The following is a 57,671-nucleotide window of genomic DNA, read 5'->3' as shown; positions in this document are numbered from 1 at the left end:
AACTGTGGACCGAATGGCTCGGTTACCCGGACCTGGCCGACGACGCCGACTTCTTCGCCATCGGCGGCGACTCGCTGGTCCTCATCCGGCTGGTCCGCAGGCTGAACATGGCCCTCGACGTCGTCATCCCGATCCGGGAGTTCGCCTCGGCCCGCACCCTGGGCGACCAGATCGCGCTCGTCGAGTCGGCCACCGTCACCACGAAGGACACGCCATGACGACATTATCCGAGGTGTTCGACAAGATCACCGCCACGTACCCGGACAAGGACGCGGTGCACGACGCGAGCGGCACGCTGACCTACCGCGAGCTGCACCGGCGCGCGACCGCGGTGGCCGCCGCGTTGCGCGCCTGGGGCGTCTCCCCCGGCGACCCGGTCGGCGTGTACGGCCAGGCGAGCCGCGACTCGATCGTCGCGATGCTGGGCACGGCGTTCGCGGGCGCGTCGTACGTCCCGGTCGATCCCGACTATCCGGACGAACGCTCCCGGTGGATGCTGACGACCGCGGGCGCCCGACTCGTGCTGCTGACCGACGGCCACCGCCCCGAAACCGATCTCGGCCGGGCGACCCTGCACGTGCGCGACGCGGTGAACGACGAGGAGTCCGCCCGGCCCGCGGGTGCGCCGGACGACGTGCTGTACACGATGTTCACGTCCGGCTCCAGCGGAACGCCGAAGCCGGTCGCTGTGCCGCACCGGGGCATCCTCGGCCTGCTGCGGCCCAGCCCGTTCACCGTCGGGCCGGACGACGGCGTGCTCGCCATGGCGACGCTCGCGTTCGACTCGTCGGCGCTGGAGATCTGGTGCTCGTTGCTGGTCGGTGCGACGGTGTTCTGCGTCCGCGCCTCGGCCGCGTCGTTGCGGATCCTCGCCGACGCGCTCGCCGATCCCCGGATCACCGTCGCGCACCCGAGTCCGGCGATCTTCGCGCTGCTGGTCGACCACCACCTCGACGCGCTGGCCGGGCTGCGCCTGGTGACGTCGGGGGGCGACGTCATGTCAATCACGCACGCAACCCGGCTGCGGTCCGCGCACCCCGGTGTCCGGGTGGTCAACACGTACGGCCCGACCGAGGCGAGTGTGATCAGCTCGGCGTACGAGGTCGCGCGGTGGGATGCCGCCGAGTGCGCCACGATGCCGATCGGTTTCCCGGCGGCGGGCGCGGAACTGCACGTCGTCGACGAGAACCTGAGCCCGGTGCCGGACGGAACGCCGGGCGAGCTGGTGATCGGCGGAGACCGGCTGGCGCTCGGCTACGCGGGCGAACCCGAACTGACCACGCGCCGGTTCGTCACGGCTGTGGGCACCAGGGTGTACCGCACCGGTGACCGGGTCCGACGCCTGGCCACCGGCGCGCTGGAGTTCCTGGGACGGCTTGACGACGAGGTGAAGATCCGCGGTTATCGGGTGAACCCGGCCGAATCACGCGCGGCGCTCGCCGCCGATCCCGAGGTCGCCGAGGCGGTCGTGGTACCGGTCGGCGAGCCGGGCGCCAGATCACTGCTCGGCTTCGTGCGCACGACCGGTCCCGTCGACGTCGCCGAACTGCGGTCGCGCGCGTGGACACGGGTGCCGCGGCACGTCGTGCCGGACGACATCGTCGTGGTGCAGGCGTTCCCGACCGGGCCGACCGGCAAGGTCGACCACCGGGCGCTGGTCACCCGCTGGGAGCGGGAGCGGGCCGCCGAGGTCGCGCTCCCGGCCGAGACCGATGCGGCGGAGCTGACCAGGTTGTGGACCAAACTGGCGGGCAGGCCGCCGGAGCCGGACCGCGACTTCTTCCACTCCGGAGGGACATCGCTCGGGCTGATCAGGCTCATCGAGGAGATCTCGACCCGCTTCGGCGTCGAGCTCGACTTCGCCGAGGTGTACGGGCTGCGCTCGTTCGACGAGCTGTTCGACCTGATCCGTACCGAGGGAGCGGGCTCGTGACCTGGCTGCGTTCCCTCCAGCCGCGGCCGGAGGCGGCCACGGTCCTGCTGTGCTTCCCGCACGCGGCCGGCTCGGCGTCCTTCTTCCGGCCCTGGGCGCAGGAGCTGACCGGGTTCGACGTGCATGCGGTGCAGTACCCCGGCCGCGCCGACCGGTTCGCCGACGACCTGCCGACCGACCTGGTCGCCATGGCGAAGGGCGTCCAGGAGTCGCTGGAGCCGTTGGCCGACCGCCCGATCGTCCTTTTCGGACACAGCATGGGCGCCATCGTGGCCTATGAGGTGGCGCGCCTGCTGGAGACCACCGGGGTCGACGTGCCACACCTGGTGGTGTCGGGCGCCCGCGCCGCGCACGACCCGGAGTTCGCCCCGGTCGGCGCGGCACAGCGCAGCGACGAGAGCATCATGCGATCCCTGGCCAAGCTGGGCGGCACGGAGGCCGAACTGTTCGGCGACCCGATGCTGGCCGAGCTCGCGATGCCTTACGTGCGGGCGGACTTCATGATGTTCGAGAACTACCGGCACGTGCCGGGCGACCCGCTGCGCTGCCCGACGACCACCGTGAACGGCACCGGCGACGGGCATTGCTCGCCCGACCGGGCCCGGCGCTGGGCGGAGTTGACGAGCGGCGCGTTCGACGCCCAGACCCTGCCGGGGGAGCACTTCTACCTGATCGGATATCCGCCGTACAGGCTGCTGCGATCGCTAGGCTGATCGCACCTCGAAGATCCACTACCTGGGAGCGCCTATGAGTCCGGCCGTATGCCGACTGGACGTGACGGACCTGGAGGCCTGCCTCGTGCTGGGGTCGGACCGGCAATGGCCGCGCGAAGACCACAAATGGCGCCTGCTGTTCTCGATCGGTCGGGTGTACGGCGTCGAGGACCCGGACGGGGGCCTCGCCGCCGCCGTCGTGGCATCCCCTTACGGCACGTCGGTCAACGCGATCAGCATGATGCTGGTCGCCCGCAAGCACGAGCGGCAAGGGCTGGGCGGCCACATCCTGAGCCACGCGCTGGCGGACGTCGGCGCGGAGGGGGCGTTGCTGACCGCGACCCCGATGGGCAAGCCGCTGTATGAGAGGCTGGGCTTCCGCACGGTCGGCCTATGCTCGACGCTGCGCGGCGCCCCGGCCGCCCCGATCACGCCGTCGGGCCGCTCGCGCCCGTTCACCGCCGCCGACCTACCCGCCGTCACCGCGCTGGACACCGACGTCTTCGGCGCGCCGCGCACGGAACTCATCGCGGCCCTGCCCGAGTTCTGCGACTCGTTCCGGGTCGTGGACGGCCCGGACGGCGTCGTCGGCTTCGGCGGCGCGTGGCCGAACGTCGGCACGACGGTCTTGGGCCCGATCACCGCGTCCGACCAGGACACCGCCCTCGCCCTGCTGGACGACCTGGCCGCGACCGCGCCGGGCGAACTGCGCGTGGACGTCGACCACCGCGCCCAGCACGTTCTGAAGTGGGCGGAGCAGGCACGGCTCGAACACCGCTTCACCACCGACATCATGGTCCTCGGCCCGGACACCACGGGCGACCACCGCAGCCATACCCCGGTCATGCTGGCACTCGGCTGACCTCCGCCCCTCGACCCGAAGGCAACCCGATGATGCCCCCCCAGGACCAGCCGATCGCCGTGATCGTAGACGGGTACTCGACCGGAAACTTCCTCCCGACGGCGTTCGCCAGGGCAGGCGTCTCCGTCGTCCACGTCCGCAGCTCGGCGGAACCGATGGCGTCCATGCTCGCCCCCGACCTGACCGAGTACCTGGACGAACTGGTCTGCGCAGGCGACGGGGACGTGGACAAGACGGTCGCCCTGCTGGCCGAACTGAAGCCGGTGGCCGTGCTGGCGGGTCAGGAGCCGGGTGTCCCGCTCGCGGATCTGCTCAGCGAACGTCTCGGCCTGGCGACCAACGGCACGGCGCGCTCCCGTGCCCGCCGCGACAAGCACGAGATGATCGAGACCTTGCGGGCCGCGGGCATCCACTGCGCCGACCAGACGCGCACCGCCGACGTCGCCGAGGCCGTCGCCTGGGCGGAGGCCCGCGGCGACTACCCCGTCGTGGTCAAGCCACTGAGCTCGGCGTCCTCCGACGGCGTCACCGTTTGCCGCACAGCGGACGAGGTGGCGGCGGCGGCCGAGGCGGTGCTGGCGGCGGTGGACATCTTCGACCACCAGAACACCGAGGTTCTGGTCCAGTCCTATCTGGACGGAACCGAGTACATAGTCGACACCGTGTCGGCGAACGGAGAGCACTACCTGTGCGGCGTGTGGCAGTACGACAAGACCACGACCGCGACCGGAAGCCGCATCTACGACCGCGACATTCTCCTGGACGCGGCCGAGTCTCCCGTACCGGAGCTCCTGGCATATCTGGAGACCGTCCTGTCGGCACTGGGCATCGCCCACGGCCCGGCACACGCCGAAGTGATGATGACCGCCAGAGGCCCCGCCCTGGTGGAGGTCGGCGCCCGCCTGAACGGCAACATGAACCCCGGCTTCCACGACGTATGCCTGGGCACGAACCAGGCCGACCTGACCGCACTGGCGTACGTGGACCCATCGAAGTTCGTCGCACAGTACGGGAACCGCCGCTACACGCGCCGTCAGCCCGCCGTCGTGCACAACACCCGCACGGAGCAGGACGGCGTGGTCAGCAAGGTGGACCAGGAAGCGGTTGCCGCGCTGGCCGCGCTCCCCGGCGTGCACCTGGTCGGCGTGAAGCTGGTGCCGGGCAAGCGGATCCGCCCGACCACCGACCTCCTGTCGAGCCCGCTCCGGGTATTTCTGACGTCGCCGGATCGCGCGGATCTGGAGTCCGCCTACAACGCCATCCAGGTACTGAAGGACAAGGTCTACCGCACCGCGTGACCGGCGCCGCCACCGAACGGGTCCGCCGGTCACGCCGAATCAGCCGCCGGCGGCGATCAGCGCCGGCGGCGCGCTCTGCTTGATCCGGTACAGGTCCCGCAGGTCGCGCAGCGGACCGACGCCGCCGCGGGCCGACTCCAGGCCCGCGGCGTGCGGGCGTTCCGGTTGGAACTCGCCGCACCGCCGGCTCAGCCTCGCCGCCCGCTACCGGCTCCTCGGCGAACTCGACACAAGTGAAGACGAAGGCTTCGCTCGACTCCTCGGTAACTGGATCCGCCTCGTGCTGCACCGCCCCTTTTTGGCAGGCTTAGGTGGGACAGCGTCGATCGTCGATTCGATTAGGGCTCTTCCGTCACCGGACAAGATGCCATTCCAGTCCCATATGACGTGCTTTATCTGCGAAGTCATCACATCTCCACATAACGAGCCATGATGAAGTTTTCTTACGCCTTCCGGCGTAGCAGAGGAAAAGCCCGAGAGCGGCGAATTCGGCCGCCGTGCCCGAACAGCCGATAAAAAATCGATTCAAGCTGAAAATGTGATTACAAAACCGACTCCGAGTGCAACCCGACCCCCTGGCCCACACCGCAGCACACCGCGGCGAGTATGAGAGTGGCCACGCTGTCGAAGACCGCGGCGATCGGCAGAAATGCCCCCGCGGCAGTCCACCACAGGGCGACGCCGACGATGGAAGGATCGCCTCTCGCAAGTGCACAGCTCCGATCACTGTGGACAGGACGAAGCACAGGGAGACCAGGAGTCCTGCGAGCGCGCCGCTCTGCGCACACGAGGGACGATTCCAGCACTACCGATCCCAGCGACGCCAGAAGCCCTCCGGAGGAGAAGGTGCAGAATCCGGCGACGAGGGCCGCCGACGCCGACCAGCCACGGGTGATGCTCCGCAGCGTTCGTCCGATCGGCGCCCGTTGCACGCGCATTCCCCCCGGAACCCGCATGAACGGCATGATGAAATGACCGGTTCCTCGCAGGTCTGGGGCGCGAATCCACCGGTCTTGCAGATCGGGTTTTTGGTGAGGGCCACAGGGCCGGCCGGGATGACGAGGATCACCGCGCGGCGAAGAGCCGTCCGCCTTTCCCGAGGACGACCGCGAAGATCGCGGAATTGACGTGGGCGCGAGAACGTAAGGGCCCGGCGGCGGACGCGGCCGACGCGCCGGATGCCGCCCGGCCGTGTCTCGATCGACCGGATACGCGCCGTCAATCACCTGCCGGGCGCCGGAACAGCGCGGCCAGGAGGAAGGGGACACCGAAGACCGGTCCGTCGGCCGGTTGCTCCTCCATGTGGCGCACCTCGATCTCGGTGAGGTCGGAGAAGATCCAGCGCAGTGCGCCGGGCGTGTAGGCCAGGCCGCCGTGCAGACGGCCTTCGCGGTAGAACTCCTCGTCGGGCAGTTCGGAACCCATGGCTCCGGCGGCGAAGCAGGTGAGGGCGAGGTGACCGCCGGGGACGAGTACCCGGTCCAGCAGGTTCCGGTAGCTCACCCGGCGGTGCGGCGGCAGGTGGTGAAGACAGCCGGAGTCATAGACCAGGTCGTACCGGCCGAGCGCCGGTCCGGCGGTGAAGGCGTCGCCGCAGTGGAAGCGGACGGCGGCGCCCGCCTCGCGAGCCCGCTCCTCACCCCAGGCCACGGCGACGGGAGAGAGGTCGACGGCATCCACCTCGAAGCCGAGCGAGGCGAGATGGACGGCGTTGCGGCCCGGCCCGCAGCCCAGGTCCAGGGCACGCCCCGGAGCGAGCAGTCCTCGTTCGAGGTAGGACACCAGGCTCTCGTCCGGCTTGGTCACGAAGAAGGGAACCGGCTTTGAGCGGTCGGCGTAGAAACGGTCCCACCATGTCGAGGCGTCCTGTGTCCACCGGTCCGCGTCCGATGCGAACAGCCGATCCAGCAGGCCCAGAACATCATCCATCGTGCGGATAGTCCGGTTCACTCAGAACCTCCCCCGGCGGTGACCGTCCATTCTGATCTTAGGCGCCATCCGGCACATCAGCGCTGGCCGGATGGCCTCTCCCCACCCCTCGGGGGCGGCGGAGAAGGCCGTGCAGGCGGCCCTCCGGCGCTTTCCGGGACCGCAGCGCAGATGACTCCGGACGCGCGCTCCCCACTCGGCGACGCTCCCGTGAGGAGCGGCCGCGGGCATCTCAGGATCGCCTCAGGACCTGACTCGCGAGGGCCGGGGCGTGTTCTTGGTCACAGGCGACCGGCAGCCCGGCTCGCGGTCTGGGAGTGTGAACGAGGTCCGGCAGCCGGGGAACGGTCAACCGGGGTTCTGCCGCTGTCCGCCGAGACGGCAGACTCTCCTGCGTGAAGCGAATCCTCATCATCGGCATCGGCGCGGGCGACCCGGACCATCTCACCCTCCAGGCGGTCAAGGCCATCGGCCGGGCCGACGCGTTCCTCGTCCTCGACAAGGGCGAGGCCAAGCACGACCTGATCCGGCTCCGCCAGGAGATGATCGAGGCGCACGCCCGCGCGCCGTACCGCCTGGTGGAGGCCCGTGACCCCGAACGGGACCGGACCACCCCCGCCTACGCCGCGGCCGTCGAGGAGTGGCGGTCGCGGCGCGCCGACCTGTACGAGGCGTTCGTCCGCGACGAGCTCGGCGACGACGAGACCGGCGCGATCCTCGTCTGGGGCGACCCGGGGTTGTACGACAGCACGCTGGCCGGCGTCGAGGAGGTCGTTGAGCGCGGCACGGTCGCCTTCGAGTACGACGTCGTCGCGGGCATAACCAGCGTGTCCGCCCTGACCGCCCGGCACCGCACCGGCCTGAACAGGGTGGGCAGGGCCGTGCACATCACCACGGGGCGCCGCCTGGCGCAGGAGGGACCCGTCGCGGCCGACGACGTCGTCGTCATGCTCGACGCGCACTGCGCCTTCGCCGGTCTGGGCGAGGAGTTCCACATCTACTGGGGCGCCTACCTCGGCACCCCCGACGAGCTCCTGGTGGCCGGGCCGGTGCCCGAGGTCGCCGACCGCATCCGCGAGCTCCGCGCCGAGGCCCGCGAGCGCAAAGGCTGGATCATGGACACGTACCTGCTGCGACGCGTCTCACCGAAGCCCTCATAACGGCCTTGGTGCCCTCAACGGCGTGCGCGAGAGCGGCAGCGGGTACGCGAAACCGCCTCAGCGCCCTCATCGGAGTTTCCGCTCCAGTGAGCAGTCCCCGCATCTCTCACCGCCCGGGACGCGGTAGTACAGGCAGCAGCTTCGCCGCCGGAACGCCAGATCCGGCCCGGTGAACTCGCCGGTGCCGCGTAGTGCCGCGGTGTCGAGCAGCCGTTCGGCGAGATGGGTGAGGGGCCCGCGCAGATCGGGGCGGGCCCGCAGGAGGACGTGCGCCGCCCCGGCCAGGGCGGATCCCGCGTTGCCGCGTAGCAGGCCCGGGGCGATCTTGACCCGCAGCCCGGCGGCCAGCACGGCCAGGTGCTCGTCCATGACCAGGCGGTAGACGGTCTGGACGAGGTCCTCGCCCTCGGGGGCGTACCAGCCGCGGGCCGCGGGCAACCGCAGAGCGGGCCCGTGCGCCTGCTGCCGCAGATCTCCGAGGTCGGGGACGACGCCGTACACCAGGACACAGCCCAGTACGGGAGACCACAGACGGGCGGCGTGGCCGAGTTGGACGACGGAGGTGGCGACGCGGTGCTCGGGTGTGCCGTATCGGGCCACACGATCGGCAACCAGATGCGGGAGCCCTTCCGCGTAGGCCTCCGCGACGGGCCGCCAGACACCGTCACCCTCGCCGACGGCGAGGGTGAAGAAGGTGCCCAGGCCGGTGAGGCCGTCCAGCGCGGCGGCGACGGTTTCGGGCGGGGCGGGCCGCAGGCGGGTCATGTCAGATCTCCCGGGAGTACGCTGATCTGTGGGACGCCGGTGTGAGGGTGCGGGCCCACCTCGGCGTCCACGCGGTAGACCTCGGCCAGCAGGTCCGCGGTGAGCACCTGGGCGGGCGGACCCGCCGCGACCAGGCGGCCGGTGTCCATGACGCAGATCCGGTCGCAGAACGCCGCGGCCAGATTGAGGTCGTGCAGCGCGACGACGGCGGTCACGCCGAGCCTCCGGACCAGTCGCAGGGCATCCAGCTGGTGGCGCAGGTCGAGGTGGTTGGTCGGCTCGTCCAGCACCATCGTCCCGGTTCGCTGTGCCAGGGCGCGGGCGATGAGGACACGCTGCTTCTCGCCGCCGGACAGCCGGTCGAAGGGCGCCTGGGCGAGGCCGGCGACGTCCAGCTCCCCCAGCGCGCCCATGACGATGCGCCGGTCTTCGGAGTCGTCGCCCTGGAACGCCCGTTTGTAGGGGGTGCGGCCCATGGCGACCACGTCGTACGCGGTCAGCTCGAACTCGCCGGGCGCCTCCTGCAGGACGGCGGCCAGCCGCCGGGCCAGCCGTCTGCCGGTCATCCGCCAGACGTCCTCGCCGTCCAGCGTCACCCGCCCCGACGTGGGGCGCAGCGCCCGGTAGAAGGTGCGCAGCAGGGTGGACTTCCCCGCCCCGTTGGGGCCGACGAGCGCGACGACCTCGCCCGGGGCGACCTCCAGGGAGACGTTCCGCACCAGGGCCCGGCCGTCGACGACCACGCCGACGTCGTCGGCCCGCAGCACGGCGGGCCCGTCCGCCGCCGTCATCGGGCCGCCCCGCGCCGCATCAGCCACAGGAAGAACGGGCCTCCGGTCAGGGCGGTCAGGATACCGATCGGGATCTCCTCCGGGGCGATCACGCTGCGCGCGGCCAGATCCGCGGCGATCAGGAAGGCCGCGCCCAGCAGGGCGACGGCGGGCAGCCCGCGCCGGTGGTCGGCGCCGACCAGCAGGCGCACCACGTGCGGCAGCATCAGCCCCACGAACCCGATGGAGCCGCTGACCGCGACGATCGTGCCGATCATCAGGGCGACCAGCGCGAACAGCGCGCCGCGGAAGCGGTGCACGTTCAGTCCCAGGGCGGCGGCGGCCTCCTCCCCCGCCAGCAGCAGGTTGAGCGGGCGGCTGAGGCCCAGCAGCACGCCGGTGCCGAGCAGGACCGCCGCGGCGGGGATCCAGACGAGGTCCCAGGTGGTGCCGGCCAGGCCGCCCAGCATCCAGCGCAGCGCCGACTCGGTCTTGCGCGGATCACCCGAGGTGATAATCAGGTAGCCGGCGACGGCCGAGAGGACCTCGGCCGTGGCGACCCCGGACAGCACCAGCCGTACGGTGGTCATCCGCCCCCCGGTGCGGGCCAGGAAGTAGACCAGCACGAGCGCCAGGAAAGCGCCGGCGAAGGCGGCCAGCGGCAGCGAGAACGCACCGAACAGCGAGATGTTGAAGACCATGACGACGACCGCGCCGACCGTCGCGCCCGAGGACACCCCGAGCAGCATCGGATCGGCCAGCGGATTGCGCACCAGCGCCTGCAGGGCCATCCCGCACACCGAAAGCCCCGCGCCCACCACGCCGCAGAGCAGGATGCGAGGGACCCGGACGTCCATCACGATCGTCTCCCTGACCGGCGTCCAGGTGGGCTCGGCCAGAGGCGCGTACAGCCGGTGCAGCAGGACGGCCCACACCTCACCGAGCGGCAGGCGCACCGAGCCGACCGCGATCCCTGCCGTGGCGGCCATCGCCACGGCGACCGCGAGCGCCGCCAGGACCAGCGTGTACGGCACACGCCCGCGGCCACCGGCGGCCGTGACCGTCGGCGCCCGGAAGGTGGCGATCTTGGTCACGCGAAGCGGTCCGGGTGGATCTGACGGGCCAGCGACTCCACACCGGAGGGCACCCGCACGCCGAGCACCGCCGACGACAGCGGCAGCACCGCGAACCGCCGGTTTTTGATCGCGGGTACGTCCTTGAGCGCCGGGTTGGCGAGCAGGAACCTCTTCTTGCCCTCCAGGGGCTCGTCGCCGTAGTCATAGATGACGATCACGTCGGGTGCCCGCTCCGCGACCTGCTCGAAGGAGACGTCTCCGAAGGACTTGGGAAGGTCGCCGAACAGGTTCGTCCCACCGGCCAGCTTGATCATCTCGTTGCCGATACCGGCTCCGCCCGCGGTGAAAGCGGTCTTTTCGCCGCTGTCGTAGACGAACACCTTGACCGGGCCGGCCCCGTCGATCTTCTTCTTGACGCCGTCCAGCACACCGCGCATCGCGGTGATCTGCCGCTCGGCGCGGTCGGGCACACCGAAGATCCCGCCGATCGCCCGGATCTCGTCCTCGGCCCGGGTCACGGTCACCGGGCCGGTCGGGCATCCTTCGACGTTGACGTGGGAGTTGATCCCGGCCCTGGCCAGGACGGCCCGGCCGCGCCCCTCTTTCTCGTCGAAGGCGCTGTTGAACCCGCCGTAGACGAAGTCGGGCTCGACCGACAGCAGCGCCTCGTAGGAGGGGTACTCCTTGGCGAGCACCTTGATCCCCCTGTAGGCGGCCCCGTACTCGGGAAGGATCCTGTCGTCGAGGTAGGCGGTCGCCACCATCGACTTCTCCAGCCCCAGGGCGAGCATGATCTCGGTGGCGTGCTGGTTGAGCGCCACCGCCCGCCGCGGTGGCCTCTGGAAGGTGGTCGTCACGCCGCAGTTGGTCACGGTGAGGGGGAAGCCCGCGACGGCCGAACCGGCGGAGGACGAGCTCGCGGCAGGAGAGGCGCCGGGGTGCGTGCCGGCGCCGCAGCCGGTCACCAGCGGGGCGGAGGCGAGGAGCAGGAGGAGGGGAAGCGAGCGTCGGCTCGTCATGAACGGGGTCCTTTCACCCACGGGCTGAACCCGATGAGCGGGGCGAGGGGCCGGATCACCGAAGGAGGCTCATGACGCGCGCAGCCCGAAGGACCTCATGCCGGATGGGCGACATGGCGATCACCGTTCCTCTCTTGGGGAGATCCGCCCCAATTTCTACGAGGAGGCGACCGCGTGAGTCTCCTGGCTCTCGGGTCGACGCTCGTCCCGGCCTTCCCACCCGATCATCCGGGCAGTGGCCTGTTCGGGATCCGCTCACCGATCACAGTGGCGGGACCGCACCGGATTCACACCGGTTTCCTCGATCCGCCGTCGCCTACCCCCACATCGTCTCACAGGCAAAGAGAGGATCACAGGCGGCCAAAACCACGAATTCCATACTCCCGCCGGAGAACCCCGCCGACGTCGACCTCCGGGTCCGCGCCCCGGCCGGGTCTCCTCGTCTCGTCATACGGCCTCGCGCTCCGCCGCCTCCGAGTCCGTACCGCGGGCGCGGAGGGCGAACAGGACGGTCAGCGCGCCCGGCGCGACACCGCCGCGCCACAGGGGACCCGGCCCTCGGATCCGATAGGGGCTCCACGCCTACCGACGGGGATCATTCATATCCGATCGTGCATGATTATCCAACTAAGTGCCAATCAGATGCTAAATATCTGAATTGACCTCATTGAGATCGCCTCGATGGCAAAGGTACTGTCTGGGCATGTCTCCCAGCGGTTATCCCCCCACCACGGAATCACTGGAAGCAGCGCCTGTGACGCTGGCAGGTCTCGTCCACGCCCTGCTCCGCGATGACCCTGATCAAGACATACAGGTCGCGATCGATCACGTGGCCGCGTCGACGCGGCTCAGCGAGGAGACGCTGCACCTGGTGCGGCGGTTGGGCAACGAACTCGATCGTCTCCGGATGCGGGCGAGGAACCTGGAGATCCTCTACGACACAGCGGGCGACCTGTCGGCGTTGCAGGACCTTGAGGACGTCCTCCTGGCCATCGTGCGCAGGGGCCGCAGCATCCTCGGCACGGACGTCGCCTACCTCATGCTCATTGACGACGAACGCGGGGACGCCTACATGCGGGTGAGCGAGGGCGCGATCGGCAAGGAGTTCCACGAGATCCGCCTGTCCCTTGGCGCCGGTCTGGGTGGAGTGGTCGCGCAGACCGCGAGACCACTGTGGACAGCCGACTACCTCGCCGATCCACGGTTCGTGCACGCGGTGGACAACGAGGTGGAGGACGACGCTCTTGTGGCCATCCTCGGGGTGCCCCTGCTCCTCGGCCCCCGGGTCATCGGCGTGTTGTTCGCCGCCGACCGTCATTCCCGGACCTTCTCGCACGACGAGGTGTCCCTGCTCGGATCCCTCGCGGCCCATGCGGCGATCGCGATCCGGTCGGCGTCACTGCTTGAGGAGACCCGGCGCTCCCTGGCCGAACTGACCACCGCGAAGCTTATGGTCGAGGCCCGGAACGAATCGCTTCGCCGTACCTCCGAGATGCACGAACGGCTCACCCGGCTGCTGCTGGCCGGGTCCAACGAAGTCGACATCGCATCCGCCGTCGTCGAGGTCATCGACGGCACCCTGCTCGTGCTGAGTCCCTCCAGCCGTCTGCTGGCGCGCGCGGGCCGGCCCGCCGGGGTCGCGGACATCGACGACCCGGAACCGAACTCGGTGCTCAGCGGCGCGGACGGGCTCCGGTTGCTCGAGTCCCTGCCCGCCGACGCGCACCTGCGGGGATCGTGGACCGGCCGGGTGCACGGGCTGCCGTGCCGGTTCGTTCCGATCGCGGCCGGCACGACGCATCTCGGCTGGCTGTTGTTCTTCGGTCCTCAGCTCGACGAGATCGATACACGCTCGTTGGAGAACGCCGCGACCGTGACCGCCCTGTTGTGGCTCATCCGGCGAGCGAACGACGAGGCCGAGAACCGTCTCCGGCACGAGATTCTCGCCGAGATCCTCAGCGGGAGGCTGACGGAGCCGGAGAGCGCCTACCGCCGCGCCGAGATGCTCGGGGCGGACCTCCGAGGCGCGCTGACCGTGGTGACAGTGCTACCCGGCGATCGGCAGCCGCGCGCACACATGGAACGGATTCTCCTGGCCCACGCCAAGGAGCACGGTGGCCTCGTGGCGAGGATGACCGACCGATTCGTCCTGGCGTTCCCCGGGACCGAGCCGTCCGCCACGACCGAGTCGCTGCTCACCCGGCTGCGACGGGCGGACCCTCCGACGAGCAGCTTCACGGTCGGCGTCGAGAGGTCCGGCACCGGTCTCCCGTCCCTTCCCGAGGCCGAGAACAGGTCGCACCGGAGTGCGAAGGTCCTGCGGGCACTGGACAAGTTCGGTTGCGCCGCCGGCCCCGACGAGCTGGGCGTTTTCGGCTTGCTGCTGAGCGACAGCTCACAGGATGAGATCGGCTGGTTCGTGTCCCGTGCGCTCGGTTCGCTTGAGGACTACGACGAGCGCAGAGGCTCCGAGCTGGTCCGCACCCTTGAGACCTACTTCAACCACGACGGTGTGGTCTCCGCCGCCGCCGACGCGCTCTTCGTGCACGTCAACACGCTCTACAACCGCCTCGACCGCATCGACCGCATCCTCGGGACGGACTGGCGCTCGGGCGAGCGCGCCTTGAGCCTGCGAATCGCGCTCAAACTCCGGCGGCTGATCGAGAGCTGAGCGTCTCCGAAGGTGTGGCGTCCTCGGCCGAACCCGCGGAGAGCTCCTTGGCGCCGAGCTGCGACCAGGACTTCCGGACGCTCTTTTGAATGGTGCTGTCGAGCGCCACCGCCATCACCAGAGCGGTTCCGGTGATCATGGCCTGCAGGAACTGCGAGACCCCGATGATCACCAGACCGTTGCTGAGGGTGCCGATGAACAGGAGTCCCGCGAGCACGCCGCTTACCCGGCCGACGCCCCCCTCGAACGCCACTCCGCCGATGAGGATGACGAGGAGCGCGTTGAGCTCCATGGACAGGCCAACCGTGGGCGGAGCCGCGAAGAGCTTGCCGGAGAGCATGATGCCCGCGATCGCCGCGGCACCGCCGGTGACGACGAACAGGGTGAGCTGGACCCGCCTCACCCGGATCCCCATCAGGTGCGCGGCACGCTTGCCGCCACCCACCGCCAGGAGCTCCCGGCCGAACGGTCGATGATTCACAACGAACCAGGCGACGGTCACGACCGCGGTCAGTATCAGGATCTGAAGAGGAATCGGGCCCAGTTCGAACCTCGCGAGATCCGTGAACCCCTCGGGCAGGCCCGAGATGGTGGCGCCGCCGGTGAGATACAGCGCCAGACCGCCCCAGGCCCCGAGGAAGCCGAGCGTGATCACGATTGGGTTGAGCCCCAGCACGGAGATCAGGAATCCGTTGAGGGCGCCGGCGGCGAGGCCGAAGACGACCCCGGCCAGGATTCCGAGGGGCACGGAGCCGGTCCTGGTCATCACCGAACCACACGTGACGGCGCCGACGCTGGCGATGGAGCCGATGGAGAGGTCCACCGACCCCGACATGACGAGCAGGGCGAGAGGGATCGCGACAATGCCGAGCTCGGCCACGTTGAGGATGATCACCTGGAGGTTCTGAACGGTCGCGAACCGCGAACTCAGGGTCGTGAAGAAAAGCGCGAGCACAACCAACGTGACAAACGTGCTGTATTGGGCACCGACAATCTTTGCCCTGTGGGTAACGGACACCGTGGCCTCCTAGGCGCGCTCGCCACTGATCAATGACAACAGTTCCTCGTCGAAGTCCTCGGAGGCCTCCACCTCGTGTACGCCGTCACCGGCCAGGACGTACACCCGGTCACACAGTGAGCTGAGTTCGTCGCTCTCCGCCGACGCCACCACAACCGCGACGCCCGACTCCGCCACTCCCCTGACCACGCGCCTGATGTCGGCCTTGGCGGCTTCGTCGACACCCTGCGTGGGCTGGGCGAGCAGGAGGAGTTCAGGCCTGCGGACCGAGACCCATCTCGCCAGCAGGTGTTTCTGCCGGTTGCCGCCGCTGAAACTGGCGATGGGGGCGTCCCCATCGGGCCCGCGAATGCCGAGTTCCCCGCGGATCTCGGCGTACTTCTTCCGCATCCTCGACGAACGGAGCCGGCCGCCACTCGTCAGCTGCGAACTCCAGGGCAGGAAGACGTTGTCGATGGCGCTCATGCCCGGCACGAGACCGTCCCTCTCACGATCGCCGGGCACCAGGTACACACCCGACGAGATCGCGTCGGCCGGACCCGTGGGCCGGTAGGGCCGGCCGGACAAGGTGGCCTCGACGCCTGGGCCACCCTGGAACAGGGAGTCGAGAACCTCGAACTGGGAACCGCCGGCCACTCCGAAGAGTCCGACGATCTCGCCGCGCCGGAAACGCATCTCCCCGCCGCCTCGACGGACGGTGAGCAGTTCCGGTCCCACGGCTACTCGCGACCGCGCCTCCTGCCGGGCGGACTCCGGCGCCAACGCCGCCGCCAGCGTCTTGGACGTGAACCCCTTTCGCTCCTGATCCATCACGACGCGGCCTTCACGGAGCACGACGATGCGATCACAGATATCGAGGATGTCGGGCAGCCGATGGGACACGTAGACCACGGCGGTGCCCTGGGAGGTGAACCAGCGGATCCGGTCGTGGAGGACCGCGGTCTCCTCGGCCCCGAGTGCGGCAGCGGGTTCGTCCAGCAGTAGCGCGTCGATGTGCCCGGTCATCATCCCGCGGGCGAGGTCGACCATCTGCCGTTCGCCGAGCGAGAGCACCGAGACGGGGAGGTCGAGGTCGTGAGCGAGTCCGAGCGCGCTCATGACCTCCGCGGCCCTTCTCCGGGTCTTCGCCCGATTCCGCCCCGACGGCCGGGCGACGATCAGGTTGTCGAGGATACTGAGGTTGGGGGCGAGCGCCGGCTCCTGATGGATCACGGTGACCCCCAGATCGGCGAAGTAACGCGGATCTCCAAAGCGGGCCGCCTGCCGGTCGCCGATTCGGATCGCGCCACGGTCCGGTTTCATCGCGCCCGTGGCGACGTTCAGGAGGGTCGACTTGCCGGCCCCGTTGTGGCCCATGAGTCCGACGACCTGCCCTGGAGCGACCGCCAGGCTCACCCCGGCGAGCGCGCGGGTGGCACCGAAAGAAACCCACACATCGTCGCAACGAAATCCAGCCTGCGGCACCGAAGGTTCATTCAACATGTGCTTACCACTATTTCATCCACCGAAATCCCGGGCACCGGCGACGCGATCACTCGCGATACTTACCGGCATTCTCGCTGGTTATCTTCTCGAAAATCACCCGCTCGGACTTGACCGGTTCACCCTCTGCGGCCGCGATCAGCAGCCTCGAATTGATGTCGGCGATGGCCTTGGCCGTGACGATGTAGGAAACCCGGTAGACGCTGTTGGGCACCTCAAGCATGTCGAGCGTTTCCTGAGTGGCGTCGAGACTGCCGACGAAGTACTTCGGATCGTCCTTCGCGACGCCCGAGTCCAGCAGGGCCCGGTAGGCGCCCTTGGCCAGGTCGTCACTCTGAGTGATCCAGACCCTGGTGTCCAGATCCGCGGAGAGCTGGGCCTTGGCCTTGGCATAGCCCCCCTCCCGCGTGACCGTGCCGCCGATCTCCTTCACGGTGACATCCGGAGCGACCTCCTTGACCCCGTCGACGAGGCCCTTGGCACGTGCCAAACCCAGATCCGTGCTCCGGTCGCCCAGCACCGCGACCGTTCCCTTGCCTCCGGCGGCCTTGACGAGCCACTCACCGGCGTCACGGCCAAGGGTCCTGGCGCTCTCGTAGTCGTCCACCGTCAGGCCGGGGGTCGCGCCCTCCCAGTTCGCCGCGTAGCTGATGATCCCGACGCCGGCGTCCTTCGCCTGCTTCGTCACCGGAACCAGAGAGTCCGCCTGCACGGGAAAACCCATGATCGCCTTGACGTCGCCCCGCTGGATCCAGGCCTGCCAGTCCGCGACCTGTTTCTCGGCCTTCCACTGCGGGTCATCACTCAAAAGCCGGTAGCCGGCCTTCTCGACCTGTGGCCTCATGTATTTGATGACGTCATTCCAGATCGTGATGTCACTGCCGGCGAAGCTCATCGCGACGTACTTCTGGGCGGCCCCGTCGTCACCCTTATCGTCCAGCAACCCGGTGCATGCGCTGAGCATGAGGCAGGCCGCGCCGATCAGAAAACCACGGGAAAGAATGCGACTCTTCGACATTTCCACTTCCTTCGCATCGCTTCAAGAGCCGGATGGCTATGACCCGTTCACTTCTTTGAGCCGGTCGCACACGGCGTCGATGAACGCCAGCCTGCCGGGGCTGCCGTGCTGACTTCCGCCGATCTGCGCGGCGGCCTCCGCCGGATCCATGTAGCACTCCCGTGGCATGGCGCCGATCATGACGACAACGAGGCCGTGTTCCGGCTCGACATGGATCCACTGGCCGTATACGCCCAGGGCGCTGAACGAGTTGGGCCGGATCACCCACCACAGGTATCCGTAACCGGTGAAGCCGGTGTTCTCCAGCGACCAGAGGTCGTACTCGAAAGCGGGCGCGGATGGCGCGGTCGCCTCCGCGGCCCACCCCTCGGGCAGGATGCGCCGACCATTGGCGACGCCGTCGTTCATCATCAGCAGGCCCAGACGGCCGTAGTCCCGTAGCGAGGCACCGCAGCAGCTTCCGGTGATCTCGTGGCCGTCATCGGAGTCGAGCATGAAATACCCGTCCGAATCCATGCCCATCGGTTTCCACAACCTCTCTGAGCAGTAGTCCGCCACCGTGGTCCCGACCGCGCGGCTGATGACGTGACTCAGCAGATAGGTGTCGCCGGTGTTGTAGGCGAACCTCGTGCCGGGCTCGTACGCCCGCGGGAGCGTCTTCAAAGCCTCAAGGATCACACCCGGGCGCCGCTCGGCAACAGGCTTGAGGTACTTCTGCACCACGTCGGCCCCAAGGTCCTCGTAGTTCTCGGTCCACGACGTTCCGGAGGTCATGGTGAGCAGATGGCGGAGGGTGACCCCCTCGTAGGAGGTCCCCTTGAGCTCCGGAATGTGTGAGGTCACGAACTCGTCCAGGCTCCCGATGAGGCCATCGTGCATCGCGGCTCCCACCAGCGTCGAGGTCAGGGACTTGACCATGGACGACGACTGCCAGGTCGAGGTGCGATCAAGGCCGAGGGCGTAGCGCTCGACAAGGACCTCGTCACCGCGGAGCACGAGCAGGCCGCTCAGATGCTCGTCACGCATGAGGTCGTCGACGTCGCGCATCCGCCCGAGGTGCTCGTACCGCACCTCAAGCTGTTCACCCGACTCGGTCAGGGGAGACGCCTGGGGCCCGCATGCGATCTTTCTCGTCGCGAAAATCCGCTCCCAGTGCAGGAACCCCTCCGCCTGGATATGCGGCGACCACAGCAGGAAGTCCGTTCCCAGCAGGCCGGCGAGCCAACGAGTGTGGTCCTTCAGGTCGGGTGACGCGTCCACGTGATTCTCCTCCTCGTAGATCTTCACGGGCTCGATTACGGCGGTGAGCCCGGCTCCGCACAGAAACCTTGGTCAAACTTCCGTCTGCGTCCGCTGCGCCGAGCGGCTGAACTGGACCTCGCGATACGCCGCGAGGTGTGGCTCCAGCCGCTGGGCCAATTCGATCCGCTTGGCCTTGCCCGTGGATGTGTAGGGGACGTCGTCGCCGAAGACGACGACCTTGGGGCAGCGGGCGAAGTCGAGGTAGTCGGCGCAGTGAGCGAGCACCGCCTCCTCTGAGACCGGCGAGTCACGGACGACGTACGCGGCCACCTCTTCGCCGTAGAAACGGTTGGGGAACGGAATCGCGAGCCCGAACCTCACGGCCGGGTGGGTGCGTATCACGGCGTCGATCTCCACCGGCGAGATGTTGGCTCCGCCACGGATGATGATCTCCTTCATCCGCCCCGTGATGAAGAAGTACTTCTCGCCGTCGTTCCCGCGCCGCCAGAAGCCCTCGTCACCGGTCATCAGCCACCGTTGCCCGCCGAGGCCGTCGCGGCCCGCGTACCTCTTCATGACCATGCCGCCGCGTGCGGCGATCTCTCCGCGCTCCCCCTCCCGGAGCTCGTGCCCGTTCGGACCGAGGATGGAGACCGCGGCGTGCGGAACGGGAACCCCGATGCTGGGGAAACCGAACCGTGAGTGCCACTCCGTGCGGGCCTGGTCACCCATCCGTGGCATCAAGGTCACCACGGCGGTGGTCTCGGACATTCCAAACAGGTGACGCACCGGGCGGGAATATCGGCTCTCGAACGCGAGAACCGTCTCCGGCAGCAGTGGACCGGCCCCGCACAGGAACTCCCGGAAGTCTCCGTGAGGCCCTCCCCTCGACCGCAGCAGGAACTCCAGCAGGCTTGGCACGACACTGCAGACGTTCACCGACTCCCGCTCGGCGTCGTCCCAGAAGTGGTCGCTCCTGAATCGGTCGCACAGGACCGTCGAGCCGGAGACGAACCACGGCAGCAGGCTGCTGACGAGCAACCCGTTGACGTGGTGGATCGGGAGTACCACGAGAGCGCGGGTCGCCGAATCCCAGCCGGTGGCCGAAGCGAGCGCGTCACAGTCGATGAGCAGGTTCCGGGCGCTGAGCACCACTCCCTTGGGCTCACCCACGGTCCCGCTCGTGTAGATACGGAGAGCTTCGACGTCCAGGCCTACCGGCTCGGAGTCGTCCTTCCGAGGTCCGGACGTACGGCCCTGCGCCTCGATGACCGCCGCGGCGGCGAGCGCCGTCGCATTCGTCCCCTCCGTCAGGACCGCCGCGTCCTCGGTCTCGGCGCACACGAGCAGCCGCGCGCCCGAGTCCTGGACGATGAAGCGTTGGCGCGCGACGGAGTCGTGAGCGTTCAGCGGCACATAGCAGGCCCCGACCGTCCAGCACGCGTAGGCCACGACCAGGGCCTCGGAGCGGTTTCCGAGCAGGGCCGCGACCGAGTCGCCGGGCGCGACTCCCCGATCTCGCAGCGCCCCCACCGCCCGGGCGACGAGCAGCTTCCACTCGCCCACCGTCCATTCCCGTCGCGTGTCCAGCTCGTGGTTCAACTCGATCAGGTACGTCGCCGCGTCATCGGAACGCGCGGTGAAGAAGGACGCGAAGCTACTCCAAGGTGGTTCGTATCCGTCAACGGCATCTGCTGGGTGCATACGAGCAGGCTAGGAATATGTGACGTTCACCACCATGGAGACTTTCATAGGTTTGCGCACAGCCCACTGTCGGTCTCCCCAGTGCCCGCCTGGTTCCCAGGGCCGAGGCATGATCGCACTCGGTGTTTGACGATCCGCTCGCCGTGTTCGCGTCCGGGGAGACGGGCGGGCCGACCGCGCTCGTGCCGTTCGAGCCCGTCGGCAAGGCGTGAAGGGCATTGCCCTTATCCGAGAATACGGGTCCGATATATGTCGCATATTCTCAGCAAGCATTGATTTACACGCGTCAAGCAAGCTCTGCACGGGCCCCGACCACTCCCGCCGCAGACGGTGACGGAACCTCTCATACCGATAGACGCCCTGTTCGAGGCCTCGCACACGGGACACGAGAACGCGCACACGTATGCACCGCGAGCGCTGTAACCACCACGTCGTCACCTTCCCGGTCCGCCTGCCGTCCGCCTCCCTCTCCGCCCGCCCCCACCTGTGCGAATGTGGAGCCCGGCGCACCCCGAGCCCTCCGTTTTAGGGTCACCTTACCTGCGAAAGGGGGCGTCCACGCGACAGGGACAGCCGCCTGGCGTCGAAGGCCGGCCCTCGATCCCACGCCTGCCGCCTTCGCCTGGGGGAACGTCCTCGTCCGCCATGACCCCTGCGACCTGGCCGGACAGCGCCGCGCGTCACACCCCGGCCCCGCCCCGCACGGCGTGATGTAAAGAAAAATAGACATCACGTCTTGTTTGCTTTACATTCATGGCATGCCATTCGAGACCGCATCGGCATGACCCGCCAGACCGTCACCGCCGTCGAGCAGAGCCGCTACTCGCCGTCCCCGGAGACGGCCTTCCAGATCGCGCGGGCGTTCGGCGTCCCGCTCGACGACGTGTTCCAGTGTCCCGGCAGTGTGGAGGAGACCTCATGAAGGCGATCGTTCAGGACACCTACGGCTCGGCCGACGTGCTGGAGCTCAGGGACATCGACCCGCCGACGGCCGGGGACGACGACGTGCTCATCCGGGTGCACGCGGCCGGCGTCGACGCGGGCGTCGTGCACCTCATGACGGGCCTGCCGTACCTGCTGCGCCTGTTCGGCTACGGGCTGCGCGCGCCCAGGGTCCGGGTACGGGGCACCGAGGTGGCGGGGCGTGTGGAGGCGGTCGGGCGCGGCGTCACCCGCTTCCAGCCGGGTGACGAGGTGTTCGGCATCTGCGAGGGCGCCTTCGCCGAGTACGCCCGCGGCCGGCAGGACAGGTTCGCGCCCAAGCCGGCCCGTCTCACCTTCGAGCAGGCGGCGACCGTACCGGTGTCCGCGCTGACGGCCCTGCAGAGCCTTCGCGATCGGGGAGCGGTCCGACCCGGGCAGAAGGTGCTGGTCATCGGGGCCGGAGGCGGAGTGGGGACGTTCGCGGTGCAACTGGCCAAGGAGTTCGGCGCGGAGGTCACCGGCGTCTGCGGTACGGACAAGACGGACCTGGTCCGCTCGATCGGCGCCGACCACGTCATCGACTACACACGCGAGGACTTCGCGGACCGGCCGCCCCGCTACGACCTCATCCTCGACATCGCGGGCAACAGCTCGCTGTCCCGCCTGCGGCGGGCCCTCACCCCGCGCGGGACCCTCGTCATCGTAGGCGGCGAGGGGGGCGGGCGGTGGCTCGGCGGCGTGGACCGTCAGCTCCGGGCGATGCTGCTGGCACCGTTCGTGGGTCACAGGCTCCTCATGCTGCTGTTCAACCAGAGCGAGGAGGACCTCCGCCTCCTGGCGGAACTGATCGAGGCCGGCAAGGTCACGCCGGTCATCGGCAGGACCTACTCGCTGAGCGAGGTCCCCGACGCCGTCCGCTATGTGGCCGAGGGCCACACGCGGGGCAAGGTCGTCATCACCCTGTGAGGCGCACCGCGCCGGACCGGCGCCACGGCGCCCGCCGGCGCCGGAGCCGATCGCACGCGTCCCGATTCCGCGCGGGCCGGCCGTCAGTTCTCCCGTCCGCCCGAATCGGCGTCACCACGATCGGCGGTGGTGGCGGAACGGCGGCGTCTCCGCGCGGAGAACCGGGCCAGGCTCAGCGTGATCGCGAGCACGGCGAAGACGGCGGAGGACAGGAACGACACGGTGGCGGGCGCGTACCACTCCGACAGCGCGCCCACCACGAAGTACCCCATGGCGCCGCCCGCCACCGCCGCGGAGCCGAAATAGGAGAACCCCTCGGCACGGCGGCTCAGCCCGAGACGGCTCTCGATCTCCGTGGCCAGGAGCCCGTTGATCGGGACCATGCCGAGGCCGGCGACGAACAGTGCCACGCCGTAGGCCACGCCGCTCGTCACCGCCGCCGACGGCAGCACCAGGAGGGACGTGCCGAACAGGAGCGCGACCGTGGCCGTCCGCGCTCGGCTGGCCGGCACCGGCCGGGCGCTGACCGCAAGCCCGCCCAGACAGGCACCCGCCGAGAGCACGGCCACGAACCATCCCGCGGCACCGGGGTCCAGCCCGTAGTCGCTCATCCGCAGCGGAGCCGCGGCCGAGAGCAGGCCGTAGCCCAGCCCGACGAGGGCGACAAGGATCCCGACCGTCCAGACATCACGGGGCGGTAGCGGGCCGGTGCGCTTACCCGAGGCGGGCGGGAGCGCGGGAACGCGTCGCATGCCCCAGGCCGCGAGCAGGGAGAGCGCCGCCATGACGATGATCGCGGAGGTGATCCGTCCCATCACGACCAGTACGGCCACCAGGGCGGGCCCCAGCACCGAGGAGAACTCCACCAGCAGTGACTCGGCGAAGTGGGCCCGGCGGAGCTGGGAGGCGGGGATGGTCACCAGCAGAAGCGCGCGCAGGCCGCCCCAGAGCCCGGCCATCGCCAGGCCCAGCAGAGCGGAGAGTAGGTAAAGTGCCCAGAGCGGCGCGCCCAGCCACACCACGGGCAGCATCGCCAGGACGGTGAGGGCCGATCCGCCGAGGGTCAGACGCACCGCGGCGCCGAGTTCGACGCGGTCGAAAGCGCGGCCGGCCAGAGGGCCGAAGACCCCGGAACAGAGGTTCACGACGCCCGCGAGCTGGGCGCCGACGGTCAGCGAGCCCGTGGCGATCTCCCCGACGAGCACCATGACCAGCGATGTCATCGCCATGGGCAGGCGGGCGAGGGCCGAGCTGCCGATCCAGACGAGCCATGGCCGGTGCCGCAGCAGCTCCCCCAGCCGGGCGGGCGTCTCCGTGCTCAGGTCGCCGGGGTCGGGGAGCCGGCCTGCCGGGGCTCCGACGGCACCGGGGTCCGTCACCGCGTCTCCTCGCGATCACACAGCGCACTCAACTCGCGAAGTTGACCAAAACCCATATTTTTTCCTCTAATATTGACTGGAAATCTTGATTTAGCGCGCGATGTTACATATCGATGGCAGGATGGCACACTGAATGCGCAGGACGACGACCCCCACCACCGCCCGCGCGGGGCGCTACGGCTGGACGACAGGACCTGACGTGTTGAATCAGCACTACAAGCTCGACGATCAGGACAAGGCGATCATCGCCATGCTCCGGCAGGACGGCCGCGCCCCGCTGGCCAGGATCGGCGAGCAGGTGGGTCTGTCGGCCGACGCCGTACGGGCGCGACTCGCCCGGCTGAGCGGTGACGGCATCCTGCGGGTGATCGGATTCGTGGACCCCAGGAGCCTCGGTTACGGTTGCCTGGCCACGGTCGGCCTGCGCTACCACGGTCCGATCGAGGAATTGGTCAAGACGCTCAACGGCCATCCCAAGATCACATTCATGGTGCAGATCGTTGGCGAACTGAACGTGATCTGCGAGATCGCCGCCCGTGACGACATCGATCTGGCCGACACCGTCGCCGAGACCTTCGGCTCCATCGAGGGCGTCCGTGACTACGAGGTGTGGCGCCAGCTCAAGGCGCTGAAATGGGAGAGCCAGGGGCGCCCGCGCACCCCCGCCACCCCGCCGGCCGAGCAGACGCCCCGGCCCGAGCTGGACGAGCTGGACGTCGCGCTGCTGCGCGTGCTGGTGGACGCCCCGCGCTCCACGTTCCGCGAGCTGGAGGCCCAGGTGGAGGCGCCGTACTGGGTCGTGCGCAAGCGAACCCAGGCGCTCTTCGCCAACGGCACGATCCACGCCACCGCGGTCCTGGACAGGGTCTCCACCGATCCGGTCACGATGGCGTGCGTCCGCATCCGCCTGGAGGGCGACACGGCCGAGGGGCTGGCCGCCCTGACGGCGCTGCCCGAGGTGGCCATACTGCTGCTGACCGCGGGGCGCTTCCACGCCGTGGCCGAGGTCACCTGCACGTCGCCGGAGGACCTGGCGGCGCTCATGCTGCGGATGCTGGCGATCGACTGTGTGCGGGACGTGTCGATCCTGCTCTACGCGAGGACCCTGGTGCTGCCGCGTCCCTGGCGCTTCGACATCACGACCGGATGAGTCGCGGCGGCCCGTGTTCACGCCGGGCGCCGGGCGGCCTGGCCGCCCGTCACGGCTCACGGAGATCATCTCCCGTTCCCCGTCCGGCGGTCCGGCCTCCGCGCGCCGCTCACCCCGAGCCCGCCCCGTCGTGACGGAGGGCAGGTCGCGGTGAGCACAAGCACTCTCGCGCCCAGCAGCAGAGACACCCCGGCCCCGAAGAGAAAGACACTGCCCGGCCCAAGAAGGTCGAAGACGAGCCCGAACCCGACCGGCAGCACGGACGAGCCGATGGAGTTCGCGTAGTTCGTCGCGGTCAGCCGGAGCGCGGTGCCGCCGTCGCCGCCGGAGGTCGCCAAGATGTTCGTCGAACCGATCCCCATGCTGATCGCCAGACCGTGCAGCACCGCCCCGGCGACCACACCGGCGAGGGTGCCTCCCGCGACGCCGACGACGAGCAGACCGGCGACCGCGCACGCGCCGGACAGCAGGACGACCCCCCGCAGGCCGAGGATTCCGGCGACCGCGCGGAACCACGGCCCGGTCACCACCGAGGTCAGGTCGCGGCAGAGCAGCAGGATGAGCAGCCAGGCGGCCAGCTCGCCAGTGGGCACGTCCAGCGTGATCGGATAGAAGGCGTTCCCGAGGATGACCAGAATGTTGAGGTTGAGGTTGATCAGTGATGAGGCCCGCAGCGCCTTCTCCCGGCGCAGCATGCCCAGCGATTCCCGGTAGCTCGCCCGAGCCGGGACGGCGACGCCGACATCGCGATCGGCGCGGCCGTGGACTCCCCAGGCCAGCACCGCGAAGACCAGCGCCAGAACCGCCATCAGCAGGAAGCCCGCCGACCACCCTCGCCAGAGCACGACCAGCGCGGTGAGCAGCGCGGCCAGCGCGGACGCGAGCCGTTGGGCCGCGCCGTTGAACCCCTGGGTCCGATAGGGGTCGCCGGACCGCGCGACGACACCGAGCGTGACGATCACCACCGTGCCCCGGGCCAGTCCGTACCCGAGGATGGGCAGCGACCAGAGCCAGATCGGGGCGCCCGCCACCACCGCCGCGAGCATCGCGGCGGCGGCTGCCACCGCGAGCCCGCCGACGACCAGGACCCTTGCCCGGCCCCGGCTGTCACCCAGGGCCGCGGCCGGTGGCGCCACGAGCAGTCCCGTGCTCTGCGAAACGGCGATGAACACACCGACCAGCAGGCCAGAAGCCACACCGGCGGCCTGCAGGGTCACCGGTAACAGAGTCTGGAACATCGCCTCGGTGGTGAAAAGGAGCACGACCATCAGCAGCGCGCGCACCACCATGCCCGGCTCGCCCGCGCCCACCGGTTCCGGACCGCGTGACCGCACGCCAGGCCCTCCCTCGTCCTCCCCTTCCCCCGTACCGGCCGGTGCGGGACCGTCCGACGGCACGCCGGGCCGCGGGTGGGCGGCCCGGCGTGGAAGATCGCCGGTCATCGGAGACCTGGAGCCGTCCTCACAGTGTCTCGCCGAAGTAGGTGGTCGTCGGGAGCTGCCATTCGTACCCTCTCGCCGTCTGGACGTACTCGGGCCACGGCAGCTCGACGGGCGGCGCGAAGTCCCTCGGCAGCAGCGGCTCCAGATAACCGGTGGGGGCGGCCTCGCGGTTGCGTTCGAACTCCTCCGTGGCCCGGCGGAGCAGCGCGCCGTCCTCGATGAGCCGCAGCGCGGTGGCCGCGATCACGCCTCCCGCGTAGGCCCAGGTCGGGTCGATCGCGGCGGGCAGGCCGTTGAGCGCGTTGTTGGCCCAGTGGTTCATGTCGTCCCCGCACGCGTTCAGCAGCGGCTTGGCGGTGAAGAACCGGACGGTCGGGGCGTGCCACGTGAACTCGGTGTAGTCGTCGGCCCCGGTGCAGTCCTGCCACGGCGGCAGGGTGGCCCGGGTGACGGCGTCCTGCTCCCGGGGAGGCACCACCCGCCTGATGTGCGGCTGGAAGGGGTCGTCGCTCCGCTCCAGGCCCAGTGCGGTTTCGAGCTCCCCGCCGAACCGGTACGCCTCGGCGCCGAACTCGGCGGGGCCGAGCTCCAGGAGGTTGGCGTAGGTCGCCTCGGACATCACGTGGTTCTTCAGACCCGGCCGGGTACGGGTCACCCACCTCAGCGATACCTGGCAGTTGGTCAACCCCGCGACGTGCCCGGCGTTCCGCTTCAGCACCTCCAGGATCTGCTCCTGGATTCCGAGCGCCGGTGAACGCCAGCTGAACTGGATCTGGGTGATCCGCGGGGGCAGGTTGTCCGCCGTGGCGTTGCCCGCCCCGAGGATGGCCTCGTTCATCGACCACAGCCCGGTACGCGGGAACATGTTCTCCTTGGAGTACTTGGTCGCGGTGAGCATGAGGCCGAGAGCGTCGATCGCACCGGGTGAACGCACCACGTTGTGCGCGCCCAGCCCGGCCCCGGCCAGGGCCTCACCGCTGACCCAGGGCTGGACGGGCTCCGCCGACTGCGCCTCGAAGCACTGGAAGGTGATCACGGCCGACCAGTAGAGGCAGTTCTGGATGTCCCACAGCGCGGTGTTCTCCACCAGCGGGTGGTAGCTGATGGCCGCGTCGAGCACGTCGTAGTAGCCCTTGGCCGCGTGCACCGCCTTGGAGCCGCACACCTTCTCGGCGGGCTCGCCGAAGAGGTGGATCCGGCCGGTGCCGCCGGCGCGTTCGATCGCGCGTTTGGTGGCGATGGCGCCGGCCAGCGCGCCGACCCCCAGCGCGCAGTGCGCGTCGGTGAAACCGGGCGCCCACGGGTGGAGGTCGGGACGTGGCCGGCGGTAGGGCACCGTGTCCTGGGAGTATCCGGGCGAGGCGTCGTATTCGGCGTACATGCCGATCGCCGGGCCCGTGTCGCCCCAGCGGGCGTGGAAGGCCGTCGGCATGTCGCCCGACCCCTCCTCGACCTCGAACCCCTCCGCGCGCAGCAGTTCGACGTATGCCGCGGCCGAGCGGTACTCGCGCCACGCGGGTTCGGCGTACGACCAGATGCGCCGGTGGAAGTCCGACAGGTCCCTACGCGCCTTGCCGACTTCCTCGACTCCGCTGCGCTGCAGATCACTCAGTCCCATTGGTGTCCTCTTTCCGATGACGGGGTTCGACTGACAAGGCTCCGCCGACGGTTTTCCGGCGGGCGGATTTCTGATGGGCAGGCCTGTGACGGGCATGCCTGTGACGGGCAGGGCGGAGCGGGCCCGCCGGGTTCGTCCCGCCGGTACCTGCCGGCCACGCCGGGCCGTTCGCTGGAGGGGCCGCCGGCCCGGCGGCTACCGGTCTGCCGGAATCGCCACTCCCGCCGTTTCGTTCCAGGTCAGGATGACTCTGTCGCCGACCTCGCAAGGCGGTCGTTCCGCGCCGTCGCAGCGGACGATGAGTTCGGTGCCGACGGCTCCATCGATGACGATCTTGTATGAGTCCCCGGCGTAGACGCACGCGGTGACCTCGCCCGGCATGAACGATTCCCCGTCCGGGGTGTCGGAACCGGCCCGGCCGATCCGCACGGCGGACGGGCGGACCGCCACGATGGCCTCCCGCCACCGCCCGCCGCCGTCGGGGGCGCCGGACGGGACGACGACCCGCCCGTGGGGCAGATCGAGGATCGGCCGCCCGTCCTCGACGCGCACGGGGCCGCGGAACATGTTGGACTCGCCCAGGAACCTGGCCACGATCTCGCTGTTGGGCCGCGTGTACAGCTCGGCCGGTGTGCCGAACTGCACCAGCCGCCCCTTGGCCAGGAGCGCTATGCGATCACTCATGGTGAGGGCCTCCTCCTGATCGTGGGTCACGTTGACGACGGTGAGACCGAGCTCGCGGCTGAGCCGCCGGATCTCCAACTGCATCGCCTCGCGCAGCCTGCGGTCGAGCGCGCCGAGCGGCTCGTCCATGAGCAGCAGCCGGGGCCTGCCCACAACGGCCCGGGCCAGGGCGACCCGTTGCTGCTGGCCCCCCGAAAGCTCGCGGGGCAGCCTGCGCTCGAACCCGTCGAGGTGGACCGCCTCCAGTGCCTCCTTGACGAGCGCGGGCCTGGCGTGGCGCGCCACCCTACGCATCTCCAGGGGAAACGCGACGTTCTTGGCGACCGACATGTGCGGAAAGAGGGCGTAGTTCTGGAAGACCATGCCGATGTGCCGACGGTGCACCGGTACCTGGGAGATGTCCTCCCCATCCAGCACGACCCGTCCGGAGGTCGCCTCGACGAACCCGGCGATGACGCGCAGCAGCGTCGTCTTGCCCGAGCCCGAGGCGCCCAGCAGGGTGACGAACTGGCCGGCTTCGATGTCCAGCGACACTCCTGCGACAGCCGCGGTGTCCGCATATCGCTTCACTATGTGCTCAAGCCGGACACTCGCCCCCGGTACGGGGGCGGTCGCGCCCGCGCGACCCGCGGCGAACCGCGAGCGCACCTTGGTTCCGATCATGACTTCCTCCACAGGATCCGGATCTTCCGGCGAATCACCGGCCCCAGCAGGATGAGCGCCGCCATCACCAGCGAGACGGCGGTGACCAGGGTCGCCACGGCCGAGATGGAGGGCTCGACGCCCGAGCGCACCTGCCCCCACATGACGACCGGCAGCGTCCGGAATTCGGGTGTGTTCAGAAACAGCGCGACGACGACCTCGTCCCAGGAGGAGACGAAGGCCAGCACACCGCCGACGAGGGCCGCCGGGGCGATCAGCGGGACGGTGATCCGCAGCAGGGTCCTGGTCTCACCGGCCCCGCACACCCGCGCGGCCTCCTCAACGTGCCGATCCACCCCTTTCAGCGCGGCCAGCACGTTGACGAAGACGAACGGCAGGCCCAGTACGGCGTGCGCGACGGCCAGGCCGGCCACCCCGCCCGAGATGCCGATCGTCACGTACACGAGGTAGAAGCCGATGCCCGCGACCACCAGTGGGATCATCATCGGCAGCACCGCCAGAGCCGTGACGAACCCGGGTGGGATACCTCTGCCCCGTCCCGCGGCGAAAGCCAGGGAACTGCCGGCCAGCATGGCGATCACCGCGGCCAGCAGGCCGACCTGAAGGCTGTTCGCGAACGCGTCCAGCCACTCGGGGTCGGCGAGGACCTCCCCGAACCAGCGCAGCGACAGGCCGTTCGGCGGGAAGACCACCATCGTGCCCGAGGTGAACGAGGTCGCGACGACGACGAGGGTGGGCGCGATGAACAGCAGCGCCATCAGGCACGCGAACAGCCGGACCGCGATGCCCGCCTTCATTTCCGGCGCCCTTCGCCGACGCCGAGAATCCTCGCCAGGCCGACGAAACGCGAGGTGATCCCGAGGACGACGAGTACCACGGCGAACAGCAGGACGGCCATGGCCGCGCCGACCCCGGGTTTGAGGAACTCCTCGACCTGCAGGACGATCGCCTGGCCGATGTAGATGTTCTGGGCGCCCCCGAGCATCTGCGGCGTGATGTAGAAGCCCAGGGCGAGCACGAAGACCAGCACGCTCCCGGCGACCGCCCCGGGCAGCGAGAGCGGCCACGTCACCCGCCAGAACGTCTGCCACGGGCGGGCGCCCATGCCCCGGGCGGCGCGTTCCACGTCCGGGTCGATGGCGCGCAGTTGCGCGTACAACGCGAGGACCGTGTACGGGAGGAGGACGTGTACCATCCCGACGTATACCGCGAACTTCGTCCTGATCATGTGGATCGGTTCGTCGACGACGCCGAGCCAGTCGATCAGCGCCTTGTTCAGCACGCCGGTGTCGTTCAGCAGGATCTGCCAGGAGTAGGTACGCACCAGAAGGCTCGTCCAGAAGGCCAGCATGAGCGCCACCAGCAGCCCGGTGCGCAGGACCCGGCCGGAGCGCGCCATGGCGTAGGCGTACGGGTAGCCGAGCAGCAGGCAGAGCCCCGTGACGACCAGCGCCATCTGGACCGTGTTCCAGACCGACTGGCGGTAGATCCCGCTGTCGAAGATCGCCGAGTAGTTCGCCGGGGAGGGGTCTGTCAGGCTCTTGACGACGATGACCACGACCGGCACGCCGAAGGCGAGAAGCACGAAGATCAGGCCCGGCAGCCCCACCGCGCTCCAGTAGTCGGACCTTACGGGCCATGTCCGCCTCCGGCGCCCAGCCGGTGCGGCCGCCGGAGGCGGGAGTTCGGTGGTTGCGCTCACCGTTCACAGCTCCTTGGTCTCGCGGGCTCCGCGGAGCCCCGGGCTGTCGTGGGGATCCCCGTGGTCACCGGATCCGGTGACCACGGGAAGGTCGGGCACGGTCAAGACGACAACCACAGCGAGGTCTGCTCGATGGTCCGCTCGCGGTTGGGGGTCCACCAGCCGGGGTCGGGCACGATGGGGGCGTCGGTGCCGCCCAGCACGTGGCCGGACGGCGCGGCCGCCGCGTACTTCCCGGCGGCGGAGGCCTTCGGATTGGCCGGGCCGTACGGGATGAAGTCGGTGATCCTGCCGTTGTTCTCGCCGGCTGCGATGTGCGCGATGAGTTTCATCGCGTTGTCCTTGTTGGGCGCGCCCTTGGGCACGAACAGGTAGTCGCAGTAGAAGATCTGCTGCGACCAGATGTTGTCGATCGGCCTGCCCTCGCCCTTGGCGATTTCGACCCGGCCGTTGTAGCAGTTGCCCATGACCGCCTCGCCGGAGGAGACGAGATTGATGCACTCCGACGCGTCCTTGAAGACGATGAAATCCTTCTTGACGGGTTCCATCAGCTTCAGGGCCTTGCCGACGTCGAGCGGATAGAGCTTGTCGCGCGGGGTGCCGTTGGCCAGCAACGCGGCCTCAAGAATGCCCTGCATTCCGTTGGTACCGTCGATGGCCCTCTTTCCGGGGAACTTCGCCGTGTCGAAGTAGTCGGCGAAACTGGCCGGAGGCGTCTTGATCTTCTCGGTGTTGTAGGCCAGGGCGATCGAGAAGACGAAGAACGGGACGCCCTGCTTCTTGACCTCGAACGGTCCACCCGCGAACTCGCCGCAGGGCACGATCTCGCAGTCGATGTCCTCCAGTCGCGGATTATCGTCAAGGCCGAAATCCACGCCACCTTGCGCGACGTCCCAGGTGACTTTTTTGGCGTCCACCATCTGGTGGATCTTGGCATAGGTGACCGGGTCGTCCTGGACCACCTTGACGCCGTTCGCCGAGGCGAAGGGCTCCAGCCACGCCTGGCTGATGCCCTTCTGGCCCGACCCGCCGTATCCGGCGTAGGTGACGCTGCCCTTGCCGTCCGAGGAGGTACCGCCGGCTCCGCCACAGGCGGTCACGGTGAGAGAGAGCACCAGCACGGGTACTCCCCACACCAGACGTGGTATTTTCACTTTTCTTCCCTTCACGCATTCAAGGACGATGAACATCGATTCGCCGACGCCCTGCCGCTCGACCCCCTCGTTCGATCGGTACGGCTCATGCGAAGGTGCGGGCCTCCCAAATGCCGGGGCATTTCGGGGGGTGGATTCCGGCAGCGGGCGCCGGAACGTGACTCCTCCTAGCGTTCTCCGGTGAAACTCATGACGTGTTTGATGCGTGTGTAGTCGTCGAGCCCGTAGGCGGAAAGGTCTTTTCCGTAGCCGGAGTTCTTGAAGCCGCCGTGCGGCATCTCCGAGACCATGGTCATGTGGCTGTTGATCCATACGGCCCCGAAGTCCATCCGGGCCGCGGCCCGCAGGGCGCGGGCGTGGTCACGGGTCCACACGCTGGCCGCCAGGCCGTACGGGGTGTCGTTGGCCAGCCCGACGGCCTCGTCCTCGGAGTCGAAGCGCTGCACGGTGATCACCGGGCCGAAGACCTCCTCGCGCACCACCTCGTCGTCCTGGCGCAGGCCGCAGACCACCGTGGGGGCGAAGAAGTAACCGGCTCCGTCCAGCCGACGGCCGCCGGTGGTGACGCGCGCGTGACCGGGCAGCCTTTCGACCAGACCCGCCACCCGGCCGAGCTGCCCGGGGTTGTTGAGCGGCCCGAACGCCGCCGCCGGGTCGGCGGGCGGCCCCGGACGCAGAGCGGTCGCGGCCGCGGTGAGCGCCTCGACGAACGTGTCGTGCACGTCCGCGTGCACCAGCACCCGGGCCGCGGCCGTACAGTCCTGACCCGCGTTGGCGTATCCGGCCTGCGCGATCAACCGTGCCGCCCACTCGACCTCGGCATCGGGAAAGACCAGGACCGGCGCGTTGCCGCCGAGCTCCAGGTGGAGCCGTTTGAGCCCGGCGGCCGCCGCCTGGGCCACCTCGACGCCGGCCCGTACCGACCCGGTGATCGAGACCATCTGCGGGATGGGGTGGGCGACCAGCTCGCGGCCGGTCTCGCGATCACCGCAGACCAGGTTGAACACGCCGGGAGGCAGGACCTCCGCGGCGAGCTCCGCCAGCAGGGCCGAGCTCAGCGGCGTGGTGTCGCTCGGCTTGAGCACCACGGTGTTACCGGCCGCCAGCGCTGGAGCGATCTTCCACGCCGCCATCATCAGCGGGTAGTTCCACGGCGTCACCTGAGCACACACCCCGACGGGCTCGCGGCGGATCATCGAGGTGTGGTCGGCCGTGTACTCACCCGCCGACCGGCCTTCCAGCAACCGGGCGGCACCCGCGTAGAAACGCAGCACGTCGACGACCGCGGCGACCTCCTCGTTCACCGCCGCGACCGGCTTGCCGGTGTTACGGACCTCGGCCTCCGCCAGCTCGGCGGCGTGGTCTCCCACCTCGTCGGCCAGCTTCAGCAGCCGATCCTGCCGATCGGCGGGCGTGGTACGCCGCCAGGTCGCGAACGCCCGCTCCGCCGCGCGGCAGGCCGCGTCCACATCGGCGCCCGACGAACACGGCGCGGTGGCCACGACCTCCTCGGTGGCGGGGTCGACGATGTCGCCGGTACGCCCGCCGGCGGCGTCGCACGCGCGCCCGCCGATCAGGTTCCGGACCCGGCGAACGGCCGCCGACCGCCCGGTCCGGCCCCCTTCGTGGTCTGTGGCCCGTCGTCCGCCGGTCATGCGCCGACCTCACAGACGATCAGGGTCGGCCGGTCCGCGCCCAGTGCCGCGGCCGCCTGTTTGGCGGCCTCGGTCTCGTCGGCCGCCCGGACTCCGCGTACGCCCATCGACTCGGCCAGGCGCACGAAGTCCGGGCGGGTGAGATCGACGGCGTACGGCGCGATGGAGCGGTCGATCATGTTCTGCCGAATCTCGCCGAACCCGTGGTTGTCCAGGACGACGATCGGCAGCGCGAGGCCGAGTTCCGCCGCGGTGACCAGTTCCTGCACGCTGAACATCAGCGCACCGTCGCCGAGCAGTGCCAGCACCGGCCGCGCGCGATCGGCCAGCTTCACGCCGATCGCGGCGGGCAGGCCGTACCCGAGTGTGGAGAAACCGGCCGGCACCAGGTAGCGCCGCGGCTCGGCGAACCGCCAGAACGGAGCCGTACCGAGGTAGGAGACCTGTGAACTGTCACCGGTCACGATCACATCGGCGGGCAGCTCCGCGCGGAGCGCCTCCTGGATCGCCCGCCAGCGTCCCCCGGCCCTCATCGCCTGGGCCAGGCAGTTCGTCCGCGCGGCCCCTGCCCGTCGCGCACCCTCACCCCCGGCGGGGTTGACCGAGGTCACCGGTCCGGTCAGGCCCGCCAGCAGCGCCTTCAGGGTCAACCGGGCATCGGCGTGAATCGGCAGTGTGGCCCGGAGATTCCGGTGGAGCTGACCGGGGTCCACGTCCACACGAACGACCTGACCCGTGGGCGCCAGGCTGCCGTGGGGGATCTCCGCGTCGCCGAGCTCGCTGCCGACCACCAGCAGCACGTCGGCCGCCTCGACCAGGGCTTTCGCCCCCGCGTAGCCCATGAACGCGCCGACCGCCAGCGGGTGTTCCTCGTCGAGGACGCCCTTCCCCCCGATGGTGGTCACGACCGGGGCGTCCAGACGCTCGGCCAGGGCGCGCAGTGCCGCGGCCGCCGTCACCGCGCCCCCACCGGCGACGATCACCGGGGCGGACGCGGCGCCGAGCAGGGCGATCGCCGCGTCGACGGCCTCCGGCGCGGCCGCGGCCGGGCAGGCCGCCGGCCAGACGGGAGGGATCTCTCCGGACCAGGGCGTCTCCAGCACGTCGAGCGGTACCTCGATGTGCACGGGACGGGACCGCTCCACCGCCCATCGGGAGAAGGTCTCATGGATGGCGTCCACGGCCTGCCCGGGAGTGCCGGGACGCAGGCTGCGCGCCACCGCGGCGTCGACGGCGGCTCGCTGGTCCTTCATCTCGTGCAGCCATCCGAAGCCGGAACGTTCCAGCCCGGTGGGAACCCCCGGCGACAGCACGAGCATCGGAACGGAGTCCGCGTACGCCGTGGCGGCCGCGGTCATGACGTTCATGACGCCGGGACCGCTGGTGGCGACGACGACGCCGGGCCTGCCGGTGGACCGGGCGTACCCGTCGGCGGCGTATCCCGCGCCCTGCTCGTGCCGGGTGACCACGTGCTGGATCGCAGATGCGGCCATCCCCCGGTAGAACTCCAGGTTGTGCGTGCCGGGGATGCCGAAGGCCAGGCTCACACCGTTGGCCCGCAGCGCCTCGGCCATAGCGGTACCGGTCGTCCGCGTACTCTCCGCCATACCTCATCCCTCTCGTAGACGCTCACGCGACCGGTCGTGATCCGGCGGCCGGATCGCCTCCCGGCGCACGCACACGCGGGACCACGGACCGGTGGTCGCCCGCCGGTGACCCGGGCTCGATCCCGCACCTCCCCCTCACGGGATGGGGGGCGGGACAGTAACCAAGCGTTATATTCACTGTTCCTAGAGGTCGGAACTCGGTTAATTGAGGATTATGAACGTGTTACCACGTGAAATCAACACTTTCCCCAATCGAAGACAAGTGTTTATATGTGTGCGTAGAGTAGTTGCCGGTTCGCGAGAGGAGGGACCATGCCAGCAACCCGGCAATCAAGACATCATGGTCTGTAGGTCGCAGATCACACTAGATGTTTGATCCCAAGGTCAGCGGTCGCGGACACCCGGTGAGCGGGGTACGGCCCGGCCGATGGCGTGGTGGCGCGAGATCGCCGCAGGCGGCGCGGGGATACGGAGACCGGGGGTTGCGGGTCCCGAGAGGGGTCGCGAGGCCCTCAGGCCGTCACGAGGAGGCCGCGACCAGGCCGACGACGACCCCGGCGAGCGAGACCGCCGTGAGCAGGCAGCCGAAGACCACGGCGGCGCGACGCCCCCGCCGTACCCGGAAAACGTGGAGGAGCACGTAGGGCAGGAAACCGAACACCCCCACCCCCAGGAAGGGCGGCGTGAGCGCGGCGAGGAGGCCGGCGGTGCCGGCCGGGACGGCCCGGTCGCCCTCGGGGGTGAGCTGAGCGGGCCCGACGTCTCCGGCACTGGAGTCGGGTGAGGCCGCCACCGGCACCGCGTCGCCGCCGCCGTCGGGCGCGAACATGCCCCTGCAGTCGTAGCGCCCCCGGCCCAGCGACTCACACGAGACGACCGTGAGGACGCCGGGGGTGCCGATCCTCCCGGTCGCGAGCTTGAGCCCGTCCACCGAGAAGACCAGGGGCACCAGGCCCAGCCCCACCCAGCAGATCAGCAGGACCGTCATGCCGACGGGTCCGGGGGTGCGTCCGGGGCCCGGAGCCGGTACGGGCTGGAAGGCGTCGGCGAGGTTCTCCAGCGCGTCACTCATGGGCACAGCATGGACCGGGCCACTTGCGGCCCACCTGCTCACGACTTGTGACGGACCGCCCTCGCCCGCGCCTCGGCGGCCTCCAGCTCGGCGGCCTCCTCCGGGGTGGGGGCGGTGCCACCGAGGTGGCGGGGCTGCCACCAGGCACCCGGCGGGATCTCCGGATAGGTCCGCTGCGCCCGGTCCAGCAGCTCGGCCATCCGCCCGCGCAGCTCGGCGGTGACGGCGTCGTAGTCGTCGCCGCGCTTGGGGTGCAGCGGCTCGCCGACCAGGATGGTGATCGGGACGTGCCGCTGGAGGAGCCTCCTGGGACGGCCCTTGGTCCACAACCGCTGGGTGCCCCACAGGGCGACCGGAACCAGCGGCACCTTGGCGGCGACGGCCATCCGGACCGCGCCGTTCTTGATCTCCTTGATCGTGAAGGACTGGCTGATCGTGGCCTCGGCGAACACCCCCACGACCTCCCCGGCCTTGAGCGCCTTCAGCGCCGCGCCGAACGCCGAGGCGCCCGCCGCGCGATCCACCGGGATGTGGTGCATGCCGCGCATCAACGGACCGGAGATCCGATGGTCGAAGACCTCCTTCTTCGCCATGAAACGCACCAGGCGCTTGGCCGGCCGCGCGGCCAGACCGGCGAAGATGAAGTCCAGGTAGCTGATGTGGTTGCTGACCAGCACCGCTCCGCCGGTCCGCGGGATCCGGTCCGCGCCCTCAATGCGGACCTTGAGGTCCAGCGCGCGGAACAGGGTCAGCGCCGCCCCGATGACCGGGGGGTACACGATCTCAGCCATGGCTGAACCGTACCCCAGCCGCCCGTCTCCCTCAGCCCCCGCGACAGGGTCCGCCGTGCCTTCCGCCGGCCGGGACGCCGGAGGCCGCGGTCGGCGGCGCGCCGTCCGTGGAGGGCACGGCCGCGGCCGTGGTGTCGGCGACCGCGGGAACCCTCGGGATGGGTCCGGCGCATCGCCCGCGCGGACCTGCGGCCGAGAGATGAAAGGGATACGCACCCGAAGACATGAGATACGCGGGCGGAGGCGGGAAACCGTCCGCCCGAACCCGGGCACAATGGGAGATGCCACGGCTTCGGGCGGACGTCATTCACCGGAGAGGTCAATCGACCCGACATGGAGTCAGGGACCCCAGGTCAACCGACTTTCTCAGCAGGTTCCCACGCCGTCGAATCTGCGGGGTTCGATGGCCACCTTGCTCGTGAGGGTGTGACGGTCTTCTACCGTCGCACAGGCGCCGTCCGCACCGAAGGCCCAGATAATCTTCAGGCGCAGCGTATAGCCGCACTTGTTCTCGGCGTATCCGGTCTGAGTGACGATCCCTCTCTTCACCCACCCCTTCACACAGAACGGGGCCGGGCCCCGCGCACCCTGGTCACCCCCCGGAGAAGGGTCCGTCCGCACGGACGAGGAGGGGGACGAGTCTGTCGCCGCATTGGCGGGGGCTCCACCAAGAAGCCCCGCGCCCAGGGCGCCGATTGCGAGTGTTACTCCCATGAGTCTCTTCACATCCACGCACTCTACCTTTATCCGGGCTTCCACCTGACAAATATGGCTATATGCATTCCGTATGACAGGTATGTCGTCGCACCGACTCCGGGGGCCGAATGGGCGTGACGGGAAAGGATATACGGAGTGACCAGGGCGCCCAGCCGATGATTGGCGCATTTCACACCCCGAGGGGGCCCGGTCAAGGCCGACCCCGCACAGCATGGGCCGCAGGTTAATGAATCTGTCAGCCTATCCTCTTGAGGGGCCTACATGTAGATGTCTCTCAATAAACCAGAAAGTCGATTTTCAGATGTCCGGCGATCCGGGGGCCGATGACCGCCTTGGTATCGGGTCCGGCGTGGACGGTCGCGGCCTTGACGGCTCGACGGCCCGATCGACGCCTCCCGCCGGCTCACCGGCCGCCGTCCAAGGGCCGGGACGGCTCCGGCCGGCCGCCGCGGACCACCCGGGACCCGCCTCCCCTACTTGTGGCGGAAGTAGACGAACAGGCGGCCGTGGTTCTTGGAGTCCTTGTCGATGCGGTGGTAGAGGGCCTTGATCTCCTTCTGCTCCAGGAAGCGCAGGACCTTCTTCTTGAGCTGACCGGATCCCTTGCCGGGGATGATCTCGACCTCGGTGGCCTTCTTCCTGATGGCCTCGTCGATGACGCCCCGCAGCGCCTTGTCGATCTCACCGCCGCGATTGAAGATCGGGTGCAGATCCAGTTTCAACTTCACGGGCCCAACCCTCTCATTCCCCTCCCCTCGCGGGCGAGCCCCCCTCGTGGCCGGTACCCGCACGGCCGTCCGGCACGACCGGCACGACACCGGCCGTACGGTGTCGGCGGTACGGCCGGCGCCGACCTCCACGGTCCGGGCACCGGAGAGACCAGGCAATTAAATCTGACCACTTCCGACGAAAAATGTGGCAATTTCCTGATCTAGGCAAATAAAAAAGGCTTAGTTAGGCTCCCTGACATGATCGGCCACCTTTGCAGGTGGCCGTTCTCTCGTCACCCAAGGGGGAGGGCCGAGTCCTCCTCAGCCATGCCCCGATTCGGGCATGCCCGGGTGACCTGGCACTTCCCGGTTGCGTGACGCGGTCATGCGTCCCTACAGGGAGGTCTCGTTGTCAAGCAAGTCCCCTTTAGCAAGGGTCAGCCGGCTGGCGATACTCGCCGTCGGCGTCGGGCTCGTCGCGGCGATGGCGCCGCCGGCGAGCGCGGACCCGACCCCCACCCCGACCCCCACCCCGGCGGCCGGGAAGTGGACGGCGACCCCACTGACCGGCGGGGAGCTGGTACAGGGCGCCAAGTCACCGACCGGCAGGCTCGCCCAGAGCGACCAGGCACTGCTGAAGTCCACCTCGGGCGCGACCGTCGGCGTGATGGTCAAACTCGACTACGACTCATACGCCGCCTATCAGGGCGAGCTCAAGGGTCTGCCCGCCACGAGCCCCGCCAAGACCGGTAAGTCGCTCGATGTGGAGAGCGCCGACGCCAAGAAATACGAAAAGCACATCGAGGACGTGGAGGACACCTTCCTCGCCGAACTCGCCAGGAACGTGCCGGGCGCGAAGGCCGGGCAGCGGTTGCGGACCGTCTACGGCGGCATCGCGCTGCGCATCCCCGCCAACAAGGCCGCCGCGCTGCTGAAGCTGCCGGGAGTGGCCGCCGTCCAGGAGGACAGGCCCGAACAACTCCTGACCGACTCCAGCGCCTCCTTCATCGGGGCGTCGGCGATCTACAGCAGGCTGGGCGGCAGTTCCTCCTCGGGCAAGGGCGTCGTCGTCGGCGTCCTGGACTCCGGCGCCTGGCCTGAGCACCCCCAGTTCGCCGACCCCGGCACGCTGCCCGCCGTACCGCCCACCAAGGACGGCACCCCGCGCGTCTGTGACTTCGGGGACAACCCGCTGACCTCGGCGGCCGACCCGTTCGCCTGCAACCGGAAGCTGATCGGCGGCGCGCCGTTCCTGGAGACCTACAACTCCGTCTACCCGGGAGAGACGTACCCGGACAGCGCCCGTGACTCCAACGGCCACGGCACGCACACCGCGACCACCTCGGCCGGCGGCCCGGTGGCCGACGCCAACCCGCTCGGCATCGGCCGCGGCCCGATCCACGGCATCGCCCCCGCGGCACACGTGTCGGTCTACAAGGTCTGCGGCGAGCAGGGCTGCTTCCCCTCCGACTCGGCGCAGGCGGTGGGCCGGGCGATCCTCGACGGCGTCCGCGTGATCAACTTCTCCATCTCCGGCGGCAACTCCCCCTACAGCGACCCGGTGGAGCTGGCCTTCCTCGACGCCTACGCGGCCGGGGTGCTCGTGTCGACCTCGGCGGGCAACTCGGGACCCGGCGCCTCGACCGTCAACCACGTCAGCCCGTGGGTGACCACGGTGGCCGCCTCCACGCAGAGCCGGACGTTCCAGTCCACGATCACGCTGACCGGCGCGGGCGGCGCGACCGCCACGGTCAAGGGCGCCTCCATCACGGCCGGTGTCGCCTCGCCGCTGCCGGTGGTCCTCGCCTCGGCCCCGCCGTACTCCAACGCGCTCTGCGCCGGCCCGGCACCGGCCGGCCTGTTCGCCGGCAAGATCGTCGTCTGTGAGCGCGGCCCCAACCGCGTGCTCAAGAGCCACAACGTGCTTCAGGGCGGCGCGGCGGGCATGATCCTCCTCAACACCACCCCGCTCGACGTGATGACCGACAACCACTGGGTCCCGGCGGTCCACACCGACAAGCCGGAGACCGACGCGCTGCTGGCCTTCCTGTCCGCCAATCCCGGCGCGACCGCCACGTTCACCCAGGGGGCCAAGGCCGCCTGGCAGGGCGACGTGATCACCACGTTCTCCTCTCGCGGCCCGGGCGGGGACTTCCTCAAGCCGGACGTCACCGCGCCCGGCCTGCACGTCCTGGCCGGGCAGACCCCCACGCTGGAGGGTCCGGCCGGCGGCCCGCAGGGCAACCTGTACCAGGTCATCTCGGGCACCTCGATGTCGTCGCCGCATGTCGCGGGCGCCGCGGCCCTGGTGTTCGCGCTGCACCCCGACTGGACTCCGGGCCAGGTCAAGTCCGCGCTGGAGACCACGGCCAAGACCTCGGTCACCAAGCAGGACCGCGTCACCCCCGCCGACCCCTTCGATCTGGGCGGCGGCCGTATCGACCTGACCAAGGCGGGCGATCCCGGCCTGACCCTGAACGAGACCGCGGAGAACTTCACCGCCTCGGCGAACGACGAACTGAACCGGATCGACCTCAACCTGCCGTCGGTGAACGCCCCGATCATGCCGGGTCTCATCACGGCCAAGCGGACCTTCACCAACGTCACCGACCGGACGCTCACCTACCGGGCCGCCGGCACCACCGTGAGCGGGGCGAGCATCGCGGTGCTGCCACCGGTGTTCAGCGTCAGGCCGGGCAAGACCGCCAAGGTCACCGTGATGATCACCGCGCCTGACCTGCCGGACGGGCAGTACTTCGGTCAGGTGAACCTCAAGCAGGTGGGCGGCGGGCGCGACCTGCACCTGCCTGTGGCGTTCTTCCGCAAGGAGGGCGCGGTCCCGATCGAGCAGACCTGCGCGCCGGCCACCATCCCGAAGGGGACTGGCGAGGCCGTCTGCACGGTCGGCGTGCGGAACGACACCCTCGCCGACGCCGAGGTGACGGCGGTCAGCACGCTGAACGGCAAGTTGCGGCTGACCGGCGTGACCGGGGCCACGAAGGTGGGCTCGCAGGTGGCGACGGCCAAGGCCACCCTGGCGGCCAGGCGGCCCGACCGGCCGGGCATCGCCCCGGGGACCGGCCCCGCCCCCTACCTGCCGCTCGACACCTTCGGCATCCAGCCGACGCCGATCGGCGACGAGCAGGCGCTGAACTTCACCGTTCCGGCGTTCACGTACGCGGGCAAGACCTACACCCGGATCGGCATCGTCTCCAACGGCTACACGGTGGCGGGAGGCACCTCGGGCTCGGCCGACATCAACGCCACGCCTCAGCCCCTGCCGGATCCGTCCGCCCCGAACAACGTGCTCGCCCCCTACTGGACCGACCTGGACGGCACCGGCGCGCCGGGCGTCTACACCGGCACGCTGAGCGACGGCGTGAACAGGTGGCTCGTCGTCGAGTGGCGGCTCAACGTCTACGGGGCGACGGACGCCAAGGTGTTCCAGCAGTGGATCGGGCTCAACGGGGCCGAGGACGTCACCTACACCTACGACCCGAACCGGCTGCCCGGCGACGCGCCGGCGATCTACGGCCTGACCGTCGGCGCCGAGAACGACGAGGGTACGGCCGGCGGCCGGATCGCCGGGGCGCCGACCGGGGACCTGCGGGTGGTCAGCACGCCCGGCGCCCCCGGCGGCAGCCTGAACTACACACTGAAGGTCAAGGGCGTCGGCTCGGGAACCGGAACGGTGACAACCGGAACGTCGACACCGCAGGTGAAGGGCGTCACCATCGAGGTCGACAAGATAACCGTGCAGTAGAAGACCCGGGGAAACCCGGAAAGACCCATGGGGCCCGGCACCGTCGCCGGGCCCCACCGGGGGCTCAGCGGTGGAGGTAGTCGACCAGGTGGGCCCTCTCGGTCTCCAGGGTCTCGATGGCGCTCTTGATCACGTCACCGATGCTCACGATGCCGATCAGCCGGTCGCCGGACACGACCGGGACGTGCCGGATGCGGTGCGTGGTCATGGTCTGGCGCAGGTCGTCGACGTTGACGCCCGGTGAACAGGTGCGGACCTCCGTCGTCATGATGGAGGAGACGGGGGCGTTCAGCGCGTCCGCGCCGCGAGCGTGGAGCCGCCGCACGATGTCGCGCTCGGAGACGATGCCCAGAATCGACGAGCCGTCCTCGGAGACCACCACGGCACCGATGTTCCTGTCGGCCAGTATGGCCAGCAGTTCGGTCACCGTCGCCCTGGGATGGACGGTCTCCACATCCGAGCCTTTGGTCTGCAGAATCGTACCGATCAGCATCAAGACCACCTCGGTTCAGCCTGGCTGGGGGTATCCCTATTCTTTGCCCCGTCAGGGCCCTCTCTAAGCACAGACGAGGACAAAAGCGGTAATCGTCATGTTACGTACAGTAACGGGACGCGTCGAGGGAGCGTCCGGGGTTTTATGGAGGCGGGATCTCGGGGGCACCCCCGGAGGCTCGGCACCACAGGGCCCGTAATCCCGGGACCGCTCCACGGCTCACCCGGAGGGATGCGAGCCCAACCAGGCACGAGTAATGTGTGAAATACTACACACCTCCGTTCCCGGGGACACGATGACCGAGAAGCTCAACACCGGCAGCCACGACCTGCCGGTCTCCGACGCCCTCGCCGCGTTCATGCGCACCGGCTGGGCCGATACCCACCGTGACGATCTGACCGCCCTGCCGCTGGCCACATACACCGCCAAGCGCCGGGCCGCGCTCGCCGCGCGCTTCCCCGGCGAACGGCTGATCATCCCGTCCGGCACGCTGAAGGTCCGCAGCAACGACACCGACTACCGGTTCCGGGCGCACAGCGCGTTCACCTACCTCACGGGGGACCAGGAGCCGGACAACGTCCTGGTCGTCGAGCCGTCAGGGTCCGCCACGCTGTTCCTGCGCCCGCGCTCGCAGCGCTCCGCGCCGGGGCGGGCCGGCCAGGAGTTCTACCGGGACCGCCGCTACGGCGAGTTCTGGGTGGGCCGCCGCCCCGACCTGGCCGAGGCCGAGGCGCTCTACCTGATCGACTGCGCGGCGATCGACAGGATCGACGAGGCGCTCAAGGGGCCGGCCCGGGTGCTGCGCGGGGTGGACCCCTCGGTGGACGCCCTGGTCACCTCCTACGACGGCGGTCCGGAGAAGGACGAGGAGCTGGCCGTCTTCCTGTCCGAGATGCGGCTGATCAAGGACGAGTGGGAGGTCGCCGAGCTCCAGTTCTCGGTGGACGCCACCACCCGCGGATTCGAGGACGTGGTGCGGGCGCTGCCCGCCGCCCTGGCCCACCGGCGGGGCGAGCGGTACCTGGAGGGGGTCTTCGGCCTCCGCTCCCGGCTGGAGGGCAACTCGGTCGGCTACGACAGCATCGTGGCCTCCGGCGCGCATGCGTGCGTGCTGCACTGGATCCGCAACGACGGCCGGCTGAACGAGAACGAGCTGCTGCTGCTCGACGCGGGCGTGGAGACCGACAACCTCTACACCGCCGACATCACCAGGACGCTGCCGCTGTCCGGGCGCTTCAGCCCGATCCAGCGCCAGGTCTACGAGCTGGTCTACGAGGCCCAGAGCGCGGCGATCGCCACGCTGCGGCCGGGCGCGAGATTCCGCGACTTCCACCGGGCGGCCATGCGGGTCATCGCCGAGGGGCTCTACGACTGGGGCGTGCTCAAGATCGGCCCCGACGAGGCGATGGAGGCCGGCAGCGGCCTGTACCGCCGCTACACCATCTGCAGCAGCGGCCACATGCTCGGCATCGACCTGCACGACTGCGCCAAGGCCCGCGCGGAGACCTACCTGGACGGCGTGCTGGCCGAAGGACAGGTGCTCACCGTCGAGCCCGGTCTCTACCTCCAGCCGGACGACCTGACGCTCCCGCCGGAACTGCGCGGCATCGGCGTGCGGATCGAGGACGACCTCGTCATCACCGCCGACGGCGCCCGTCTGATGTCGGCCGGGCTGCCCCGCCACCCCGACGAGATCGAGGGCTGGATGAACGCGATCTCCTCCTGACCGGCGGTCTCCCTCCGGCCACTCCCTCCCGCCCCTCCTGACAGCCCCGAACCACTCCGCGCCCGTCCCGGCCTCGGCCCGGCCGGGCGCGGGACCGGACCGCCCCACGCGCGGCCCGGCCCCACCGGAGCTCCGAACGCCCCAGCCGTCCTGGTGACGTGGTCCGGGCCGGAACGGCGGCGACCGGGTCAGGACGCGGGCCCTCATCCGGGGTCCGCGGCGGACGGGATAAGACCCGCCCCGCCCCCCACAGGCCCGCCTGGTCCGCATAATCTAGGCGGATGCGCGATTGCCTGGTGCTGGCCGGCCCGACCGACGAGATCTACTCCCCCTCCGCGCTGGATCTGCTCACCGACGCCGAGCGCGAACGCGCGGCGAAGTTCCTCCACGAGGACCACCGGCGTGACTTCATCGCGGCCCACCTCCTCGTACGGCGTTGCGCGGCCCAGGCCACCGGTGTTCCGGAAGACCGGCTCACGCTGCTGCAGCACTGCGACCGATGCGGTCCCGGGCACGGCAGGCCGTATCTCGCGGAGGCCCCGGAGCTTGGGGTCAGCCTCAGCCACAGCCGGGGCTACGTCTGCGCGGCGGCCGGCCCCGGACGGGTCGGGGTGGACGCCGAGCACGTCCCCGCGGGCCCGCTGGAGGAGTCCCTGGCCGCGCAGACGCTCTCCCCCGCCGAACGCGCCCTGGTCACCGGCAACGAGGCTCTGATCCGGCTCTGGGTACGCAAGGAGGCGCTCATCAAACGCGGTGAGCTGACCCTGGACGGCCTGCGCGCGACGGACCTGTCCGCGCTCCCCCTCACCGACCTGCGGGAGGCGGACGGCCCCCGCCGCCTGGAGTGGGACGGCAGGCATCTGCTGGAGTGGCGGACCGACTCGGGCGTGGCGGCCTGCGCCGTCACCGACCGTCCGGCCGAGCTGGCCCGATCCACCGGAAGCCGGCCGGACCGCCCGGTTCGCCGGACCTGCGACGAGGGCGTCACCCCTGCCTGAGGTAGGTTTTGATCTATGAGCCGGGAGCGAGCGCGACACGGCAGGGGAACGACCGGCCGGCCGGAGCTCCCGCGCCGCGAATCGGGCCGCGAGTGGCGAATGAGGAATGGTGACACCACCAGTGAACAACGGGGAGCCCCGCTGGCTCACCTCAATGGAGCAGCGGGCCTGGCGTGCTCATCTGGCCGCGCACAAGCTTCTGGAACACCGTCTCGACCGTGAACTGCAGACCTTCGGGCTGTCGGTGAACGACTACGAAATCCTGGTCAACCTGTCGGAGAGCTCCGGCCACCGGATGCGTATGAGCGACCTGGCCGACGCCACGATCCAGTCGCGTAGCCGCCTGTCCCACCAGATCTCCCGGATGGAGGCCGCCGGGCTGGTCGCCCGGGAGACCTGCGTCGACGACCGGCGCGGCACCTTCGCCGTGCTCACCGAACACGGCTGGGACACGATCCAGAGGGTCGCGCCGCACCATGTGGCCAGCGTGCGGCAGCACTTCATCGACCTGCTGACCGACGACCAACTTCGCGAACTGGAGGCCGCCTACACCCCCGTGGTGGACCACCTCAAGAGCCTCCGCTGACGCGAAACCGATACCGGCGACTCCTCCCTTGGTTGACCGGGAGGTCGTTACGATCCGGCCATGCCTGTTCCCCCGCCCGCCCGCCGGATCCTCATGGCCGCGGCCGCCGCCGCGCTCTCCCTGATCACAGCGTGCGGCGGTGGTGACGCCTCCGACGGCAGGGCGGCCCTTCCCAGCGGCGCCGAACTGGTCGCCAGGTGCGCGGACGCGATGCGGGCCGTCAGGTCCGCGGCCTTCAGCATGGAGACCGAGGGCACGCCGCCGGTGCCGGTCAAGAAGGCCTCCGGCCGCCTCAGCGGGACCGGCGACGCCGAGGGGACCATCCAGATCGACCCGATGGGCACCCTCCAGGAGATCAGCTTCGTCCTGATCGGTGACACCGTCCACTTCAAGGACGCGACGGGCGGCTTTCAGAAGATGTCGCGGAGCCAGCTGGCCTCGATCTACGACCCCTCGGCCATCCTCGACCCCGGCCGGGGCGTCGTGCGGCTGCTGAGCACCGCGCAGAACCCGGAGACCGAGGCCACGGAGAGGATGGACGGCATCGACGCCTACCGGCTCTCGGCCACGTTCTCCCAGCAGGTCCTCGGGGCGATGGTCCCCGGCCTCAAGCAGAGCGTGGACGGCAGGCTCTGGATCGACAGGGCCACCGGCCGCCTGATCAGAGCCGACCTGCCGATGACCGGCGGCGGAGTGACCGTCGCCCTCCGCGACTACGACGTGCCGGTGCAGATCACCGCGCCGGCGGAGTGACCGGTGACCGTTCTCGTCGAGGTCGGCGTCCACGCCGAACGGCTCGCCGAGTACGAGGGTTCGGTACGAAGACCGCGGACGGCCCGGCGCGGGCCGGGCCGTCCGCCGGGAGTCGCTACTTCTTCTTCTGGTTCTTCTGGGACTGCCGCTTCTCCCGGATCTTCATCGTGACCTCGATGGGAGAGCCGGCGAAGCCGAACTCCTCGCGGATCCGGCGCTCGATGAAGCGGCGGTAGGTCTCCTCAAGGAAGCCCGAGGTGAACAGCACGAACCTGGGAGGCTCGGTCGTCGCCTGGGTGGCGAAGAGGATCTTGGGCTGCTTGCCACCCCGGACCGGGGGCGGGGTGGCCGCCACCAGGTCGGTGAGGAAGGCGTTGAGGCGGGCGGTGGGCACCCGGGTGGCCCAGGAGTCCAGCGCCTTCTCCAGGGCCGGGACGAGCCGGTCCACGTGCCAGCCGGTCTTCGCCGAGATGTTGACCCGCAGGGCCCACGGCACGCGGATGAGCTGGCGGTCGATCTCCTTCTCCAGGTAGTGGCGGCGGTCCTCGTCGAGGAGGTCCCACTTGTTGAACGCCACCACCATGGCACGACCGGAGTCGATCACCAGGGAGATGATCCGCAGGTCCTGCTCGGTCAGCACCTCGCTGGCGTCGATGAGCACGACCGCCACCTCCGACCGCTCCAGGGCGGCCCGGGTGCGCATGCTCGCGTAGAAGTCGGCGCCCTTCAGCTCCCGGTCACGCCGGCGGATGCCCGCGGTGTCCACGAAGCGCCAGGTCTTGCCGCCGAGCTGGATCAGCTCGTCGACCGGGTCACGGGTGGTGCCCGCCATCGGATCGACGAGCACGCGCTCCTCACCGGCCAGCTTGTTCAGCAGGGAGGACTTGCCCACGTTGGGCTTGCCCACCAGGGCGACCCGGCGCGGACCGCGCTCGGCGCCGAAACGCTGGGGCGGCGTCTCCGGCAGCTTGTCGAGGATCACGTCGAGCAGGTCGCCGCTGGAACGGCCGTGCAGGGCGGAGACCGGCTGCGGCTCACCCAGGCCGAGGGCCCACAGACCGGCGGCCTCCAGCTCCATCTGCTGGTTGTCGACCTTGTTCGCCGCGAGGATGACCGGCTTTCCGGAACCGCGCAGCACGTGTCCGACGATCTCGTCGGCGTCGGTGACGCCCACCACGGCGTCCACGACGAACAGGATCACGTCGGCCAGCTCGGCCGCGACCTGCGCCTGCTCGGCGATCTTCAACGCCATGCCGGTCGCGTCGGGGTCCCAGCCGCCGGTGTCGACCACCGTGAACCGGCGGCCTCGCCAGGTGGCGTCGTAGGTGACCCGGTCACGGGTCACGCCCGGCACGTCCTCCACGACCGCCTCCCGGCGGCCGATTATCCGGTTGACCAGGGTGGACTTGCCCACGTTGGGACGGCCCACCACGGCCACGACCGGCTGCGGGTCGAAGTCGGGGCCCGCCTCCCCTGAGCCGTCACCGGTATCCGGATCGAGCAGCTCGGCCTCGATCCAGCCGTTGTCTCCGTCGTATTCCCCCGTCACGCCTTTTCCTTAATCACGCGCAGTACCTCGGCGATGACCTCTTCCAGGTTCAGCGCCGTGGTGTCCAGTTCGACGGCGTCGGCCGCCATCGCCAATGGGTCGGTCTTCCGCGTCGAGTCCAGGGTGTCACGCCTGGCCATGGCGCTTTTCTGCGCCTCCAGCGTGGTGCCGGCGAGCTCCGCCGTACGGCGGAGGGCCCGGGCGTCCGCGCTCGCGGTCAGGTAGATCTTGACCTGGGCGTCGGGCACGACCACCGTGCCGATGTCACGGCCCTCGACGACGATGTCGCCCAGACCGATGATCTCACGCTGCTCGGCCACCAGCCGGCGCCGGACCTCGGGCACCGCGCTGACCGCGGAGACGGCCGCGGTGACCTCGGAGGTGCGGATGGGCACGGCGGCGTCGACGCCGTCCACGGCCACCGACGGAGCTTCGGGGTCGGTGCCGACCGTGAGAAGGGGGTCCAGCGCCCTGGCCGCGACCGCCTCGGGGTCGGAGAGGTCGACACCCCGTTGGAGCATCCACCACGTGATCGCACGGTACATCGCCCCGGTGTCGAGATAACGCAGCCCCAGCGCCCGCGCGATCCCGCGCGACGCGCTCGACTTGCCCGACCCCGAAGGACCGTCCATGGCGACGACCAGTCCGGTCACGACGCCTCTCCCTTGCAGCCCGCTTCAGTTGTCCGTACGAGGCTACCGGGAACGACGGGGGAATCACGCATCAAAGAAGGCGGGCCGCCCCCGAGGACCGCCGGAGCGGGCCGCGGGGGTCACCGGATCGGGCCCCGCGGGGAACCTCCGCGCCGGCTGGGAATGGCCGGCGCGGGTCCGGCCGGGAGCCCTCAGGGCAGGTGCCAGCCGTGGGCCCGCAGCGCCTCCGACAGCACGGCCACCGCCTCGGGCTGCACCGACAGGTCGGCCGCGCCCAGCGGGAGACCGGGAGCGTGCTCCAGCCGGACGTCCTCGATGTTGACGCCCGCGGCCTCGGCCACCTGGAACAGCCGGGCCAGCTCACCCGGACGGTCGCCGATGATGACCTGGACGGTCGCGTAGACGCGTGCCGGACCGCCGTGCTTGCCGGGGATCCGGCCGGTGCCCGCCACACCCCGGTGCAGCAGCTCGGTGACGCCGCCCATGGCCGCCGGGTCGGAGGACGCACGCAGCGCGGCGGCCGCCGCCGCCAGGTCGGCCGCCACCGCCTCCAGCACCTCGGCCACCGGCAGCGCGTTGCCGGACAGGATCCCGGTCCACAGGCCCGGATCGCCGGCGGCGATGCGCGTGACGTCGCGGACCCCCTGACCGGCCAGGCCCAGCGCTGTGGCCGAGGCGTCGGCGAGCCGGGCGGCGACCGCGGAGGCGGCCACATGCGGGGCGTGCGAGATGATCGCGACGGCCCGGTCGTGCTCGGCCGCCTCGACCTCGACGGCCTCGCCGCCGCAGAGTTTGATCAGCCCGCGCATGACCTCCACCGCCTCGGGTGAGGTCTCCTCCGTCGGGCACAGCGCCCACGGCCGCCCCAGGAACAGGTCGGCCCTGGCGGCGGCGGGCCCGGAACGCTCCCGGCCCGCGAGGGGATGCCCGGCGACATAGGTGGTCAGGTCGCAGCCGAGGGCCGCGGCCTGCTGAAGCGGGAGCGCCTTGACGCTGGCCACGTCGGTGTAGAAGCGGGCCGCCCCGGCCCTCTGCAGGTCGGCGAGCCGGTCCGCGACCACGTGCGGCGGGACCGCGATGACCGCGATGTCCACGATCGTGTCCGGAGCGACGCCCGAGGCGGTCTCCGGGCTCCGCTCGGCGGGCCACTCGACGCCCGCGCCGAGCTCCCGTGCCAGCCGTACGGCCGCCGCGTCACGGTCGTCCAGGAAGACGGTGACGCCCTGCTCCCGCAGGGCCAGGGCGATCGAGGTGCCGATCAGGCCGGTGCCGACGACGAGGACGCTTTCGATCCCGCTCACCCGCGCTCCTCGGACATGGTGTCGCATGACGGGTTCACTGAGCGATGTCCACGCGCAGGGCGACCGCGCCGCGCAGATAGACGTGCTGGATCTCATGACGCGGCCGATCGGTCTCCACGTGGGCCATCAGCCGCACGACGTGGGGCAACGCGCCCGGGACGTCGATCTCGGAGGCGCAGATCAGCGGGACGTCGTGGAAGCCGAGCTTGCGGGCGGCCAGGGCGGGAAACTCCGCGGTCAGGTCGGGCGTGGACGTGAAGATCACACTGATCACGTCGCCGGTGGTGAGCCTGTTACGCCCCATCACCTCGGTGACCAGCTCGGTCACCCCGGCCAGGATCGCGTCCCGGTCGTTGCCCTCCACCTGAATCGCACCGCGGATCGCCCGCACCATCGTCGCTCCTCCGTATCCTGGCACGCCGGACCGCCCATGAGGCGGCCCGGCGTGTCCTGAGCATGCCCGTGAAGGTTACAGGCCCACGGCCGCGTAGAGCTCGCCGACCTCCTTGAGGGTCAGCGTGCGGACCGTACCCGGCTTGAGGCGGCCGAGCTTGACCGGGCCGAACTCGATGCGGGCCAGGTCGATGACCGGGTGCCCGACCTCCTCCAGCATGCGGCGGACCACGTGCTTGCGGCCCTCGTGTAGAACGACCTCCACCAGCGCCTGCTGCCCGTGCTCCTGGACCAGGGTGAAGGAGTCGGCCTTGGCGACGCCGTCCTCCAGTTCGACGCCCTGCTTCAGGCGGCGGCCCAGATCGCGCTCGATCTTGCCGGGGACCTTCGCCCAGTACTTCTTCTGCACGCCGTAGCTCGGGTGGGTGAGGCGGTTGGCCAGCTCGCCGTCGTTGGTGAGCAGGATGAGACCCTCGGTCTCGGTGTCCAGGCGGCCCACGTGGAACAGCCGCTCGGTGCGGTCGGCCACGTAGTCGGCCAGGGAGGGGCGGCCGTCGGGGTCGGACATGGTGCTGACGACGCCGATCGGCTTGTTGACGGCGAGGTAGACCAGGTCGGGCATTGTCGGCAGTCGCTTGCCGTCCACGTGGATGACCTGCTTGGCCGGGTCCACCCGGGCGCCGAAGCGGCGGACCACCTGACCGTCGACCGTCACCCTGCCCTCGCCGATCATCTCCTCACAGGCCCGGCGGCTGGCCACGCCCGCCTGGGCGAGGACCTTCTGCAGCCGGACGCCATCCGGAACCTCGGTGGTGTCACGCTCGTCGACGTAGCCGCCGTCGTAGAAGTCGGAGTCGCGGCGGGGCTGGCGGGCGGTCTTGAACCGGTCGTTCTGGATCGCACCGGGCCGGAGCTCGGCCTTCGCCACCGGAGAGCGGCCGGCCGCGGCACCGCGCCCGGCGTAGGGGCCGGTCCGCCTGCCGCCGAGCGTCTGAACCTCGTCCTTGCGGGCCGTCCTGCCGAACCGGCCGCGGGAACCGCTCCCCGGCGCCTCGGTCCGGCCACGGTCCGAGGCGGACCGGCCACGTGAGGGGTCACGGTCGGCGCGGAAACCACCACGATCGTCCCCGCGAGGGGCCGCGGAGCGGAAACCACCGCGGTCGTCCCGACGGGCCGGACTGGCGCGGAAACCCTCACGGTCATCACGGCGCGGACCGTCGGAACGGAAGCCCCCGCGATCGTCACGGCGCGGCCCCTCGGAACGGGAACCGGCGGCGGGCCTGCCGTACCGGCCACGCGAGTCATCGCGATCATCCCTGCGCGGACCATCGGAGCGGAAACCACCACGCTCGTCCCCGCGAGGGGCCGCGGAACGGAAACCACCACGCGAGGAGTCACGGTCACCGCGGAAACCACCGCGGTCGTCCCCACGAGCCGGACCACCGGCACGGAAACCGCCACGATCGTCACGGCGCGGACCGTCGGAGCGGAAGCCCCCGCGGTCGTCACGGCGCGGACCGTCGGAACGGGAACCGCCCTGCGAACCGGCGGCGGGCCTGCCGTACCGGCCACGCGAGTCATCGCGATCATCCCTGCGCGGACCATCGGAGCGGAAACCGCCACGATCGTCACGGCGGGCCGGACCGGCGCGGAAACCCTCACGGTCATCACGGCGCGGACCGTCGGAACGGAAGCCCCCGCGATCGTCACGGCGCGGCCCCTCGGAACGGGAACCGGCGGCGGGCCTGCCGTACCGGCCACGCGAATCGTCACGATCATCCCTGCGCGGACCATCGGAGCGGAAACCGCCACGATCGTCCCCGCGAGGGGCCGCGGAACGGAAACCGCCCTGGGCTCCGCCTCGGGATCCGCCTCTGAAGTTGCCGCCCCCACGGGGGTCGCCACCGCGCGGGGCGCCGCCACGGCCTCGACCGCGTCCATCACCGGACGGGGTACTACGCCTGTTGTCCACTACTTCTGCTCCTCTAGGATTTCCACGTCGTCGGGCAGGAACGGTGCCAGTTCGGGAAGCTCGTCGAGATCCCGCAGGCCCATCCGTTCAAGAAAATACGAACTTGTCCGGTAGAGCAGTGCCTGGCTCTCCGGGTCGGTGCCGGCCTCCTCGACCAGCCCTCTCGCTACCAGCGTACGCATGACGCCTTCGCTGTTGACACCTCGGATGGCCGCCACCCGGGCCCGGCTGACCGGCTGCCGGTAGGCGACCACGGCCAGGGTCTCCAGCGCGGCCTGGGTGAGCCGCGCCTGCTGGCCGTCGCGGACGAACCGCTCCACGAGGGCCGCGCACTCGGCCCGCGTGTAGAACCGCCAGCCGCCGGCGACCTCTCTGAGATCAAAACCCCGGCCGCCGTCGGTGTATTCCGCCGACAGCTCCCGGAGCGTCCTGGCGACCTCGGGGACGGGGCGGTCCAGCACCTGGGCGAGGGTGGTCTCGGTGACCGGCTCGTCGACCACGAGCAGGATGGCCTCCAGCCCGGTGCGGAGGTCCGGCTCGACTACCGCGTCAGTCATCGGCGGGCTCTTTCCTCGTGCTCTCGTCGTAGTCGTCGGCCACGGTGACGTCCCCGTCGTCGCTGCCGGTCCAGGTCACGTGGAGATCCCCGAGGGGCTCCAGTTGCTCGAAGGAGACGGCCGCCTCCCGGTAGAGCTCCAGGACGGCCAGGAAACGCGCGACGACCTCGAAGGTGCCCGCGCAGTCGGAGGTGAGAGCCCGGAAGGTCGCCCGGCGCAGCCGTCGGAGCCGCTCGACAAGGATAACCGCCTGATCGCGGACATTGGCGAGTGGTTGATAGATGTGGGCGACCGAGACCGAGGGCGGGACCTTGGGGACGAAGGCCTGCCGGGCGATCTCGGCGAGGCGATCGGGCCCGATGCCCAGGATCAGCGTGGGCAGGAGGTTGGCGAACTCGGCCTCCATCGGCACGATCCGGGGGAAGCGCAGGGCCTCCTCGGCCATCCGGCTGGAGAGGACCTTCACCACCTCCTTGTAGGCCCGATACTGGAGAAGCCGGGCGAACAGCAGGTCGCGGGCCTCCAGGAGGGCGAGATCCTCTTCGTCGTCGACCTCGCCCGACGGCAGCAGCCGAGCCGCCTTCAGGTCGAGCAGGGTCGCCGCGACGAGCAGGAAGTGGCTCGCCTGGTCCAGGTCCCACTGCGATCCCCTGGCCCGGATGTAGGAGATGAACTCGTCGGTGACCTGACTGAGCGAGACCTCGGTGATGTCCAGTTTGTGCTTGGAGATCAGGCCGAGCAGCAGGTCGAAGGGGCCCTCGAAGACCTCCAGGTGCACCCTGAAGGTGTCGACGGCCGTCTGTGGCTGCTCGGTCATCCCGCCATTGTCCCGCACCCGGGACCGCGATCACCGCTACAGCGCGTTCCACCTGGCGAGAACCTCGCGAGCCAGTTCACGGTAGGCGCTGGCACCGAGTGAGGAGGAGTCGAAACTGGTGATGGGCTCGCCGGCCACGGTGGCGTCCGGGAAACGGACCGTCCGGTTGATCACGGTGTGGTAGACCTTGTCGTCGAACGCCTCGACGACCCGGGCCAGCACCTCACGGCCGTGCAGGGTACGCGCGTCGTACATGGTGGCGAGCAACCCCTCGATGACCAGGTCCTCGTTGATGCGCTGCTGGACCTTGATGATGGTGTCCATCAGCAACGCGACCCCGCGCAGCGCGAAGAACTCGCACTCCAGCGGCACCATGACGCCGTGCGCGCAGGCCAGCGCGTTGATCGTGAGCAGTCCCAGGGAGGGCTGGCAGTCGATCAGGCAGACGTCGTACTCGGGCAGGAGGGGCTTGATCACCCGGCCGAGCACCTGCTCGCGGGCGACCTCCGTGACGAGCTGGACCTCGGCCGCCGACAGGTCGATGTTGCTGGGCAGCAGATCCATGCCCTCGACGCCGGTCTCCATCAGCACGTCGTGGGCGGTGATCTGCCGCTCCATCAGGAGGTTGTAGACCGTCAGGTCAAGCTGGTGGGGGTTGATCCCTAGGCCGACGGAGAGGGCGCCCTGCGGGTCGAAGTCGACCAGCAGCACCTTCAGCCCGGCCTCGGCCAGCGCCGCGCCCAGGTTGATGGTCGTGGTCGTCTTGCCGACGCCGCCTTTCTGGTTGACCATGGCCACGACACGCGCCGGGCCGTGCACCGTACGCGGGGGCGGATCGGGGAACACCGGACGAGGTCGTCCGGTCGGGCCGAGGACTCCCCCGCTACGAGGGGTCCCGGCGGTCTTGGTGTCTCCCCAGGGATTCTCGGGGTTTCCGGGGGTCGTTCCCCGGACAGAACCGTCGGTGGTCACAGTCACCAGTCGAACCTCCCTGACGGCCTCGAACCGGACCGTCCGGACGGACACTATGGCGTCATCACGTATGCGGCAAGGCGGCACGCCCGGACACAACGAAGCTCAATGCCGCGCGCGCGGATGCGCGGCGGCGTAGACCTCCCGAAGCTTGTCCACCGTGACCAGGGTGTACACCTGGGTGGTGGTCACCGAGGCGTGGCCGAGTAATTCCTGAACCACCCTAACGTCCGCACCCCCGTCCAGGAGGTGTGTTGCGAACGAATGTCGCAAGATATGCGGTGAGATTCCCGCCAGTCCCCCTCGTTCCGCCGCGGCCTGGAGGACCTCCCAGGCCCCCTGCCGGGTGAGCCGTCCACCCCTGGCGTTGAGAAACAGTCCCGGGCCGCCCCTGCCGTGGGCGGCGATGCCCGGCCTGGCCCGGGCGAGATAGGTGCCCAGCGCCTCTCGCGCGAAGCGGCCCAGGGGCACCAGCCGGGCGCGCCCGTCCTTGCCGCGCAGTCTCACCTGCTGGGTCTTCGACCCCAGATCGACGTCGTCCACCGCGAGGCCCACGGCCTCGGAGATGCGGGCGCCGGTGCCGTACAGCAGTTCCAGCAGCGCCCGGTTGCGCATGGTGAGCGGCGAGCCCTCCGGGCCCGAGGCCGCGATCAACCGTTCCACGTCGTTCACACTGATCGCCTTGGGCAGACGCCTGAGCCTGCGCGGCGGGCGCACCTGGTGGGCCGGGTCGTGCCCGCAGATGCCCACGCGCAGCGCGAAGCGGTGCAGGCCACGCACCGCGGAGACGGCCCGCGCCGCCGAGCTGGCGACGAGAGCCTGGTGCTTGTCGTCGCCCTCCGCGAGTGCGGCGAGGAAGGCCGTGACGTCGGCCTCGGTGACCTCCGCGAAGGTGGAGCGCCTGCGGTTCCGCAGATGCTCCACGTATCGCAGCAGGTCACGGCGGTAGGAGGCCAGTGTGTTGGCGGCCAGGCACCGCTCCACCGCCAGATGGGCGAGGTAGCTGGAGAGGACGGCCTCCGTCTCGCTCAGGGTCTCCTCCTGTCATGCCTCCGGTGCGTCGGCGGGCCGCAGCGAGGCGAAAGCATCCGCCGAAGCGGCGTATGCGGCGAGAATACCGGCCACGGCTTGGGAATTGTGGATCATTCCCGCCAGGGCACGGCGAACCGCGTCGGACAGGGGAATCCAGACCACCGGCATGTCGGCCTCCTCGTGTCGCCGGACGAAATCCAGCTCCCCCGCGGGGATGGGGGCGACGTCCCTGGCGAGGAAGATCCGGGTCCGCTCGTCGGTCATGCCCGGCGAGGTGAAGGCGTCGACCAGGGTGTGCCAGGTCTCCGCCCGGTAGCCGGTCTCCTCGGCCAGCTCCCTGGCCGCCGCGAGGTGGAGAGGCTCGTCCTCGATGTCCCGCAGGCCGGCGGGCAGCTCCCAGAGCAGACGCCGGACGGCGTGACGGTACTGCCGGATCATGAGCACCCGGCCGTGGTCGTCGAGCGCGAGCACGGCCACCGATCCGGGGTGGAGCACGTAGTCGCGGTTGACGATCTCCCCGTCCGGCATGACGACCGCGTCGGTCACCGCGGTGATGACGCGTCCGCTGAAGTGCTCGGCGGAGGAGGCGACCTTCCACTCCTCCGGCAGGTCGGCGACGTCGGCCGCGGGACCGGCCGTGAAATCGGTCACGGGGTCGACCTCGGGACGGGGTACGGGGGCGGGCACGGGGCCGGGGACGAGGTCGCTCACTTGCCCCGTCCCGCCTTGGCCGTGGTGCCCCGGACGTCGGCGTAGGTCAGGGCCGCGCCGATCAGGCCCTTGAACAGCGGGTGCGGGCGGGTAGGGCGGGAGCGGAACTCCGGGTGCGCCTGGGTGCCGATGAAGAAGGGGTGGACGTCGGTGGGCAGCTCGGCGTACTCCACGAGGCGGCCGTCGGGCGACAGGCCGGAGAAGACCAGGCCGACCTTCTCCAGCTGGTCACGGTAGGAGTTGTTGACCTCGTAGCGGTGACGGTGACGCTCGTCCACCTTGGCCATGCCGTACAGCCGGCGGGCGAGGGATCCCTCGGTGAGCTTGGCGGGGTAGAGACCCAGCCGCATGGTGCCGCCCATGTCGCGCTCGCCGGAGACGACGTCCTCCTGATCCGCCATGGTGGAGATGACCGGGTGGGTGGTCTCGACGTCGAACTCGCTGCTGCCCGCGTCCTCGATGCCGGCCAGGTTGCGTGCGGCCTCGATGACGATGCACTGC

Annotated in this window: 50 protein-coding genes and 1 riboswitch (2 of these 51 cut by a window edge); of the genes, 15 read left to right on the top strand and 35 right to left on the bottom strand. The window is 69.9% G+C overall.

From position 1 onward, the window contains the following. The 5 genes in view from ACWEF2_RS10170 to ACWEF2_RS10150 are tightly spaced (at most 34 nt apart) and all read left to right on the top strand, a layout consistent with a single transcriptional unit that may run on beyond the window. On the top strand, positions 1-218 hold the 3' portion of the coding sequence (locus tag ACWEF2_RS10170; protein WP_453813738.1) for a type I polyketide synthase. Its footprint begins 2,689 nt before the window's first position; 218 of the gene's 2,907 nt are visible here — the last part of the coding sequence; its start codon lies off the left edge, out of view; it ends in the stop codon at positions 216-218. Further along, positions 215-1,933, top strand: a complete 1,719-nt coding sequence (locus ACWEF2_RS10165; RefSeq protein WP_453813736.1) for a non-ribosomal peptide synthetase — start codon at positions 215-217, stop codon at positions 1,931-1,933. The genes ACWEF2_RS10170 and ACWEF2_RS10165 overlap by 4 nt, the downstream gene beginning before the upstream one ends. Next, positions 1,930-2,646, top strand: a complete 717-nt coding sequence (locus tag ACWEF2_RS10160; protein ID WP_453813734.1) for a thioesterase II family protein — start codon at positions 1,930-1,932, stop codon at positions 2,644-2,646. The genes ACWEF2_RS10165 and ACWEF2_RS10160 overlap by 4 nt, the downstream gene beginning before the upstream one ends. A 34-nt stretch (positions 2,647-2,680) precedes the next feature. Further along, on the top strand, positions 2,681-3,508 hold the full coding sequence (locus tag ACWEF2_RS10155; RefSeq protein WP_453813732.1) for a GNAT family N-acetyltransferase: 828 nt from the start codon (positions 2,681-2,683) through the stop codon (positions 3,506-3,508). 29 nt (positions 3,509-3,537) lie between these two features. Next, positions 3,538-4,806 carry an ATP-grasp domain-containing protein gene (locus tag ACWEF2_RS10150; RefSeq protein ID WP_453813730.1) on the top strand — a complete coding sequence of 423 codons (1,269 nt, stop codon included), beginning with the start codon at positions 3,538-3,540 and terminating at the stop codon, positions 4,804-4,806. A 1,218-nt stretch (positions 4,807-6,024) separates the two neighbouring features. On the opposite strand, the gene ACWEF2_RS10145 is transcribed toward ACWEF2_RS10150, so the two are convergent. Continuing rightward, complete coding sequence (locus ACWEF2_RS10145; RefSeq protein WP_453813728.1) at positions 6,025-6,756, bottom strand: class I SAM-dependent methyltransferase; 732 nt, start codon at positions 6,754-6,756, stop codon at positions 6,025-6,027. A gap of 374 nt (positions 6,757-7,130) precedes the next feature. On the opposite strand from ACWEF2_RS10145, the gene cobF reads away from it, so the two are divergent. Continuing rightward, complete coding sequence (cobF, locus tag ACWEF2_RS10140; protein ID WP_453813726.1) at positions 7,131-7,895, top strand: precorrin-6A synthase (deacetylating); 765 nt, start codon at positions 7,131-7,133, stop codon at positions 7,893-7,895. A gap of 66 nt (positions 7,896-7,961) precedes the next feature. Here the strand turns inward: cobF and ACWEF2_RS10135 are convergent, their stop codons facing one another. The 4 genes from ACWEF2_RS10135 to ACWEF2_RS10120 are packed head-to-tail and all read right to left on the bottom strand — an operon-like array spanning position 7,962 to position 11,525. Further along, positions 7,962-8,660, bottom strand: a complete 699-nt coding sequence (locus ACWEF2_RS10135) for a (2Fe-2S)-binding protein (RefSeq protein ID WP_453813724.1) — start codon at positions 8,658-8,660, stop codon at positions 7,962-7,964. Then, positions 8,657-9,451, bottom strand: coding sequence for an ABC transporter ATP-binding protein (locus ACWEF2_RS10130; protein ID WP_453813722.1), 795 nt, complete (start codon positions 9,449-9,451; stop codon positions 8,657-8,659). The genes ACWEF2_RS10135 and ACWEF2_RS10130 overlap by 4 nt, the downstream gene beginning before the upstream one ends. Next, positions 9,448-10,524, bottom strand: a complete 1,077-nt coding sequence (locus ACWEF2_RS10125; RefSeq protein WP_453813720.1) for a FecCD family ABC transporter permease — start codon at positions 10,522-10,524, stop codon at positions 9,448-9,450. Before ACWEF2_RS10125 ends, ACWEF2_RS10130 begins: the two co-directional genes overlap by 4 nt. Next, positions 10,521-11,525 (bottom strand): ABC transporter substrate-binding protein, encoded by a 1,005-nt coding sequence (locus tag ACWEF2_RS10120; protein WP_453813718.1) that lies wholly within the window; start codon positions 11,523-11,525, stop codon positions 10,521-10,523. The genes ACWEF2_RS10125 and ACWEF2_RS10120 overlap by 4 nt, the downstream gene beginning before the upstream one ends. Positions 11,526-11,681: 156 nt before the next feature. Then, a riboswitch (cobalamin riboswitch) is annotated at positions 11,682-11,870 on the bottom strand. A 409-nt stretch (positions 11,871-12,279) separates the two neighbouring features. On the opposite strand from ACWEF2_RS10120, the gene ACWEF2_RS10115 reads away from it, so the two are divergent. Next, positions 12,280-14,196 (top strand): helix-turn-helix domain-containing protein, encoded by a 1,917-nt coding sequence (locus ACWEF2_RS10115; RefSeq protein WP_453813717.1) that lies wholly within the window; start codon positions 12,280-12,282, stop codon positions 14,194-14,196. On the opposite strand, the gene ACWEF2_RS10110 is transcribed toward ACWEF2_RS10115, so the two are convergent. The 5 genes from ACWEF2_RS10110 to ACWEF2_RS10090 all read right to left on the bottom strand — a co-directional run bounded on the left by ACWEF2_RS10110 (position 14,168) and on the right by ACWEF2_RS10090 (position 20,660). Then, a complete protein-coding gene (locus ACWEF2_RS10110; RefSeq protein WP_453813819.1) occupies positions 14,168-15,151 on the bottom strand; it encodes an ABC transporter permease in 984 nt (327 codons plus the stop codon). The two genes, ACWEF2_RS10115 and ACWEF2_RS10110, sit on opposite strands and share 29 nt — an antisense overlap. Positions 15,152-15,223: 72 nt before the next feature. Continuing rightward, positions 15,224-16,696: an ATP-binding cassette domain-containing protein gene (locus ACWEF2_RS10105; RefSeq protein WP_453813715.1), complete on the bottom strand. Its 1,473-nt coding sequence runs from the start codon at positions 16,694-16,696 to the stop codon at positions 15,224-15,226. Positions 16,697-16,745: 49 nt separating this feature from the next. Further along, positions 16,746-17,714, bottom strand: coding sequence for a sugar ABC transporter substrate-binding protein (locus ACWEF2_RS10100; RefSeq protein WP_453813817.1), 969 nt, complete (start codon positions 17,712-17,714; stop codon positions 16,746-16,748). Between the two features lie 36 nt (positions 17,715-17,750). Beyond that, entirely contained in the window at positions 17,751-18,974 is a 1,224-nt protein-coding gene (locus tag ACWEF2_RS10095) for a serine hydrolase domain-containing protein (protein ID WP_453813713.1), read from the bottom strand. A gap of 72 nt (positions 18,975-19,046) precedes the next feature. Continuing rightward, the gene (locus tag ACWEF2_RS10090; RefSeq protein WP_453813711.1) at positions 19,047-20,660 is read right to left on the bottom strand and encodes a class I adenylate-forming enzyme family protein; all 1,614 of its coding nucleotides are present in this window, start codon (positions 20,658-20,660) and stop codon (positions 19,047-19,049) included. A gap of 781 nt (positions 20,661-21,441) precedes the next feature. Between ACWEF2_RS10090 and ACWEF2_RS10085 the strand changes: the two genes are divergently transcribed. Then, on the top strand, positions 21,442-21,582 hold the full coding sequence (locus tag ACWEF2_RS10085; RefSeq protein WP_453813709.1) for a helix-turn-helix transcriptional regulator: 141 nt from the start codon (positions 21,442-21,444) through the stop codon (positions 21,580-21,582). After that, a complete protein-coding gene (locus ACWEF2_RS10080; protein ID WP_453813707.1) occupies positions 21,579-22,550 on the top strand; it encodes an NAD(P)-dependent alcohol dehydrogenase in 972 nt (323 codons plus the stop codon). Before ACWEF2_RS10085 ends, ACWEF2_RS10080 begins: the two co-directional genes overlap by 4 nt. An 83-nt stretch (positions 22,551-22,633) precedes the next feature. Here the strand turns inward: ACWEF2_RS10080 and ACWEF2_RS10075 are convergent, their stop codons facing one another. After that, positions 22,634-23,929 (bottom strand): MFS transporter, encoded by a 1,296-nt coding sequence (locus ACWEF2_RS10075; RefSeq protein WP_453813705.1) that lies wholly within the window; start codon positions 23,927-23,929, stop codon positions 22,634-22,636. Positions 23,930-24,062: 133 nt separating this feature from the next. On the opposite strand from ACWEF2_RS10075, the gene ACWEF2_RS10070 reads away from it, so the two are divergent. Beyond that, positions 24,063-25,079, top strand: a complete 1,017-nt coding sequence (locus ACWEF2_RS10070; protein WP_453813703.1) for an Lrp/AsnC family transcriptional regulator — start codon at positions 24,063-24,065, stop codon at positions 25,077-25,079. A gap of 65 nt (positions 25,080-25,144) precedes the next feature. On the opposite strand, the gene ACWEF2_RS10065 is transcribed toward ACWEF2_RS10070, so the two are convergent. The 12 genes from ACWEF2_RS10065 to ACWEF2_RS10010 all read right to left on the bottom strand — a co-directional run bounded on the left by ACWEF2_RS10065 (position 25,145) and on the right by ACWEF2_RS10010 (position 38,912). Continuing rightward, complete coding sequence (locus tag ACWEF2_RS10065; RefSeq protein ID WP_453813702.1) at positions 25,145-26,413, bottom strand: MFS transporter; 1,269 nt, start codon at positions 26,411-26,413, stop codon at positions 25,145-25,147. A 127-nt stretch (positions 26,414-26,540) separates the two neighbouring features. Continuing rightward, complete coding sequence (locus tag ACWEF2_RS10060) at positions 26,541-28,139, bottom strand: hypothetical protein (RefSeq protein WP_453813700.1); 1,599 nt, start codon at positions 28,137-28,139, stop codon at positions 26,541-26,543. Between the two features lie 195 nt (positions 28,140-28,334). Then, positions 28,335-29,486, bottom strand: a complete 1,152-nt coding sequence (locus ACWEF2_RS10055; protein ID WP_453813698.1) for an ABC transporter ATP-binding protein — start codon at positions 29,484-29,486, stop codon at positions 28,335-28,337. Further along, positions 29,483-30,283: an ABC transporter permease gene (locus tag ACWEF2_RS10050; RefSeq protein WP_453813696.1), complete on the bottom strand. Its 801-nt coding sequence runs from the start codon at positions 30,281-30,283 to the stop codon at positions 29,483-29,485. The genes ACWEF2_RS10055 and ACWEF2_RS10050 overlap by 4 nt, the downstream gene beginning before the upstream one ends. After that, positions 30,280-31,188 carry an ABC transporter permease gene (locus ACWEF2_RS10045; RefSeq protein ID WP_453813694.1) on the bottom strand — a complete coding sequence of 303 codons (909 nt, stop codon included), beginning with the start codon at positions 31,186-31,188 and terminating at the stop codon, positions 30,280-30,282. The genes ACWEF2_RS10050 and ACWEF2_RS10045 overlap by 4 nt, the downstream gene beginning before the upstream one ends. Positions 31,189-31,289: 101 nt before the next feature. Continuing rightward, on the bottom strand, positions 31,290-32,342 hold the full coding sequence (locus ACWEF2_RS10040) for an extracellular solute-binding protein (protein WP_453813692.1): 1,053 nt from the start codon (positions 32,340-32,342) through the stop codon (positions 31,290-31,292). A gap of 167 nt (positions 32,343-32,509) precedes the next feature. Then, on the bottom strand, positions 32,510-33,997 hold the full coding sequence (locus ACWEF2_RS10035; RefSeq protein ID WP_453813690.1) for an aminobutyraldehyde dehydrogenase: 1,488 nt from the start codon (positions 33,995-33,997) through the stop codon (positions 32,510-32,512). Continuing rightward, complete coding sequence (locus ACWEF2_RS10030) at positions 33,994-35,604, bottom strand: thiamine pyrophosphate-binding protein (RefSeq protein ID WP_453813688.1); 1,611 nt, start codon at positions 35,602-35,604, stop codon at positions 33,994-33,996. Before ACWEF2_RS10030 ends, ACWEF2_RS10035 begins: the two co-directional genes overlap by 4 nt. Before the next feature lie 520 nt (positions 35,605-36,124). Beyond that, positions 36,125-36,676, bottom strand: a complete 552-nt coding sequence (locus tag ACWEF2_RS10025; protein ID WP_453813686.1) for a hypothetical protein — start codon at positions 36,674-36,676, stop codon at positions 36,125-36,127. 38 nt (positions 36,677-36,714) lie between these two features. Continuing rightward, positions 36,715-37,467: a lysophospholipid acyltransferase family protein gene (locus ACWEF2_RS10020; RefSeq protein ID WP_453813684.1), complete on the bottom strand. Its 753-nt coding sequence runs from the start codon at positions 37,465-37,467 to the stop codon at positions 36,715-36,717. 366 nt (positions 37,468-37,833) lie between these two features. Further along, a complete protein-coding gene (locus tag ACWEF2_RS10015; RefSeq protein ID WP_453813682.1) occupies positions 37,834-38,016 on the bottom strand; it encodes a hypothetical protein in 183 nt (60 codons plus the stop codon). Positions 38,017-38,657: 641 nt separating this feature from the next. Beyond that, positions 38,658-38,912, bottom strand: a complete 255-nt coding sequence (locus ACWEF2_RS10010) for a Smr/MutS family protein (RefSeq protein ID WP_355590427.1) — start codon at positions 38,910-38,912, stop codon at positions 38,658-38,660. Positions 38,913-39,303: 391 nt separating this feature from the next. On the opposite strand from ACWEF2_RS10010, the gene ACWEF2_RS10005 reads away from it, so the two are divergent. Then, entirely contained in the window at positions 39,304-42,657 is a 3,354-nt protein-coding gene (locus ACWEF2_RS10005; protein WP_453813680.1) for a S8 family serine peptidase, read from the top strand. A 64-nt stretch (positions 42,658-42,721) separates the two neighbouring features. Here ACWEF2_RS10005 and ACWEF2_RS10000 read toward each other — a convergent pair whose 3' ends face one another. Further along, a complete protein-coding gene (locus ACWEF2_RS10000) occupies positions 42,722-43,150 on the bottom strand; it encodes a CBS domain-containing protein (RefSeq protein ID WP_355590423.1) in 429 nt (142 codons plus the stop codon). 295 nt (positions 43,151-43,445) lie between these two features. Between ACWEF2_RS10000 and ACWEF2_RS09995 the strand changes: the two genes are divergently transcribed. From ACWEF2_RS09995 to ACWEF2_RS09980, 4 genes are all read left to right on the top strand, one after another. Continuing rightward, the gene (locus ACWEF2_RS09995; protein ID WP_355590420.1) at positions 43,446-44,876 is read left to right on the top strand and encodes an aminopeptidase P family protein; all 1,431 of its coding nucleotides are present in this window, start codon (positions 43,446-43,448) and stop codon (positions 44,874-44,876) included. A gap of 281 nt (positions 44,877-45,157) precedes the next feature. After that, positions 45,158-45,874, top strand: a complete 717-nt coding sequence (locus ACWEF2_RS09990) for a 4'-phosphopantetheinyl transferase family protein (RefSeq protein ID WP_453813677.1) — start codon at positions 45,158-45,160, stop codon at positions 45,872-45,874. A gap of 109 nt (positions 45,875-45,983) precedes the next feature. After that, positions 45,984-46,460 carry a MarR family winged helix-turn-helix transcriptional regulator gene (locus ACWEF2_RS09985; RefSeq protein ID WP_355590413.1) on the top strand — a complete coding sequence of 159 codons (477 nt, stop codon included), beginning with the start codon at positions 45,984-45,986 and terminating at the stop codon, positions 46,458-46,460. A gap of 60 nt (positions 46,461-46,520) precedes the next feature. Continuing rightward, positions 46,521-47,213, top strand: a complete 693-nt coding sequence (locus tag ACWEF2_RS09980; protein ID WP_453813675.1) for an LppX_LprAFG lipoprotein — start codon at positions 46,521-46,523, stop codon at positions 47,211-47,213. A gap of 115 nt (positions 47,214-47,328) precedes the next feature. Here the strand turns inward: ACWEF2_RS09980 and der are convergent, their stop codons facing one another. From der to ACWEF2_RS09925, 11 genes are all read right to left on the bottom strand, one after another. Continuing rightward, positions 47,329-48,717, bottom strand: coding sequence for a ribosome biogenesis GTPase Der (gene der / locus ACWEF2_RS09975; protein ID WP_355590586.1), 1,389 nt, complete (start codon positions 48,715-48,717; stop codon positions 47,329-47,331). Positions 48,718-48,758: 41 nt separating this feature from the next. Beyond that, a complete protein-coding gene (cmk, locus tag ACWEF2_RS09970) occupies positions 48,759-49,415 on the bottom strand; it encodes a (d)CMP kinase (protein WP_453813673.1) in 657 nt (218 codons plus the stop codon). A gap of 191 nt (positions 49,416-49,606) precedes the next feature. Further along, positions 49,607-50,743 carry a prephenate dehydrogenase gene (locus ACWEF2_RS09965; RefSeq protein ID WP_453813672.1) on the bottom strand — a complete coding sequence of 379 codons (1,137 nt, stop codon included), beginning with the start codon at positions 50,741-50,743 and terminating at the stop codon, positions 49,607-49,609. Between the two features lie 7 nt (positions 50,744-50,750). Continuing rightward, on the bottom strand, positions 50,751-51,110 hold the full coding sequence (aroH, locus tag ACWEF2_RS09960) for a chorismate mutase (protein ID WP_453813670.1): 360 nt from the start codon (positions 51,108-51,110) through the stop codon (positions 50,751-50,753). A gap of 75 nt (positions 51,111-51,185) precedes the next feature. Then, positions 51,186-52,037 (bottom strand): pseudouridine synthase, encoded by an 852-nt coding sequence (locus ACWEF2_RS09955; RefSeq protein WP_453813668.1) that lies wholly within the window; start codon positions 52,035-52,037, stop codon positions 51,186-51,188. A gap of 1,043 nt (positions 52,038-53,080) precedes the next feature. Beyond that, positions 53,081-53,638, bottom strand: a complete 558-nt coding sequence (gene scpB / locus ACWEF2_RS09950) for an SMC-Scp complex subunit ScpB (RefSeq protein WP_453813666.1) — start codon at positions 53,636-53,638, stop codon at positions 53,081-53,083. After that, the gene (locus ACWEF2_RS09945; RefSeq protein ID WP_453813665.1) at positions 53,631-54,455 is read right to left on the bottom strand and encodes a segregation and condensation protein A; all 825 of its coding nucleotides are present in this window, start codon (positions 54,453-54,455) and stop codon (positions 53,631-53,633) included. Before ACWEF2_RS09945 ends, scpB begins: the two co-directional genes overlap by 8 nt. Before the next feature lie 36 nt (positions 54,456-54,491). Next, a complete protein-coding gene (locus tag ACWEF2_RS09940; RefSeq protein WP_453813663.1) occupies positions 54,492-55,433 on the bottom strand; it encodes a ParA family protein in 942 nt (313 codons plus the stop codon). Between the two features lie 99 nt (positions 55,434-55,532). Next, entirely contained in the window at positions 55,533-56,459 is a 927-nt protein-coding gene (locus tag ACWEF2_RS09935) for a tyrosine recombinase (protein ID WP_453813814.1), read from the bottom strand. A 12-nt stretch (positions 56,460-56,471) separates the two neighbouring features. Further along, positions 56,472-57,110 (bottom strand): NUDIX domain-containing protein, encoded by a 639-nt coding sequence (locus ACWEF2_RS09930; RefSeq protein WP_453813661.1) that lies wholly within the window; start codon positions 57,108-57,110, stop codon positions 56,472-56,474. Between the two features lie 56 nt (positions 57,111-57,166). Continuing rightward, a protein-coding gene (locus tag ACWEF2_RS09925) for a CTP synthase (RefSeq protein ID WP_453813659.1) crosses the window boundary here: on the bottom strand, positions 57,167-57,671 show its end. Its footprint extends 1,166 nt past the window's final position; only the last 505 of its 1,671 coding nucleotides appear in the window; its start codon lies beyond the right edge, outside the window — the gene reads right to left on this strand; it ends in the stop codon at positions 57,167-57,169.

The organism is Streptosporangium sp. NPDC004631, assembly GCF_053601935.1.
Note: the sequence above shows the minus strand (reverse complement) of the source record. Positions and strands in the feature narration are given on the sequence as shown.

Bases quoted from the DNA above. Each gene is read 5' to 3' on its own strand.
- ACWEF2_RS10165 (WP_453813736.1), top strand. From the start codon at position 215: ATGACGACATTATCCGAGGTGTTCGACAAGATCACCGCCACGTACCCG.
- ACWEF2_RS10155 (WP_453813732.1), top strand. From the start codon at position 2,681: ATGAGTCCGGCCGTATGCCGACTGGACGTGACGGACCTGGAGGCCTGC.
- ACWEF2_RS10150 (WP_453813730.1), top strand. From the start codon at position 3,538: ATGATGCCCCCCCAGGACCAGCCGATCGCCGTGATCGTAGACGGGTAC.
- ACWEF2_RS10135 (WP_453813724.1), bottom strand. From the start codon at position 8,660: ATGACCCGCCTGCGGCCCGCCCCGCCCGAAACCGTCGCCGCCGCGCTG.
- ACWEF2_RS10130 (WP_453813722.1), bottom strand. From the start codon at position 9,451: ATGACGGCGGCGGACGGGCCCGCCGTGCTGCGGGCCGACGACGTCGGC.
- ACWEF2_RS10120 (WP_453813718.1), bottom strand. From the start codon at position 11,525: ATGACGAGCCGACGCTCGCTTCCCCTCCTCCTGCTCCTCGCCTCCGCC.
- ACWEF2_RS10105 (WP_453813715.1), bottom strand. From the start codon at position 16,696: ATGTTGAATGAACCTTCGGTGCCGCAGGCTGGATTTCGTTGCGACGAT.
- ACWEF2_RS10100 (WP_453813817.1), bottom strand. From the start codon at position 17,714: ATGTCGAAGAGTCGCATTCTTTCCCGTGGTTTTCTGATCGGCGCGGCC.
- ACWEF2_RS10090 (WP_453813711.1), bottom strand. From the start codon at position 20,660: ATGCACCCAGCAGATGCCGTTGACGGATACGAACCACCTTGGAGTAGC.
- ACWEF2_RS10085 (WP_453813709.1), top strand. From the start codon at position 21,442: ATGACCCGCCAGACCGTCACCGCCGTCGAGCAGAGCCGCTACTCGCCG.
- ACWEF2_RS10080 (WP_453813707.1), top strand. From the start codon at position 21,579: ATGAAGGCGATCGTTCAGGACACCTACGGCTCGGCCGACGTGCTGGAG.
- ACWEF2_RS10070 (WP_453813703.1), top strand. From the start codon at position 24,063: ATGCGCAGGACGACGACCCCCACCACCGCCCGCGCGGGGCGCTACGGC.
- ACWEF2_RS10060 (WP_453813700.1), bottom strand. From the start codon at position 28,139: ATGGGACTGAGTGATCTGCAGCGCAGCGGAGTCGAGGAAGTCGGCAAG.
- ACWEF2_RS10055 (WP_453813698.1), bottom strand. From the start codon at position 29,486: ATGATCGGAACCAAGGTGCGCTCGCGGTTCGCCGCGGGTCGCGCGGGC.
- ACWEF2_RS10050 (WP_453813696.1), bottom strand. From the start codon at position 30,283: ATGAAGGCGGGCATCGCGGTCCGGCTGTTCGCGTGCCTGATGGCGCTG.
- ACWEF2_RS10035 (WP_453813690.1), bottom strand. From the start codon at position 33,997: ATGACCGGCGGACGACGGGCCACAGACCACGAAGGGGGCCGGACCGGG.
- ACWEF2_RS10030 (WP_453813688.1), bottom strand. From the start codon at position 35,604: ATGGCGGAGAGTACGCGGACGACCGGTACCGCTATGGCCGAGGCGCTG.
- ACWEF2_RS10025 (WP_453813686.1), bottom strand. From the start codon at position 36,676: ATGAGTGACGCGCTGGAGAACCTCGCCGACGCCTTCCAGCCCGTACCG.
- ACWEF2_RS10020 (WP_453813684.1), bottom strand. From the start codon at position 37,467: ATGGCTGAGATCGTGTACCCCCCGGTCATCGGGGCGGCGCTGACCCTG.
- ACWEF2_RS10000 (WP_355590423.1), bottom strand. From the start codon at position 43,150: ATGCTGATCGGTACGATTCTGCAGACCAAAGGCTCGGATGTGGAGACC.
- ACWEF2_RS09995 (WP_355590420.1), top strand. From the start codon at position 43,446: ATGACCGAGAAGCTCAACACCGGCAGCCACGACCTGCCGGTCTCCGAC.
- ACWEF2_RS09990 (WP_453813677.1), top strand. From the start codon at position 45,158: ATGCGCGATTGCCTGGTGCTGGCCGGCCCGACCGACGAGATCTACTCC.
- ACWEF2_RS09980 (WP_453813675.1), top strand. From the start codon at position 46,521: ATGCCTGTTCCCCCGCCCGCCCGCCGGATCCTCATGGCCGCGGCCGCC.
- ACWEF2_RS09965 (WP_453813672.1), bottom strand. From the start codon at position 50,743: ATGCGACACCATGTCCGAGGAGCGCGGGTGAGCGGGATCGAAAGCGTC.
- aroH (WP_453813670.1), bottom strand. From the start codon at position 51,110: ATGGTGCGGGCGATCCGCGGTGCGATTCAGGTGGAGGGCAACGACCGG.
- scpB (WP_453813666.1), bottom strand. From the start codon at position 53,638: ATGACTGACGCGGTAGTCGAGCCGGACCTCCGCACCGGGCTGGAGGCC.
- ACWEF2_RS09945 (WP_453813665.1), bottom strand. From the start codon at position 54,455: ATGACCGAGCAGCCACAGACGGCCGTCGACACCTTCAGGGTGCACCTG.